This is a genomic window from Shewanella marinintestina (genome assembly GCF_023283845.1).
GTDB classification, from domain to species: domain Bacteria; phylum Pseudomonadota; class Gammaproteobacteria; order Enterobacterales; family Shewanellaceae; genus Shewanella; species Shewanella marinintestina.
Genome location: NZ_JAKILC010000016.1, coordinates 1 through 57671 on the forward strand (window position 1 = coordinate 1; position 57671 = coordinate 57671).

Annotated in this window: 52 protein-coding genes, 1 rRNA gene and 1 other RNA gene (1 of these 54 running past the window's edge); 31 read left to right on the top strand and 23 right to left on the bottom strand. The window is 43.4% G+C overall.

Annotated features, from left to right (window positions below; all coding sequences use genetic code 11):
* Positions 1-108 (top strand): 5S ribosomal RNA (rrf, locus tag L2747_RS15920); the annotation flags it as partial.
* A 342-nt stretch (positions 109-450) separates the two neighbouring features.
* On the top strand, positions 451-1725 hold the full coding sequence (locus L2747_RS15925; protein WP_248999999.1) for a CinA family nicotinamide mononucleotide deamidase-related protein: 1275 nt from the start codon (positions 451-453) through the stop codon (positions 1723-1725).
* Positions 1726-2075: 350 nt separating this feature from the next.
* Here L2747_RS15925 and L2747_RS15930 read toward each other — a convergent pair whose 3' ends face one another.
* The 3 genes from L2747_RS15930 to argE form a co-directional block, all read right to left on the bottom strand.
* Positions 2076-2618, bottom strand: a complete 543-nt coding sequence (locus L2747_RS15930; RefSeq protein WP_249000000.1) for a YceB family lipoprotein — start codon at positions 2616-2618, stop codon at positions 2076-2078.
* Entirely contained in the window at positions 2619-5255 is a 2637-nt protein-coding gene (gene ppc / locus L2747_RS15935) for a phosphoenolpyruvate carboxylase (RefSeq protein WP_249000001.1), read from the bottom strand. It abuts the gene before it with no gap.
* Positions 5256-5421: 166 nt separating this feature from the next.
* Positions 5422-6573 carry an acetylornithine deacetylase gene (gene argE / locus L2747_RS15940; protein ID WP_249000002.1) on the bottom strand — a complete coding sequence of 384 codons (1152 nt, stop codon included), beginning with the start codon at positions 6571-6573 and terminating at the stop codon, positions 5422-5424.
* 276 nt (positions 6574-6849) lie between these two features.
* Between argE and argC the strand changes: the two genes are divergently transcribed.
* From argC to argH, 5 genes are all read left to right on the top strand, one after another.
* Positions 6850-7842, top strand: a complete 993-nt coding sequence (argC, locus tag L2747_RS15945) for an N-acetyl-gamma-glutamyl-phosphate reductase (protein WP_249000003.1) — start codon at positions 6850-6852, stop codon at positions 7840-7842.
* A 13-nt stretch (positions 7843-7855) separates the two neighbouring features.
* The gene (gene argB, locus L2747_RS15950; RefSeq protein WP_249000004.1) at positions 7856-8668 is read left to right on the top strand and encodes an acetylglutamate kinase; all 813 of its coding nucleotides are present in this window, start codon (positions 7856-7858) and stop codon (positions 8666-8668) included.
* Between the two features lie 15 nt (positions 8669-8683).
* A complete protein-coding gene (locus tag L2747_RS15955; protein ID WP_249000005.1) occupies positions 8684-9589 on the top strand; it encodes an ornithine carbamoyltransferase in 906 nt (301 codons plus the stop codon).
* Between the two features lie 68 nt (positions 9590-9657).
* A complete protein-coding gene (locus L2747_RS15960) occupies positions 9658-10896 on the top strand; it encodes an argininosuccinate synthase (protein ID WP_249000006.1) in 1239 nt (412 codons plus the stop codon).
* A gap of 109 nt (positions 10897-11005) precedes the next feature.
* Positions 11006-12373, top strand: a complete 1368-nt coding sequence (argH, locus tag L2747_RS15965; RefSeq protein WP_249000007.1) for an argininosuccinate lyase — start codon at positions 11006-11008, stop codon at positions 12371-12373.
* A gap of 101 nt (positions 12374-12474) precedes the next feature.
* On the opposite strand, the gene L2747_RS15970 is transcribed toward argH, so the two are convergent.
* Positions 12475-15024, bottom strand: a complete 2550-nt coding sequence (locus L2747_RS15970; protein ID WP_249000008.1) for a penicillin-binding protein 1A — start codon at positions 15022-15024, stop codon at positions 12475-12477.
* 425 nt (positions 15025-15449) lie between these two features.
* Between L2747_RS15970 and L2747_RS15975 the strand changes: the two genes are divergently transcribed.
* The 9 genes from L2747_RS15975 to L2747_RS16015 all read left to right on the top strand — a co-directional run bounded on the left by L2747_RS15975 (position 15450) and on the right by L2747_RS16015 (position 24609).
* Positions 15450-16529: a pilus assembly protein PilM gene (locus tag L2747_RS15975; protein WP_249000009.1), complete on the top strand. Its 1080-nt coding sequence runs from the start codon at positions 15450-15452 to the stop codon at positions 16527-16529.
* Positions 16517-17092, top strand: coding sequence for a PilN domain-containing protein (locus tag L2747_RS15980; protein WP_249000010.1), 576 nt, complete (start codon positions 16517-16519; stop codon positions 17090-17092). Before L2747_RS15975 ends, L2747_RS15980 begins: the two co-directional genes overlap by 13 nt.
* Positions 17089-17709, top strand: a complete 621-nt coding sequence (locus tag L2747_RS15985; protein WP_249000011.1) for a type IV pilus inner membrane component PilO — start codon at positions 17089-17091, stop codon at positions 17707-17709. The genes L2747_RS15980 and L2747_RS15985 overlap by 4 nt, the downstream gene beginning before the upstream one ends.
* Entirely contained in the window at positions 17709-18224 is a 516-nt protein-coding gene (locus tag L2747_RS15990) for a pilus assembly protein PilP (protein ID WP_249000104.1), read from the top strand. The genes L2747_RS15985 and L2747_RS15990 overlap by 1 nt, the downstream gene beginning before the upstream one ends.
* Positions 18225-18245: 21 nt before the next feature.
* A complete protein-coding gene (locus L2747_RS15995) occupies positions 18246-20297 on the top strand; it encodes a type IV pilus secretin PilQ (protein WP_249000012.1) in 2052 nt (683 codons plus the stop codon).
* A 214-nt stretch (positions 20298-20511) separates the two neighbouring features.
* A complete protein-coding gene (gene aroK, locus L2747_RS16000) occupies positions 20512-21027 on the top strand; it encodes a shikimate kinase AroK (protein ID WP_012279139.1) in 516 nt (171 codons plus the stop codon).
* A 3-nt stretch (positions 21028-21030) separates the two neighbouring features.
* Entirely contained in the window at positions 21031-22110 is a 1080-nt protein-coding gene (gene aroB, locus L2747_RS16005; RefSeq protein ID WP_249000013.1) for a 3-dehydroquinate synthase, read from the top strand.
* A 156-nt stretch (positions 22111-22266) separates the two neighbouring features.
* The gene (locus L2747_RS16010) at positions 22267-23715 is read left to right on the top strand and encodes an ATP-binding protein (RefSeq protein ID WP_249000014.1); all 1449 of its coding nucleotides are present in this window, start codon (positions 22267-22269) and stop codon (positions 23713-23715) included.
* Positions 23716-23769: 54 nt separating this feature from the next.
* Complete coding sequence (locus L2747_RS16015; protein ID WP_249000015.1) at positions 23770-24609, top strand: Dam family site-specific DNA-(adenine-N6)-methyltransferase; 840 nt, start codon at positions 23770-23772, stop codon at positions 24607-24609.
* Between the two features lie 36 nt (positions 24610-24645).
* Here L2747_RS16015 and L2747_RS16020 read toward each other — a convergent pair whose 3' ends face one another.
* Together L2747_RS16020 and L2747_RS16025 are read right to left on the bottom strand one after the other, a co-directional pair.
* Positions 24646-24831 carry a DUF2970 domain-containing protein gene (locus tag L2747_RS16020; protein ID WP_249000016.1) on the bottom strand — a complete coding sequence of 62 codons (186 nt, stop codon included), beginning with the start codon at positions 24829-24831 and terminating at the stop codon, positions 24646-24648.
* Positions 24832-24838: 7 nt separating this feature from the next.
* Positions 24839-25174, bottom strand: coding sequence for a hypothetical protein (locus L2747_RS16025; RefSeq protein WP_249000017.1), 336 nt, complete (start codon positions 25172-25174; stop codon positions 24839-24841).
* A 200-nt stretch (positions 25175-25374) separates the two neighbouring features.
* Between L2747_RS16025 and rpe the strand changes: the two genes are divergently transcribed.
* The 3 genes from rpe to trpS are packed head-to-tail and all read left to right on the top strand — an operon-like array spanning position 25375 to position 27767.
* Positions 25375-26049: a ribulose-phosphate 3-epimerase gene (rpe, locus tag L2747_RS16030; protein ID WP_249000018.1), complete on the top strand. Its 675-nt coding sequence runs from the start codon at positions 25375-25377 to the stop codon at positions 26047-26049.
* Positions 26050-26052: 3 nt separating this feature from the next.
* The gene (locus L2747_RS16035; RefSeq protein WP_249000019.1) at positions 26053-26751 is read left to right on the top strand and encodes a phosphoglycolate phosphatase; all 699 of its coding nucleotides are present in this window, start codon (positions 26053-26055) and stop codon (positions 26749-26751) included.
* 5 nt (positions 26752-26756) lie between these two features.
* Complete coding sequence (gene trpS, locus L2747_RS16040; RefSeq protein WP_249000020.1) at positions 26757-27767, top strand: tryptophan--tRNA ligase; 1011 nt, start codon at positions 26757-26759, stop codon at positions 27765-27767.
* A gap of 84 nt (positions 27768-27851) precedes the next feature.
* On the opposite strand, the gene L2747_RS16045 is transcribed toward trpS, so the two are convergent.
* A complete protein-coding gene (locus L2747_RS16045; protein WP_249000021.1) occupies positions 27852-28721 on the bottom strand; it encodes a LysR substrate-binding domain-containing protein in 870 nt (289 codons plus the stop codon).
* A 143-nt stretch (positions 28722-28864) separates the two neighbouring features.
* Here L2747_RS16045 and L2747_RS16050 point away from each other — a divergent pair, with 143 nt between their 5' ends.
* A complete protein-coding gene (locus L2747_RS16050; RefSeq protein WP_249000022.1) occupies positions 28865-29803 on the top strand; it encodes a DMT family transporter in 939 nt (312 codons plus the stop codon).
* Here the strand turns inward: L2747_RS16050 and L2747_RS16055 are convergent.
* The 4 genes from L2747_RS16055 to L2747_RS16070 all read right to left on the bottom strand — a co-directional run bounded on the left by L2747_RS16055 (position 29775) and on the right by L2747_RS16070 (position 33321).
* The gene (locus L2747_RS16055; RefSeq protein ID WP_220778468.1) at positions 29775-30344 is read right to left on the bottom strand and encodes a BON domain-containing protein; all 570 of its coding nucleotides are present in this window, start codon (positions 30342-30344) and stop codon (positions 29775-29777) included. The genes L2747_RS16050 and L2747_RS16055 overlap by 29 nt on opposite strands.
* Positions 30341-30934, bottom strand: a complete 594-nt coding sequence (locus L2747_RS16060) for a phosphoheptose isomerase (RefSeq protein ID WP_202723307.1) — start codon at positions 30932-30934, stop codon at positions 30341-30343. Before L2747_RS16060 ends, L2747_RS16055 begins: the two co-directional genes overlap by 4 nt.
* 63 nt (positions 30935-30997) lie before the next feature.
* Positions 30998-31336, bottom strand: a complete 339-nt coding sequence (locus L2747_RS16065; protein ID WP_249000023.1) for a YraN family protein — start codon at positions 31334-31336, stop codon at positions 30998-31000.
* Between the two features lie 113 nt (positions 31337-31449).
* Positions 31450-33321, bottom strand: a complete 1872-nt coding sequence (locus tag L2747_RS16070; protein WP_249000024.1) for a penicillin-binding protein activator — start codon at positions 33319-33321, stop codon at positions 31450-31452.
* Positions 33322-33423: 102 nt separating this feature from the next.
* Here L2747_RS16070 and rsmI point away from each other — a divergent pair, with 102 nt between their 5' ends.
* Together rsmI and rnpB are read left to right on the top strand one after the other, a co-directional pair.
* On the top strand, positions 33424-34266 hold the full coding sequence (gene rsmI / locus L2747_RS16075; protein ID WP_249000025.1) for a 16S rRNA (cytidine(1402)-2'-O)-methyltransferase: 843 nt from the start codon (positions 33424-33426) through the stop codon (positions 34264-34266).
* Positions 34267-34437: 171 nt separating this feature from the next.
* Positions 34438-34783, top strand: an RNA gene (rnpB, locus tag L2747_RS16080) — RNase P RNA component class A.
* A 153-nt stretch (positions 34784-34936) separates the two neighbouring features.
* Here rnpB and L2747_RS16085 read toward each other — a convergent pair.
* The 3 genes from L2747_RS16085 to L2747_RS16095 all read right to left on the bottom strand — a co-directional run bounded on the left by L2747_RS16085 (position 34937) and on the right by L2747_RS16095 (position 39072).
* Positions 34937-36196 (bottom strand): cell envelope integrity TolA family protein, encoded by a 1260-nt coding sequence (locus L2747_RS16085; RefSeq protein WP_249000026.1) that lies wholly within the window; start codon positions 36194-36196, stop codon positions 34937-34939.
* Positions 36197-36698: 502 nt separating this feature from the next.
* Entirely contained in the window at positions 36699-37907 is a 1209-nt protein-coding gene (locus L2747_RS16090; RefSeq protein WP_249000027.1) for an NAD(P)/FAD-dependent oxidoreductase, read from the bottom strand.
* A gap of 289 nt (positions 37908-38196) precedes the next feature.
* Entirely contained in the window at positions 38197-39072 is an 876-nt protein-coding gene (locus L2747_RS16095; protein ID WP_249000028.1) for a LysR family transcriptional regulator, read from the bottom strand.
* Positions 39073-39349: 277 nt separating this feature from the next.
* Here L2747_RS16095 and L2747_RS16100 point away from each other — a divergent pair, with 277 nt between their 5' ends.
* From L2747_RS16100 to L2747_RS16125, 6 genes are all read left to right on the top strand, one after another.
* Positions 39350-39616 (top strand): DksA/TraR family C4-type zinc finger protein, encoded by a 267-nt coding sequence (locus L2747_RS16100; RefSeq protein ID WP_249000029.1) that lies wholly within the window; start codon positions 39350-39352, stop codon positions 39614-39616.
* 235 nt (positions 39617-39851) lie between these two features.
* Positions 39852-40982 carry an S-(hydroxymethyl)glutathione dehydrogenase/class III alcohol dehydrogenase gene (locus L2747_RS16105; RefSeq protein WP_249000030.1) on the top strand — a complete coding sequence of 377 codons (1131 nt, stop codon included), beginning with the start codon at positions 39852-39854 and terminating at the stop codon, positions 40980-40982.
* 94 nt (positions 40983-41076) lie between these two features.
* On the top strand, positions 41077-41916 hold the full coding sequence (gene fghA / locus L2747_RS16110; protein WP_249000031.1) for an S-formylglutathione hydrolase: 840 nt from the start codon (positions 41077-41079) through the stop codon (positions 41914-41916).
* A 223-nt stretch (positions 41917-42139) separates the two neighbouring features.
* Positions 42140-42466: a DMT family transporter gene (locus L2747_RS16115; protein WP_220778443.1), complete on the top strand. Its 327-nt coding sequence runs from the start codon at positions 42140-42142 to the stop codon at positions 42464-42466.
* A gap of 128 nt (positions 42467-42594) precedes the next feature.
* Positions 42595-43014: a DUF6491 family protein gene (locus L2747_RS16120; RefSeq protein WP_249000032.1), complete on the top strand. Its 420-nt coding sequence runs from the start codon at positions 42595-42597 to the stop codon at positions 43012-43014.
* A 346-nt stretch (positions 43015-43360) separates the two neighbouring features.
* The gene (locus tag L2747_RS16125; RefSeq protein WP_249000033.1) at positions 43361-43903 is read left to right on the top strand and encodes an outer membrane beta-barrel protein; all 543 of its coding nucleotides are present in this window, start codon (positions 43361-43363) and stop codon (positions 43901-43903) included.
* 66 nt (positions 43904-43969) lie between these two features.
* Here the strand turns inward: L2747_RS16125 and L2747_RS16130 are convergent, their stop codons facing one another.
* Positions 43970-45616, bottom strand: a complete 1647-nt coding sequence (locus L2747_RS16130; protein ID WP_249000034.1) for a ShlB/FhaC/HecB family hemolysin secretion/activation protein — start codon at positions 45614-45616, stop codon at positions 43970-43972.
* 180 nt (positions 45617-45796) lie between these two features.
* Positions 45797-47017, bottom strand: coding sequence for a threonine/serine exporter family protein (locus L2747_RS16135; RefSeq protein WP_249000035.1), 1221 nt, complete (start codon positions 47015-47017; stop codon positions 45797-45799).
* Positions 47018-47228: 211 nt separating this feature from the next.
* Here L2747_RS16135 and L2747_RS16140 point away from each other — a divergent pair, with 211 nt between their 5' ends.
* From L2747_RS16140 to L2747_RS16150, 3 genes are all read left to right on the top strand, one after another.
* Positions 47229-47627 carry an MAPEG family protein gene (locus L2747_RS16140; protein ID WP_249000036.1) on the top strand — a complete coding sequence of 133 codons (399 nt, stop codon included), beginning with the start codon at positions 47229-47231 and terminating at the stop codon, positions 47625-47627.
* A 219-nt stretch (positions 47628-47846) separates the two neighbouring features.
* Complete coding sequence (locus L2747_RS16145; RefSeq protein ID WP_249000037.1) at positions 47847-50210, top strand: YgiQ family radical SAM protein; 2364 nt, start codon at positions 47847-47849, stop codon at positions 50208-50210.
* 102 nt (positions 50211-50312) lie between these two features.
* A complete protein-coding gene (locus L2747_RS16150) occupies positions 50313-50654 on the top strand; it encodes a YkvA family protein (protein ID WP_220778428.1) in 342 nt (113 codons plus the stop codon).
* Positions 50655-50669: 15 nt separating this feature from the next.
* Here L2747_RS16150 and lpxL read toward each other — a convergent pair whose 3' ends face one another.
* The 7 genes from lpxL to L2747_RS16185 form a co-directional block, all read right to left on the bottom strand.
* Positions 50670-51599 (bottom strand): LpxL/LpxP family Kdo(2)-lipid IV(A) lauroyl/palmitoleoyl acyltransferase, encoded by a 930-nt coding sequence (gene lpxL / locus L2747_RS16155; protein WP_249000039.1) that lies wholly within the window; start codon positions 51597-51599, stop codon positions 50670-50672.
* Positions 51600-51731: 132 nt separating this feature from the next.
* Entirely contained in the window at positions 51732-52793 is a 1062-nt protein-coding gene (locus L2747_RS16160) for a porin (RefSeq protein ID WP_249000040.1), read from the bottom strand.
* A gap of 143 nt (positions 52794-52936) precedes the next feature.
* Positions 52937-53908 (bottom strand): formate dehydrogenase subunit gamma, encoded by a 972-nt coding sequence (locus L2747_RS16165; protein ID WP_249000041.1) that lies wholly within the window; start codon positions 53906-53908, stop codon positions 52937-52939.
* Positions 53909-54015: 107 nt separating this feature from the next.
* Positions 54016-54606, bottom strand: a complete 591-nt coding sequence (locus tag L2747_RS16170) for a TorD/DmsD family molecular chaperone (RefSeq protein ID WP_249000042.1) — start codon at positions 54604-54606, stop codon at positions 54016-54018.
* Positions 54606-55151 (bottom strand): 4Fe-4S dicluster domain-containing protein, encoded by a 546-nt coding sequence (locus tag L2747_RS16175; RefSeq protein ID WP_248471513.1) that lies wholly within the window; start codon positions 55149-55151, stop codon positions 54606-54608. The genes L2747_RS16170 and L2747_RS16175 overlap by 1 nt, the downstream gene beginning before the upstream one ends.
* Positions 55152-55161: 10 nt before the next feature.
* A complete protein-coding gene (locus tag L2747_RS16180; RefSeq protein WP_249000043.1) occupies positions 55162-57375 on the bottom strand; it encodes a molybdopterin-dependent oxidoreductase in 2214 nt (737 codons plus the stop codon).
* 205 nt (positions 57376-57580) lie between these two features.
* Positions 57581-57671: the end of a LysR family transcriptional regulator gene (locus L2747_RS16185; protein ID WP_249000044.1), read on the bottom strand. The gene runs 875 nt beyond the window's last position; 91 of the gene's 966 nt are visible here — the last part of the coding sequence; its start codon lies beyond the right edge, outside the window — the gene reads right to left on this strand; it ends in the stop codon at positions 57581-57583.

Sequence of the window (57671 nt, forward strand, 5' to 3'; positions counted from 1 at the left end):
CCATAGAGTTGTGGCACCACCTGAATCCATTCCGAACTCAGAAGTGAAACGCAATATCGCCGATGGTAGTGTGGGGTCTCCCCATGTGAGAGTAGGTCATTTCCAGGCGCCAAATTAGTATCAAAGCCCGCTACGATGTAGCGGGCTTTTTTACGTCTGGAATTTATTAAATATCGTGCTATTTATAGGCAAAGCTTTGTCTATATCGAATGCTCCCTCCCTTTGCTAGACACCGGCTCTCTTTATTTACGCATTTTTAAGCTGTTAAAATCGATTTTAGGCAGCGTTCGCTTGTTGCTTTTATCTTTTTCTTTATTACTTAGTGTTGGTTTGATGTGAGTGATTGGTATTAATCATAATTGGTTATTGCTATTGTCTCTGAGCTTGCATATTTTAGCTGCATCAAAACGCTTTGAATTTTAAATTGCGACATCAGTTAAGGACCATCTAATGAAACTTGAAATGATTTGTACTGGCGAAGAGGTGTTAGCGGGGCAAATAGTTGACACTAATGCGGCTTGGTTTGCTAGTACAATGATGGAGCAAGGGATTGAATGTCAGCGACGTGTCACTGTTGGAGATCGTTTAGAAGATCTTGTTGCAGTATTTCAAGAACGTAGTCATGAAGCAGATATTATACTAGTTAATGGTGGTCTAGGGCCGACGAGTGACGATCTCTCCTCTGAGGCGATGGCATTGGCTAAAGGTGAATCGTTAATAGAGAATAGGGAATGGAGAGAGCGCTTAGAAGCTTGGTTTACCCGTAATGGGCGAGTGATGGCAGTAAGCAATCTTAAGCAGGCTTTATTACCTGAGTCGGCAATCATGATTGATAACCCAGTCGGTACCGCTTGTGGTTTTGCAGTTAAGCTCAATCGTGCTTGGCTTTTCTTTACACCTGGCGTGCCATTTGAGTTCAAGCAAATGGTCAAAGAGCAGTTTATTCCTTTTGTTAAGCAGCATTTCGATATCGATGGCGATGTGTCATTGCGAAAGTATTTAACCCTTGGTCGAGGTGAATCTTCATTAGCTGATGAGCTAGAAAAAATCGAGTTACCTAAAGGGATGACTATTGGCTATCGCAGCTCGATGCCACATATAGAAATTAAGCTGTTTGCCCGTGGCTACTTAGCTATTTCGCAACTCGATAAAATTGAAGCACAAATCCGCTTTTTACTTGGTAATGCAATCGTTGCTGATGAGAAAGTGAGTTTAGCTGCTGAAATCCATGAATTGATGCTCAGTGCTGGATTAAGTTTAAGTGTTGCTGAGTCATGCACTGGTGGCATGATAGCGAGCCAACTCATCGATTTCTCTGGAAGTTCATCTTATTTGCATCATGGCTTAGTGACCTACAGTAATGAGTCTAAAGTGAAGGTACTAGGCGTTAAGCCAGAAACCTTGGATGATCATGGGGCTGTTTCTATTGCTACTGTAGAAGAGATGGCCAAAGGCGCAAGAGCGATACTCGATAGTGATTTTGCTTTAGCGACTAGCGGCATTGCTGGTCCTACTGGCGGTACAGAGGATAAGCCTGTTGGAACGGTCGCAATTGCATTAGCGACAAAAGGTGCGGTTTATAGCCAGATGATTAAATTGCCTAGACGCTCTAGGGGCTTAGTACGTAGCTTAAGTACCGCTGTAGGATTTGATATGTTGCGACGTGAGCTATTAGGTGAGGCGGTTATTGTTGACTATGAATCGATAGGTCGCTTTAAAAAGTAATACCAATCAGTATAAACATTTAGTCGCTCAGCGAGAGTTTAGCGGTTTTGAGGCAAGGCAACGAGCGAAGGGCATAGTTATTCTACGTTCAAGTTCGTTAACACAGCATCAGAATCGCTAAAACTCGCCAGTCTGGAGCGTTTTTGGCTGCCTACTTCTGCGTTGAATAGATTTATAAGGGAATAACCATTATTACAGCTATTCGTCTTGAATTAGTTTGCCAAAAATCGTTCTGAGCTGATCAAATTCTTATACTGATTGGTATAATACGGCAATAGCAAGTTTTACAGATAATAAAAAGCAGGATCATTAGATCCTGCTTTGTAGTATTAAGGCCTATTTAATAGACATTATTCGTCAAATACTAAAACTAATTTACCAGGTTTGACTTCAATTCTCTTGGTCATATCGGCGACTAGTGCTTGTTTAGACTCTTTCATGTCAACAACATATATAGGTTGTGTCTCGAGAAATTGAGTTAAAAAGCCCATTAGTTGTGGTGCGATAGAGCCAATAGCTTTTTCGATATCTTTTGGTGTTGATTCGACCTTTACTAATTGCAGATTTCGCAAGTACACGCTGTGATTCGTTGCATCATACCAAGGCTCTGCTTCAAACTGGGTGATCAGATCGGCATTAATTGGCAGCATAGGATTACGCACTCTGACTAAGGTTACAGCTGATACGCCCATAGTATCGGGCTTATCACCTAAGGTAACTTTTATATCATTGACGCGTAAATCTATACCAAAGATTTGATTGCCTTGTTTTACCTCAAAATGCATTTCGTCATTGAGGTAACCTTCTAGCTCTTTTTCTGTAATGCTGTATTGACTGACACAGCCAGTCAATAGCAGTATGGCGCTAGCAAGCGCAACTTTTAATAACTTCATTTAACCTGTATTTCTCATTCCTGCAGCAACACCTGCAATCGTTAGCATTAGCGCTAACTCAACATTCTGAGAAGATTGCTCCTCTCGGCGTGTTCTTGCAAGTAATTCTGCTTGTAGGAAGTTTAAAGGATCAATATATGGGTTTCTTAACTCAACTGATTCACGATTCCATGGAGTATGAGCCATTAGGCTTTCTGCTTGAGTCAGCTCTAATACCGCGGCAACTCCGGTAGCTAATCGCTCTCTAAGTTGTACACCTAAGTGATGTAGTTCTGTCGGCACTAAGCTGGTTTCGTAAAATTTAGATAAGTTAGGCTCGGCTTTAGCATAGACCATTTCTAACATAGAAATACGTGTGGTGAAGAACGGCCACTGTTTCTCCATCTCTTGTAGCAATGACAGTTCGCCTCGTTCCGTCGCGGCTTTTAGTGCTTCACCAGCGCCTAGCCATGCAGGCAGCATTAAGCGGTTTTGCGACCAAGCAAAGATCCATGGGATCGCACGTAGGCTTTCAATGCCGCCATCTACACGACGCTTTGCTGGACGGCTACCGAGGGGGAGCTTGCCCAGCTCAACCTCTGGTGTTGCTGCACGGAAGTAAGATACAAAATCAGGCTCCTCACGCACCATAGCACGGTAAGCTTGCACTGAATCGCTAGCGAGGCGCTCCATGCATTCACGCCATTCAGCCTTAGGCTCTGGTGGAGGCAGCAAGGTGGCTTCCATTACTGCAGAGGTATATAGCGCAAGACTCTGTACAGCCAGTTTTGGTAAGCCAAACTTGAAGCGTATCATCTCGCCTTGCTCTGTCACACGAATACGACCATCAACTGAGCCAGGAGGCTGAGATAAAATCGCTTGGTGAGCAGGTCCACCGCCTCGACCAATTGTGCCGCCGCGACCATGGAATAATGTTAGTTTGATATTGGCTTCTTGGCTAATCGCGACCAGCTTTTCTTGCGCTGTATATTGCGCCCATGCAGCCGCCATAACACCAGCATCTTTAGCTGAATCAGAGTAGCCGATCATGACTTCTTGTGTGCCTTTGGTATAGCCACGGTACCAGTCGATAGCAAATAATGCAGACATACAGGCTGATGCATTATTTAAGTCATCTAAGGTCTCAAATAAAGGCACTACACGAATTGGGTGTGGGCAGCCAGTTTCTTTTAGTAATAACAATACTGCTAATACATCTGATGGCTGACTCGCCATAGAGATAACATACGAGCCCATTGCGCGTGCTGGTTGGCTGGCGACTAATCGGCAGGTTTTCACTACTTCTTCAACTTCAGCTGAGGCTTGCCAATTTGCTGGAATCAACGGACGCTTGCTAGAAAGCTCACGTAGCAAGAATGACTGCTTCTCGCTTTCATCCCAGTGAGCGTAATCGCCCATACCTAAGTAGCGTGTCAGCTCGGCAATGACATCGGCGTGACGTTGTGCATCTTGGCGTACATCGAGTCTCAGCATATGAATACCAAAACAAGCAATACGGCGTAGCATATCGAGCAGTAAGCCATTAGCAATTAAGCTCATGCCTTGGTCGCATAAGCTCTTATAAAGCATCATTAGCGGATCTTTTAGATCGCTTTCATGCCAAATAATATCTTTTGGATTAACGTCCGGCTGATGTCCTTCAAGTTTTTCATTGAGGTAATCGATGGTTGTTCTAAGCTTTTTACGCAGATCTCTAAGTACATCGCGGTAAGGTTCACAGCTATTATTGGTATAGGCTAACAACTCGTCATTAGCGCCTTCCATTGATAATTCATTCACCAATAGCACAACGTCTTTTAGGTAAAGGCGCGCTGCAGTGTGACGGTTTCGATCAAGCACTTCTTGGGTAACAGTTGACGTGACAAATGGATTGCCGTCACGATCGCCGCCCATCCAACTTGAGAATCTCACTGGGGCGATATCGATAGGTAACTGGGTATTGGTGCGCTCTTCAACTTGCTGGTTGAGTTGACGTAGAAAGTCAGGAACTGCTTGCCATAAAGAGGCTTCAATTGTGCTTAAGCCCCAGCGTGCTTCATCAACAGGAGTTGGGCGCTCGTTACGGATTTCATTGGTATGCCAGATTTGCGCAATAAGCTGACGCAAACGCAAATGGTGCTGTTTTTTCTCCTGCTCGGTAAGCTGAGTGTTCTCGAGTGCAGTTAATGAGTCGATTACTGCTGAGTATTTTTGAATTAAGGTACGACGAGAGATCTCAGTCGGGTGCGCCGTTAATACTAGATCAATATCGAGCGTCTTAAGACAAGCGAGTACTTTCTCTTGGTCGATGTTTCCACCAAGCATGCGTCCTAATAGTTGTTCTACGGGGTCGGGGACACAAACTAGCTCGTCACAATTACGGCTAATGGTATGGAATTGCTCAGCGATATTCGCAAGATTTAAAAATTGGTTAAACGCTTTAGCAAAGGGAACTAGCTCATCATCGCTTAAAGAAGAAAGCAAAGTCAGCATCTCTGTGCGAGACGCGTCATCGCCTTGGCGTGAGCTTTTTGCAAGATGACGGATCTGTTCAATTTTTTCTAGGAACGAGTCATCAAGATCGGTGCGGATTGTGTCACCTAAAATCTGCCCTAAGGTTCCAACGTTAGACCTTAGCGAGGCATACATGTCTACCATACGTGCTCCATATCGGTAAGCTAATCGATCACAATACCTAGCGGCGTTACGCTAGGCAATGGCCGAGATTAAAATATCCGGCTTGAATAGGCTTTATACCACTTTTTGAATATCAATCTTGTAGAGAGTATTCAATTTAGCCTATAAAGCGCCGAGAAATAACGATTTATTTTATACAGGCGTGATAAATCAGATTTTTTAATAGATCTTTTGTGCGCGCAATATAGCTAAGATCTAAATATTCATCAGGTTGGTGTGCCTGCTCGATACTGCCGGGACCGAGTACCAAGGTTTGGCAACCTAGCTGGCTAATATAGGGAGCTTCGGTTGCGTAGTTGACGACTTCAGGCTGACTGTCGCTCAGCTCTGCTACCAGCTTGGTCCAGCCGCCGTCTTTGTTATCTGCAAAAGGCTCTGAGCCTGGGTATAAAGGCGCCACCTGAACAGCTCCCGGATACTCACTGCAAATAGGCGCTAAGTAATTGGCTACCATTAGCTCTAAATCCGCTAAGGGTAAGCTTGGTATCGGGCGCAGATCGATATGTAAATCACAGCAACCACAAATTCTATTCGCGGCGTCACCGCCATGAATATGGCCAAAGTTCATGGTTGGGTAGGGGACACTAAAAGCCTCTTCACGATAGTTATCGGCTAAGTGTTGTTTTAGCTTGAGCAGTTGCCCAGTGACTTTATGCATGATCTCAATAGCATTAAGGCCTTTAGCTGGATCAGAGGAATGACCGCTGCGGCCAGTTACTCGGATGCCTTGAGTAAAGTGACCTTTATGCATATATACCGGTTTTAAGCTGGTGGGTTCACCAATAATTGCGTAGTCCGGTGCAATCGATTTCGCAGCGGCAAATGCTTTAGCGCCATTCATGGTGGTTTCTTCATCGGCGCTGGCCAAGATATGCAACGGACGCTTAAATTTGTCCATAGGTAGCTCTTGTAATGCTGCTAACACTAACGCGAAAAAACCTTTCATGTCACAAGTGCCTAAGCCGTACCAACGATTATCTTTTTCAGTTAAGAGAAAAGGATCTTGGCTCCAACGCCCCTCATCAAAAGGCACTGTGTCGGTATGACCTGCTAAAAGTAACCCTCCCTTACCTTGACCGAATGATGCGACTAAGTTGTGTTTATTACGTGTATTGGCAACAGGAACGGATTGGCATTGCATACCGAGATCTGAGAACCAAGTGTGCAGTAGTTCTATGACCGCTTTATTACTCATATCTTGATCAGCTTCAAGCGCACTAATCGACGGTGCTGCAATCAGTTGGCTAAAACTGTTTTTAATTTGTGGAAGTGTTTTCATTAAAAAATACCTAAATATATATTCAAATATATTGCATAATTAATTTTGCGTGTTAGTCTATCAAACAGCTAAGGCAACTACCACAATTCAATGGTCTGTTTAATGAGAGTAATTATGTTCAATCTGGTTCAATTTATAGTAGTTAAGGTTATTTATACCCAATTCCTGCGACGATAGTCTTGTCATTAATGGTGTTCAGCCAGGGCTTAAGTTGTGCCCATTCTTTTTTTCGTTGTGTCATCTAATTTCAAGATTAAGGTTTTAAAGTCATAGACTATGAAAAATATAGCCATTATTGGCGCTAGTGGATACACAGGCGCACAGATTACTTCTCTTATAAATGCCGAAGCGAATTTATCAATTCAAGGTCTTTATGTTTCTGAAAACAGCCTAGATAAAGGTAAGCCTCTATCTGAGCTTTACCCTACATATAGCCATATTTCGTTATGTCTAAATCCTCTTACTGAAGATGCAAAGCACACTATAGTTGCTACGGCTGATGCGGTTGTTCTCGCGACCGATCATGCCGTGAGTTTACATCTGGCTGCTTGGTTTTATCAGCAGGGCGTCGCGGTGTTTGATTTGAGTGGTGCGTACCGGTTTAGCGATGTGGCGCAATACCCTAAGTGGTATGGTTTTACTCATGAATACCCTGAAGTGCTGGCTGATGCTGTTTATGGTTTAGCAGAATGGAATAGCGAGCAAATTGGCAAGAGCAAACTGATTGCGGTACCAGGTTGCTATCCAACAGCTTCACTGACTGCACTAAAGCCTATTGCACATCTGCTAACTGATGTTTTCCCGGTGATTAATGCTGTTAGTGGTGTCACTGGAGCAGGTAGAAAAGCGCAGCTTCATACCAGTTTTTGTGAAGTGAGTTTGACACCCTACGGTGTGCTTGGGCATAGACACCAACCTGAAATAGCGACTCAGTTAGGCCAAGAAGTTATTTTTACCCCTCATTTAGGCAATTTTAAACGCGGTATTCTTGCCACTATTACCGCCAAGCTCAAGCCTGGGACAAGCACTGGTGATGTAGCTCAAGCCTTCCAATATTACGACTCTGCCGAGCTGGTCACTGTAAAACACAATCAATTCCCTAAGGTAGACGATGTGGTACAAACCGCGAACTGCCACTTAGGCTGGAAGTTTGATGAAGCAACAGGATATCTCGTTGTTGTTAGTGCAATAGATAACTTAATGAAAGGGGCTGCAAGTCAAGCAATGCAGTGCATAAAGATTCATTTTGATACGCAAGATGGGCTGTAAGGTGGAAAAGCATATGACTGAAACTCACGGAGTAAGCGCTCAGGTTAAGCCTGTCATGATCCTTAAGGTTGGTGGCGCATTATTGCAATGCGAAATGGGCATGGCACGTTTAATGGACGCAGCTGCAACCATTATTAGCCAAGGCCAACCACTTATTATGGTTCATGGTGGCGGTTGTTTGGTTGATGAACAGCTAAAAGCGAATGGTATGGAGTCGGAAAAGCTCGATGGTTTAAGGGTTACGCCTGAGCAGCATATACCTATTGTTGTTGGTGCGCTGGCTGGCACCTCAAACAAAGTACTGCAAGCCGCTGCAATAAAAGCCGGTATTACTTGCTTGGGTATGAGCCTTGCTGACGCGGACATGATGACTGCAACGATTAAAGATCCGCAGTTAGGGCTGGTGGGCGAAGTTACCCCAAATGATGCTAGTTACCTTAATTTTGTTTTATCAAAAGGCTGGATGCCTATCATCAGCTCAATTGCTATTAGTGGCCAAGGTGAATTGCTTAACGTTAATGCTGATCAAGCGGCTACCGCATTGACTCAATTGGTATCTGGCTCTCTGGTGTTGTTATCGGATGTATCAGGTGTACTTGATGGTAAAGGGCAGTTAATTAGTAGCTTAAACCGCGCACAAGTTAATGAGTTAACCAAAGTTGGTGTCATTGAGAAAGGCATGAAAGTCAAAGTAGAAGCTGCGTTAGACGTTGCTGAATCCATGGGACAAGCCGTACAGATTGCCTCTTGGCGGCAGGCACAACAATTAATCGCATTATGCCAAGGTGAAACCGTTGGCACCCAGATCCAACCACAAAATCAGTAATAGCGGAGCTATTTTATGCAACATTTACTATCGATTAAAGATCTTAGCCAGCAAGCGTTACTTGACCTATTGGCACTGGCACAAACGATTAAAGCTAACCCTGCCGAGTATAGAAATGCATTAGACGGTAAGAGCGTGGTGATGCTATTTGAAAAGCCATCGCTAAGAACCCGAGTGAGCTTTGATATTGGTATTAACAAGCTAGGTGGCCACTGCTTATATCTAGATCAGCAAAATGGCGCACTCGGTAAACGTGAACCTGTATCTGATTTTGCGGCCAATATCTCATGTTGGGCCGATGCGATTGTGGCGCGAACTTTTTTGCATTCAACCATTGAAGAGCTCGCTGAACACGGCACAGTGCCTGTGATTAATGCACTATCGGATCTTTATCATCCTTGCCAAGGTCTGGCAGATTTTCTGACGTTAACCGAACAATACGGTGACGTTAGCAAGGTAAAGCTTGCCTACGTAGGTGATGGCAATAACGTCACTCATTCATTGATGTTTGGCGCAGCAATTTTAGGGGCTCAACTTACGGTTATTTGTCCTCCGGGTCACTTTCCTGATGGCAAGGTAGTGTGTGAAGCGCAAGAGCTGGCGGCAAAGCATGGTGGTAAGCTGATTTTAAGTTCTGATATTGCAGCGATTGAAGATCACGATGCGATTTATACCGATACCTGGATTTCTATGGGCGATAGCGCATCGATGGAAGAAATTGAAGCTAAATTTAAACCTTATCAAGTCAATGCTGAGTTGATGCAAAAAGCGGGTGCTAAACACTTTATGCACTGTTTACCGGCTTATCGTGAAGTGGAAGTGACAGCAGAGATTGTTGACGGTGAAGGCTCACTTATTTTGCATCAGGCTGAAAACCGTATGCATGCACAAAATGCGGTATTGGTAACGCTGTTAAGTTAATAATTTTATGAAAACAACCGTCAATTGGCGCTAGCGAATTGAGTACAAATCAGTAGTAGGAAAATAAAATGTCTAATCAAAATGCAGTATTAAATGCTCAGGCAGATATCAAAAAAGTCGTATTAGCGTATTCAGGTGGTTTAGATACCTCAGCGATTATTCCTTGGTTAAAAGAAACTTATAACAACTGCGAGATCGTGGCATTTTGTGCCGACGTGGGTCAAGGCGAAGCCGAGTTAGAAGGGCTATATGAAAAAGCTATCGCATCGGGTGCATCTGAATGCTATATCGTCGACCTAAAAGAAGAGCTGGTGGCCGATTATATTTACCCAACTATTGCGACCGGTGCTATTTACGAAGGTACTTACTTACTGGGTACTTCAATGGCGCGTCCAATTATTGCTAAAGCTCAGGTAGAGGTTGCACGTAAAGTTGGTGCCGATGCGGTCTGTCATGGTTGTACAGGTAAAGGTAACGATCAAGTGCGTTTTGAGGGCTGCTTTGCCGCGCTAGCGCCGGATCTAAAAGTGATTGCACCTTGGCGTGAATGGGAAATGGTAAGTCGTGAAGATCTACTTGATTACCTAGCTGAGCGTAATATTGCGACCTCTGCATCAGCGACTAAGATCTATAGCCGCGACGCTAACGCATGGCATATTTCTCATGAAGGCGGTGAGTTAGAAGATCCATGGAACGAGCCTTCAAAAGGTGTTTGGACCATGACTGTTGCACCAGAAGATGCGCCTAATCAACCAGAATACGTATCACTTGAGTTAGAGCAAGGCAAAGTCACCAAAGTTAATGGTGAAGCATTTAGCCCTTATAAAGCGCTGATGGTATTGAATGAAGTCGCCGGTGCTCACGGTGTGGGCAGAATCGATATTACTGAAAACAGACTCGTTGGCATGAAGTCACGTGGTTGTTACGAGACCCCTGGTGGCACGGTAATGTTTGCAGCATTGCGGGCAATAGAAGAATTAGTACTTGATAAGACTAGCCGTGAATGGCGTGAGCAAGTGGGCGCGCAGATGGCACATCTAGTTTATGACGGTCGTTGGTTTACGCCGCTATGTGAATCACTATTAGGCGCATCAAAGCCACTAGCAGATTTAGTTAATGGCGAAGTGGTGGTTAAGCTTTATAAGGGGCAAGCTAGCGTAGTGAAAAAGCGTTCACCAAATAGCTTGTATTCAGAAGAGTTTGCCACTTTCGGTGCCGATGATGTGTATAACCAAAAAGATGCCGAAGGCTTTATTCGTCTGTATTCGCTTTCAAGCCGGATCAGAGCATTGCACCAGCAAAAATAAGTCGTAAATCAATAAAAGTTAGTAAGCGCTAACATTAAGCGTGTTAGCGCCTTAAAACAAAGACTTAAAGGCGGGATATTTCGCCTTGTATGATATAGAGGAAGTCAAAATGGCATTATGGGGCGGCAGATTTAGCCAAGAAAGCAGCGCACTGTTTAAACTTTTTAACGACTCATTACCGGTAGACTTCCGCCTTATTGAGCAAGATATCATTGGCTCAATCGCTTGGGCGAGCGCTATTACTCAGGTGGGTATTCTTACCGAACAAGAGTGTACTGAATTACATCAAGCACTTAATGAGCTACTGGGCGAGACCATCGATAATCCGCAGCTAATTATTGCTTCGGGTGCAGAAGATATTCATAGCTTTGTAGAGCAGTCGCTTATCGCCAAAGTCGGTGACTTAGGCAAGAAGCTGCATACCGGGCGTTCACGTAACGATCAGGTTGCTACCGATCTTAAGCTTTGGTGCAAAAAAGAAGGTGGTCAGCTACTTGGGTTACTCACCAAGTTAAGAACAGCATTAATTGAGCTCGCGGAGCGTGAGTTGGATGCGGTTATGCCGGGCTATACGCATTTACAAAGAGCACAGCCAGTAGTATTTGGACATTGGTGCTTAGCGTATGTAGAAATGTTTGAGCGTGATATTAGTCGTCTACAAGATGCTTTAAAGCGTGCAGATACTTGCCCATTAGGTACAGGGGCTCTGGCTGGTACAGCCTATCCAATGGATAGAGTGAAGTTGGCACAATCGCTAGGTTTTGCATCGCCAACTTTAAACAGTTTAGATACGGTGTCTGATAGAGATCATGTGATTGAGATCTGTAGTGATGCTTCTATCAGTATGATGCATTTAAGCCGTATGGCTGAAGATCTGATCTTCTTTAACAGTGGTGAAGCAGGCTTTATCGATCTTGACGATGAAGTGACTTCAGGCTCTTCACTGATGCCACAAAAGAAAAACCCAGATGCATTAGAGTTGATTAGAGGTAAAACAGGCCGTGTATATGGCAGCTTAATGGGGATTTTAACCACCATGAAGGCGTTGCCACTTGCATATAATAAAGATATGCAAGAAGACAAAGAAGGCTTGTTTGATGTAATGGACAGCTGGTCAATTTGCTTAGAGATGGCAGCATTAGTATTGAGTGGCTTAAAAGTGAATCGCGAAAAGACTCTTAGCGCGGCAAAGCAAGGTTATGCAAACTCAACCGAATTAGCGGATTACTTGGTAGCTAAAGGGATGCCGTTTAGAGAAGCGCATCATGTTGTTGGTGAAGCGGTTGTAAGCGCGATTGCCAAGCAAACACCGCTAGAAGATTTAACCCTAGAAGAGTTACAAGCATTTAGTCCTGTGATTGAAGCAGATGTATATGATTGCTTAACTATCGAGTCTTGTTTAGCTAAGCGTGAAGCTTTAGGTGGGACATCATTGCCTCAGGTAAAGAGTGCCCTAGCGGTAAAGCAATCGAGCTAATTTAGTTTAAGTAGGCCAATAAAAATGCGGTTATAGCCTTGGCTATAACCGCATTTTTGTAAGTGGACTTTAATGAGAGCTATTACTCTCCAATGCTAACTTTATTGGAATAAGTCTTCTTCAGACTTATCAATAAAGATATCGCTATTATCTTCTTGGTCGGTTACATACTCAGTTGGCTCTGTACCAGAAATAAAGTACTCAAACTTACTGGTGTAGTCGGTTTTACGAGTCAGTTTACCTGTCGCCAAATCAATTCTGGCAGATACAATTCCTTCTGGTGGTGACACAGGTATTTCTGGTGTGCCTTCTAGGGCATACTTCATAAACTCGTTCCAGCCAGGACCTGCGGTTTTAGCCCCCGCTTCGGCAAGCGAGATTTGATCTTTCGCGCCATTTGCATTCCAGCTTGTACGGCCTAGCTCTTGGCTGTGATCATCAAAGCCAACCCAAACTGTAGTGGCTAGTTTTGGATTAAAACCACTGAACCACGTATCACGGGATTCATTGGTGGTACCTGTTTTACCTGCAATATCACGACGTTTTACCACTCTAGCAGCGCGCCACGCAGTACCATTCCAGCCAGTGCCTTTACTCCAGTCACCTCCACCCCAAATTACACTCTTAAGTGCTTGAGTGATCAAAAATGCAGTTTGCTCTGAGATAATTTGTGGCGCATAACGTGCGTCTTCATCACCACATTGCAATGTGTCATCTATTTCTGGCAATTGTTCTAATGGCGTAGTACTAGCTTGAAGTTCATGGGCCATTGCAGCAAATGGGTCATCGTTAATAATCACTTCGTCAACTGGAGGCTTACATGCCAACGTCGGTTTAGTTTCTTCAACAATATCGCCATTGGCCGTTTCTACACGCTCAATATAGTAAGGCTCAACTAAAAAACCCCCATTGGCAAAAACAGAGAATGCAGTAACAACTTGTAGTGGGGTCACCGATGGTGAGCCGAGTGCAATTGATTCGTTACGAGGCAGATCGGCAGGATCAAAACCAAACTTAACGAGTTCTGCAATTGTTGCATCAAGCCCCGCATAACGCATGGCTCTGACCGACATCACGTTAATCGATTGCGCTAAACCTACACGCAGGCGAGTAGGTCCACCATAAACGTCTGGAGAGTTTTTAGGACGCCAAGCCGTACCTTGTCGAGTATCAGGTTTATTAATCGGTGCATTGTTGATTAAGGTTGAAAGGGTATAGCCTTTCTCCATCGCAGCGCTGTAAATAAATGGCTTAATATTAGAGCCTAGCTGACGTTTAGCTTGAGTTACACGGTTGTATTGACTTGTGTAGAAGCTAAATCCGCCAACTAAGGTACGAATTGCCCCGTCGTGTGGATCGAGTGATACAAGTGCACTGGCAACTAAAGGTACTTGGCTTAACTGCCAGAAGTCCCCGTTGTTACGGATCCATACTTGCTCACCAGGTTTTAGGACATCAGAAGCTAGCTTGGGAGCCTTACCTTGGCGTTTATTGGTAATAAACTTGCGTGCCCATTTAATGCCATCCCATGAAAGCTCAATGGTTTCGCCTTTAGCTGTCATTACGCTAGCAGTTTGCTCGTTAACTGAAAGGACTGCAGCCGGGAACATACCTTGGAATGCACCTGTTTGTTTCAGCTTAGCTGTGATCTCTTCTGGCTCAAGCGCCGTAGTTGTCCATAATTCTTTTACGCGGCCACGGTAGCCATGACGTTCATCGTATGAATAAACGTTATTACGCAATGCTTTTTGGGCATCTAACTGTAGTTTTGAATCTACGGTGGTGTATATATCATAACCGCCAGTATAGGCTTCTTCTTCGCCTAGCTTAGCAACTAAATAGTCACGAGCCATTTCTGAAACATAAGGCGCATAAAGATCGATAACAGCGCCATGGTATTTCGCTGTTATAGGGCTATCTAACGCAGCTTGGTATTCTGCACTATTAATGTAGCCCACTTCGTTCATACGCATAAGTACAACGTTACGACGTGCTAAAGCACGGGTTTTTGAAGTAATCGGATTTAGAGTCGAAGGTGCTTTTGGTAAGCCGGCAATGACAGCCATTTCTGGCAAGGTAAGCTCACCGACCTCTTTACCGTAATACACTTGAGCTGCAGCACCGACACCATAAGCGCGTTGGCCTAAGTAGATGCGGTTAACATATAGCTCTAAAATTTCATCTTTAGTGAGTAGTTGCTCTATATGAATCGAGATAAAAATCTCTTTTACTTTACGAATAATGGTTTTATCGCGAGTCAAAAAGAAATTACGCGCAACCTGCATGGTAATGGTACTAGCGCCTTGTTTCTTTTCACCAGTGGCAAGCATAACTGAAGCTGCACGCAGAATACCGATTGGGTCGATACCCTTGTGTTCATAAAAACGGGCATCCTCAGTAGCGATAAAGGCTTGTAAGAGTGGCTTAGGAACGTCTTTCAGCTCTAATGGAATACGGCGCTTTTCACCAAACTGAGAGATCAGTTTGCCATCACTGCTATAGATGCGAAGCGGTGTTTGTAGCTTTACTGTCTTTAGTGTTGTGACATCCGGTAGATCCGGAAGTACATAAAAATAGGCTGCAACAATTGCAGCGATCCCAAGTAAACCTAGGCTAAAGAAAGCTATAAAAAGTCGTTTTAACCACTTCACCGCAATATTCCAAGAATTAAAATAAGAACAATAGTATATAAGCCGTGGCCAAAATGGTGAAGTCTTGTCGTTCTATTTCGGTAATGCTTTTGACTGATAACTTAAAAGCAGCGGGTGTTTCAGCATTATTTTCAACTTTTCAAACTAAAATTTGTCTGAAGGCATAAAATCCTGTCACCAGTGCTTATAACTATGTATCGCTTTGTTTATAGCGTTTTCATCTGAATTTTTAATATTGCTGGTCATTATTTTACAAATACTGAGTATCAAAAGAGCTAAGCATGGTCGTTACTAGTAAGTGATTAATATGAAGTCAAAAAAATGGCATTTGTAAATTGGGGAAACATTTTGTACAAATAACTGTAACGAGTTGATTCTGTGCTAATCTACTCTGGATATAAAAACTAAAAAAGTGACCTTGGACTATGCTTTCTAATTTTTGGAAGCGTCAAGCTCCGCAGATGGTAGGGATAGATATTGGATCCCATGAAGTAAAAGCGATACTGCTGAGCAAGACTGCTGATGGATATAAAATATTAAGCCACGCAGCTGTTCCCTTAAAAAAGGGAGCCATTAATGATCATGAAATTCGTGATAGTGAAGCGGTTATTGATGCATTAAAGCAAGTAAAGCGTGTATTGCCCAAGTCGACCTCGTTTGCTGCTGTTGCGGTTTCAGGTTCGGCGGTCATGACTAAAGTTATTTATATGGACTCGGCTTTAAGTGAAGAGGAAATGGAGGCTCAAATTGAGATTGAAGCTGATAACCTGATTCCTTATTCACTTGACGAGGTTAATATTGATTTTGAAACACTGAGTAGTAATCGTAGTGACCCAACAAAAGTTGACGTATTGCTTAGTGCCTGCCGTAGTGAAAATATTGATAGCCTAATAGATTCACTCGATGCTGTTAATTTAGAAGCCAAAGTTGTTGATGTTGAAGGATATGCATTGGGGCGTTCTTTTGATGTTATTACTAAGCAACTCCCTGAAGACGTTAATGACAAAGTGGTAGCGCTGGTGGATATTGGCGCAAATATTACCACTTTCTCAGTGGTCGAAAATGGTGAAACCACCTTTGTGCGCGAGCAAGCATTTGGCGGTGACCAGTTTACCCAATCGATATTATCTTTCTATGGTATGACCTATGAGCAAGCCGAAAAAGCTAAGCTAGAAGGTGATTTGCCACGCAACTATGTGTTTGAAGTTCTATCACCATTCCAAACGCAGTTATTACAACAAATAAAGAGAACCTTACAAATCTATTGCACATCAAGTGGGCGCGATAAAGTTGATCATATTGTGCTTTGTGGTGGCACAGCGAAACTGGAAGGTATGGCCAACCTAATGATTAATGAGTTAGGTGTTCGTACGATTATCGCTGATCCGTTTCAAGGTTGTTTGCATGCTGACCCTGAGATAAAGGATTTCCTCCAGCCTCAAATTAGTAAATATATGTTGGCCTGTGGGTTAGCGCTAAGGAGTTACTCTGAATGGCGAACATAAACTTACTACCTTGGCGTGAAGAAGCTAGGGAAAAACAAAAGCGTGACTATACCGGTATATTAGCTTTGGTTTTTTTGGTTTCTGGACTCGTTGTTTATCTATTTCTTATGACTATCGATATGTTTGTTGATGACCAGAAAAGCCGTAACACTTATTTGCAGTCAGAAATTCAATTGTTGGAATCTCAAATCGCTGAGATCACTAAAATTCGTACTCGTAAAAAAGATATAGAAAGACGCACTGAGATTATTTTGGATCTACAGCAATCTCGAAATTTGCCGACTCATGTACTCGATGAACTGGTTAGAGTCGTTCCACCAGGGATCTATCTTTCAAGTATTGAAAAGAAAGGCAGTCAGTTGTGGATAGAGGGTCGCAGTGAATCCAATAATAATGTGGCTAATATGATGAGAAAGGTCGCCGCCTCATCTTGGCTACATGACCCCAATATGCAATCGATTGTGGCGCAAAAAGAAGAATTAAGGCAATTACAACGTTTTACGTTGCGAGTTTCTATCGTTAATGATGCCGCTAACAGCCAGACTCAAGGGGCAAGCAAATGAACCTCGATTTAAGTCAATTTAATGATATCGACTTTGAAAATATTGGCGCCTGGCCGCAATTAGTTAAAATCGTTTTTGCCGTGATGCTAGCTGTTTGTGTTTTTGTCGGCAGTTATTTTCTGTTTGTGTCAGAAGCGCTTGATAGGTTGAATGCAGAGCAGCAAAAAGAGCTGCAACTGAAAACGGACTTTAAGTCTAAGTATCAACTCGCAGCTAACCTTAAGTTATATCGTGAACAGCTGGCAATGATGGAGATTCAATTTGCTGAACTTCTAAAAATGCTTCCTTCAAAAAATGAAATGCCTGGCTTGCTTGACGATATAACATTTGTTGCGACAGATTCAGGTCTCAGCATTAAAAGCTTAGATTGGGACTCTGAAATTCCTCGTGACTTTTATATTGAATTCCCAATTAAGATTGTTGTTAGTGGTGATTACCATGAACTGGGGCATCTAGTTGATGGGGTGGCAAAGCTTCCGAGAATTGTGAGTTTGCATGATTTTGTTATTCAGCGTAACGACTCTGGTAATCTGGGGATGGATATCTTAGCGAAAACATACCGCTTTAAAGAAGGCGCAGAGTTACCGCCTAAGGGATCACAGGGGGCGGTTAAATGATGAGATTGCTACCGCTGTTAATGTTTAGTGTTGTATTAACTGGCTGCACTGGAGATAAAAGTGATTTAGAGCTTTTTGTTACGACGACTAAAGCTCAACATGTTGCGCATATCCCGCCGTTAAAAGAAACGCCTAAATTTGAACATTTTGCATATCAAGCTGATTTGATGCGCAGCCCATATGTACCGCCTTCAAGAGAATTAACTGAAGAAATCATCGATACCACAAAAGATTGCTTACAACCGGATCTTAAGCGACGTAAAGGCCGCTTAGAAACCTATGCTTTAGATAATTTAAAAATGCGTGGCACTCTAAGTGAGCAACAAGATATTTGGGCTCTACTTGAGACCGCAGATGGCAGTGTTTATCGTTTAGGTGTAGGCCAATATTTAGGCCTCTATCATGGAAAGATAGCCAAAGTGACACCACAAACTGTAGAAATTATAGAATTAATTCCAGACGGGTCAGGTTGCTGGACTGAAAGAAACAGTAGCATGGAATTGACTGGGGAATAATAAGAGATGACTGAGGGAATAATGAGATCTTTAACCACGCTAAAAGCCAGTTATAAGGATGTGTCATTTTTAAAGGCACTTATTGGTTTCGCATTAATCGTTGGTATGACTCAGCATTCATATGCCGCTAACCGACTCCTAGACGTTAAATATCATGCCGTTGTCGATCATCAGCTTGAGCTACAATTAATTTTTGAAAACGATATTCAAGAGCCTGACATAAACCTGAATGCATCTCCCTCGCAGATCATCCTTGGTTTTGCCGATAGTATTTCAGCATTAGAAAAGCAAACGCTACCGATAAAAACAGTGGGTGTGGAAACCGTAAGCACAGTGCCTAATGGCACTGCTTTGCAGGTTTTTATCGGTCTTGATGAAGTTAAGCCTTACCAAGGTAAAGTGGTAGGTAATACTTATCGATTAACTATTAATGATGAGATTGCCAGTCAAAATACAACGGGTAATAACCCTTTTGTAAATAGTATTGAGAATATTGATTTTCGTCGTACTGCTGACGGTGGTGGCGAATTATTGGTAAAACTCAATAACAGTTCTGTGGCCGCGAATGTGGAACAGGTTGGGGCTAAATTGGAGCTGAAACTGTATAACACCGAGATCGGTAGTGATTTCTTGTATGTTATGGACGTTTATGACTTTGCCACCCCAGTAAAAAGTTTTGAGACTTTTAAAGAAGATTTAACTGCACGTTTCGTTATCGATATTGAAGGTAACTATGAATACAACTATCAACAAGATGGCAGTTTATTTAAGTTGTCGATGAAAAAAACGAAGCGGATGAATATCGTTAAAGAAGAGAAAAAGTACGACGGGCGTTCGCTTTCATTAAACTTCCAAAATATTTCAGTTAGAACCGTGCTGCAGATTATTGCTGATTATAATAACTTTAACTTAGTTACTAGCGACACGGTTGAAGGCGACATTACTTTACGCCTAGATGATGTGCCTTGGGATCAGGCTTTAGATCTGATTTTGCAAGCTAAAGGCTTAGATAAGCGTATCGAAGGTAATATCTTAATGATTGCGCCTAGTGAAGAGATTGCTATTCGTGAAAGCCAAGAACTTAAAAATAAACAAGAAGTAAAAGAGCTGGCACCTTTATATTCAGAATATCTACAAATTAACTACGCTAAGGCAAAAGATATTGCTGCCTTGCTAAAAGGAGAAGATTCTAGCCTGTTAAGCACCCGTGGTAGCGTTGCCGTTGATGAACGAACCAATACATTGCTAGTGAAAGATACCGAAGAGACGTTAGAGAACATTCATCGCTTAATTGAAGTACTTGATATTCCTATTAAGCAAGTACTGATTGAAGCGCGTATGGTAACGGTTAAAGACGATGTCTCTGAGGATTTAGGTGTTCGTTGGGGGATTACAGACCAACAAGGTAATAAAGGCACTTCAGGCAGTTTGGAGGGGGCTGGAGACATAGCAAATGGCATCATTCCAGGTTTGGATGACCGTTTAAATGTAAACTTGCCAGCAGCGGTTGCAAATCCAACGAGCATTGCATTTCATGTCGCTAAGCTTGCTGACGGAACAGTGTTGGATTTAGAGCTTAGTGCGTTAGAGCAAGAGAATAAGGGTGAGATTATCGCTAGTCCGCGCATTACGACTTCTAACCAGAAAGCTGCCTTTATCGAGCAAGGTGTCGAGATCCCTTATGTAGAAGCAAGTTCGAGCGGTGCAACCACGGTAACTTTTAAGAAAGCGGTGTTGTCACTGCGGGTTACTCCACAGATAACACCTGATAATCGTGTTATTTTGGATTTAGAAATCACTCAAGATTCACAAGGTAAAACGGTAGATACGCCGACAGGGCAAGCTGTTTCGATTGATACCCAGCGCATTGGTACCCAAGTGCTGGTGGACCATGGCGAAACGATTGTACTCGGTGGAATTTACCAGCAGCAGCTAATCAGTCGTGTCAGCAAGGTACCTATATTAGGCGATATTCCCTATTTAGGTTTTATGTTTAGAAACACCTCGGACAAAAATGAGCGTCAAGAGTTACTCATTTTTGTGACACCTAAAATAGTTTCAGAATCGCTATAAAATAATCGAGCAGATAAAGCTAGTGCAGAATGCTAGCTTTATCGTTTTGGTCGATACATTTTTGATAGAAATGCATTCCCCGCTTGCCATAGATGGCACTTAGCTGAGATAATCAGCGGTCAAGTCTCAATAGAGCAAGGTAAGATTAAAGGTCAACTCCGTTTATTTGAGTTGACGTAGGCAAACTTAAATAAGATTCAGACGTATAAATCAAATGGCCGAGAAACGTAATATTTTCCTAGTAGGCCCTATGGGGGCTGGTAAAAGCACTATAGGCCGTCATCTGGCACAGATGCTGCACTTAGAGTTCCACGATTCAGATCAAGAAATTGAAAGCCGTACAGGTGCCGATATCGCTTGGGTTTTTGATGTTGAAGGTGAAGAGGGTTTCCGCAACCGTGAAACACAGGTTGTTGCTGATCTAACCGAAAAGCAGGGTATTGTTTTAGCAACAGGCGGTGGTTCAATCCAAAGCAAAGAGATCCGTAATAATCTTTCTGCTCGCGGCATCGTTGTCTACCTAGAAACAACGATTGATAAGCAAGTTGCACGTACGCAAAGAGATAAGCGTCGTCCATTGCTTCAAGTTGATGACCCAAGAGAAGTGCTAGAAAACCTAGCTGAGGTACGTAATCCTCTATATGAAGAGATTGCAGACGTCATTGTAAAGACTGACGAACAAAGTGCCAAAGTTGTAGCAAACCAAATTATTGAACAGTTAGGTTTTTAAGATATGACGAAACAAGTTCTGGTTGAGCTCGGAGAGCGAAGTTACCCAATTGAAATTGGCCAGAATTTGTTTTGTAGTAGCGAGCCTTTGGCTCGCTATCTGCAACATAAAAATATCCTAATCGTCACTAACGAAACGATAGCGCCTCTATACCTTGAAAAGGTACAAGCTATGCTGTCGGATTTCGTATGCGTCAAGCCTGTGGTTCTACCCGATGGTGAGCAATACAAAACCCTCGAACAGATGAATTCTATATTCACTTCACTACTAGAACAAAACCTAGGCCGTGATACGGTGCTGGTGGCGCTAGGTGGTGGCGTGATTGGTGATATGACAGGCTTTGCCGCTGCGAGTTATCAACGCGGTGTCGACTTTATTCAAATTCCAACGACGTTACTGTCTCAGGTGGACTCATCTGTTGGTGGTAAAACTGCAGTTAATCACCCATTAGGCAAAAATATGATAGGTGCTTTCTATCAGCCTAAATGTGTATTGATTGACACTAATTGCTTAAGCACCCTACCCAAGCGTGAGTTTGCAGCAGGGATGGCTGAAGTAATTAAGTATGGTGTTATTTGGGATGCAGAATTTTTTGAGTGGCTTGAAAACAATGTCGATGCATTGAAGTCATTGGAAAAAGAAGCACTTGAATATGCTATTAGCCGCTGCTGTGAAATAAAAGCAGAAGTGGTAGAAAAGGACGAAACTGAGCAAGCAGTTCGAGCATTGTTAAACCTCGGGCATACCTTTGGCCATGCCATCGAAGCTGAAATGGGCTACGGCGTATGGTTACATGGTGAAGCAGTATCTGCTGGCACAGTCCTTGCTGCAATAACCTCTAATAAGCTTGGGTTAGTTAATGAGTCAATTGTTTGTCGGATAACGGCATTGTTAGCCGCATTTGATTTACCAATAACAGCGCCCGAAACAATGAATTTTGAGCAATTCATTAAGCATATGCGCCGCGACAAGAAGGTGCTTAAAGGCCAGTTACGATTAGTGTTACCTGAAGGCATAGGTCAAGCAGGGATCTATAGTGACGTTACCGATGAGCTACTGGAAGAGGTTATCAACTGCGCATAAACCATGTAGCAGGTGATCAGTGAACGCATTACTCATTATCAATATATTGTTTTTACAGTCTTCTTTCGACAAAGCTTTTCTTTTTTGTCGCGCTTCTCTGCTGTCAAAAATTAATGTTACGCCCCGCATGATTCTAGTGAATTGGAGACGAGCCTAATGCCGTTTTCCGATTCAACATTACTCCCCAGCCAGGATGGTTTACTGCACCGACTATGGCATCTTAGTATTTATGGCCAACAGTTAATGGTATTGACGGGATCAGAAGGAGCCGGCAAAACGACATTAGTGACAGCGTTATTAAATGAATTAGAGCAGCATAGCTCAGCTTTCGTTATCTGCCCTAAACACTGTGATAGTGCAGAAATCCGACGTAAAGTTTTGGTGCAGCTACTAAACGATCCTGTATTTGATGATGATATTCCGCTGCCTGAAAGCTTGTTAAGTGTGGTTGATTCATTGCCTGCTGAAAGTTGCATTGTGCTGGATGACGCGCATTTGTTACCACTAGAGATTTGGGCTGAATGCATTGTCCTTAGCCAAATGTCGTTAGCGGGTAAGTCGATTAAAATTTTAATGACATCGCCACAGGAATTTTTTGCTGAGGTTTCTAAGCAGCTTCCTGAACATTTAGTTGAGCAAGTCGTAGCAATTGATATTGAGCCATTAGAGCAAATTGAAAGAGAAGGGCTTTATTACACGTTATTAAACCGCAGTGAACAGCAGCCTTTTACACCAAGAGATATCGTTAAAAATCGTTTGGAGATGCAGCAAGGGACTCCTAAAGAAGTTGTTGGTTTACTTGAGCTATCGCTCAATGGCGAGCCTACAGAAGCAGCAACAAAAAACCACTTTAAAGCCATTATGACATTATCGCTGCTTGGATTACTGGGTTTGCTAACATGTTTATGGTGGTTTTTAAAAGCGGACAATTTCCCGCAGCAAACTCGCAATAAAGTTGAGTTTGCCATCCAAGCGAATAGCTCTGCTCGGGATTTTGTTATCGATTATGCCGAACGAGTACTTGCCAATTACTCATTTTATTATCGTGGAGTGGAATCGAACGCTGCAAGTAATACTAATGTTGAGTTGGATATTGTAGTACCAAAAGTGAATCGCAGAGAAGATGATGCAGCCGGAAATGAGAGCCTCTCGATAGCAGAAATTACTAAGCAGCTTGATATGCAAGTTAAACCTGAAGCGAATAAAAAGGTCACAAGTTTTACAGCACGCCAAGTAGTGAGCTTTAATGACTCTGCTGATGGTTACTTGGATACCAAGCTAACAAATCCAACAGAATTACTAGAAGTTACCAAGCGGTTCATTAAGCCTCGTCAGGGATACACGCTGCAATTAGCGAGTGTTAAGCGCTTAGAGTCTCTTAATAATATGCTGCTCCTACTCGAAGGAGATTCTCAGGTAAATGTAGCGCGTTATAGAGACCGTTGGGTCGTGCTAACAGGTCACTTTGAAAGCCGAGAAAAAGCATTAAAACAGTCAGCATTGCTGATGGAAAAAACCGGGATCCCACAACCTTGGCTCCGAGCTTGGAAAAATCTTAATGAATATGAGTTACAAGAAGTGGTTCCAACTCGTGAAATTCAATAATAAACAGAGTACAATCGTCAGCTCTCTTTTTTTCACAGTGTTCAATCAATTTAAATGATTAAAAAACAAAGAGCCTTTTTAAAGTGGGCTGGCGGAAAATTTAAACTGATTGAAGCCTTATCAGCACATTTACCTCAAGGTGGCCGCTTGGTCGAACCTTTTGTTGGTGCCGGCTCAGTATTTCTCAATACTAATTATGATCGTTATTTATTGTGCGATATTAATCATGACTTGATTAATCTGTATAAGATTGTGCAAAAAGAGCCTGAGAAATACATAAAAGCGGCTAAAGCACTTTTTGTTCCTGAAATGAATGAAAAAGAAGCCTATTACAAAGTCCGTACAGATTTTAATACCACCAAAGATCCATTTAAGCGTTCTGTTTACTTTCTATATATGAACCGCCATGGCTTCAATGGCTTATGCCGTTATAACCGTAAAGGCGGTTTTAATGTGCCGTTTGGTTCTTATAAAAAACCTTACTTCCCAGAGAAAGAGATCCGTGCTTTTTCAGAAAAAGCCCAAAATGCTGAGTTTCATTGTATTGGTTATGAGCAAGCTATTGAAATGACAAAAACGGGAGATGTGGTTTATTGCGATCCGCCTTATGCTCCACTGTCATCAACGGCGAGTTTCACTACCTATGTTGGCAGCGGCTTTTCATTAGATGATCAAGCATTACTTGCTAGGCACGCTCGCCATACAGCAATAGAAAGAGGTATTCCAGTGCTGATCAGCAACCATGATATCCCACTAACTCGGGAACTGTATCATGGGGCACGATTTGACACGATCCAGGTACAGCGCAACATTAGTCAGAAAGGCAGCGGGCGTAAGAAGGTTGATGAGCTGATGGCGCTATATGATGACTCTTATCATAGCGAGAATGACTAATCTTATTAAGTAGGTGCCGACTTGCTTCAAGCTGAACTAAACGAGCACTTGCTTAACAATAAACAGTAAGCTAGCCACAAATATAAACGCCAAAATTAGCCCCATGACAATGAAAGGAATTGGGGATTTCGTTTGAAAGTCCCGTTGACGGTTCTTTTCAGTTTGCACGCCGAAAAATGCTGCAATAGTACTTAAAAATATCTGCCAAAATCGATGTATCATAAGATAACTATTTGTTTAACGGTGAGCTTTTATTGATAGGTGCACTTTCATGACCATAGAGCAGTTCAAACAGATCGATGAAATGCAATTGATTTGTTTGACTTTCACCTGTTAACCAACTTTTCCAGCTTAAATCAGTGGATTGGCTGGCGCAGCGGTTACTCGGGTGGCTTGCTGGAAGACTTGGGTTGTATTGGCTTTGCGGGTCATCACAAACACATGCCGCATTGGCGGTGTTTTCTTCACGATCTGAAGACAATGCAAAACTTGTGATTGCAGTGCAAGTTAGCGCAAGAATAGCAGCAGACTTTGCTATTGCTGTATTCTGAAATAATCCTTTCATCACGCCTCCTTATATTACTTGTCGCAGTATTATAGCAAATGTGGCTATATTTTAAACATTTTTTACTTGTAAATTCTAATTTACTGATTGGTTGAATTATTTTATCGACTCAATTTAGTTGAAATGGGGGCTTGAGAGTGGAGGGCTAAGTCTACAGCAGGTAGAATGGCGTACTTCTTAAACATTTAGGTGAGTTCGTTATGCGTCCATTTTTGATTGCTCCTTCTATTTTATCTGCCGATTTTGCGCGTCTAGGTGAAGATGTCGATGCCGTATTAAATGCGGGGGCTGATGTAGTTCATTTTGATGTGATGGATAACCATTACGTGCCTAACCTAACTATTGGCCCAATGGTTTGCCAAGCATTGCGCAATTACGGTGTAACTGCTGATATTGATGTGCACTTAATGGTAAAGCCAGTTGATCGTATTATTCCTGACTTTGCCGACGCAGGCGCTTCGATTATTACTTTCCACCCTGAAGCGTCTGAGCATGTTGACCGTACTTTGCAACTTATCAAAGAGGCAGGTTGTAAAGCGGGCCTAGTGTTTAACCCTGCTACGCCATTACATTACCTAGACCACGTGATGGATAAGCTTGACGTCATTTTATTGATGTCGGTCAATCCTGGGTTCGGCGGTCAGTCATTTATCCCATCGACTCTAGATAAGCTACGTCAAGTTCGTAAGTTGATTGACGACAGCGGGTATGACATTCGTTTGCAAGTTGATGGCGGCGTAAAAGTCGACAATATTGCGGAAATCGCGGCTGCGGGTGCAGACATGTTTGTTGCTGGTTCAGCCATTTTCAATAAACCAGATTACAAAGCGGTTATTGATGAAATGCGCAGTGAATTAGCGACTGTAGAGGCCTAGCCAATGAGCACGTTTAGTCAAATTAAAGCCGTAGCATTTGACTTAGATGGAACGCTAATTGATAGCGTTCCGGATCTCGCAGCAGCTACCCGTGCAACACTTGCTGAGTTGAACCTACCACAGTGTAGCGACGATTTGGTTCGTAGCTGGGTGGGTAATGGTGCTGAGATGCTGATGCGCAGAGCGCTTACTTTCGCGCTTGATACTCAAGTGAGTGAAGAACAGCTACAAAATACCATGCCGCGCTTTATGCATTTTTATAAACAAAATCTGCAGCAACATAGTGTGCTTTATCCTCATGTTGAAGCTGTGTTAGCTCAGTTGCAGCAAGCGGGATATCAAATGGCTATTGTCACCAATAAGCCATATGAATTTACCATTCCTTTATTGAAAGCATTCAATATTGACGGTTACTTTAGCATAGTGCTTGGCGGCGACTCATTAGCTAAGATGAAGCCTGATCCTTTGCCGCTACAACACATTTTGCATGAGTGGCAGCTGCAAGTTGAGCAATTATTGATGGTAGGTGACTCAAAGAATGACATTTTAGCTGCAAAAGCGGCTAAGGTAGCGTCAGCGGGCTTGACCTATGGCTATAACTACGGTGAAGATATTGGGCTAAGCGGCCCTGATGCCGTATGTGAACAATTTAGTGAAATAACCGCGCTACTTGAACTGCGCGACAACGCAACGGAGCAATAAACAAGATGACGACCCCCCTAACGAAACCAGTAGTTCTAAGCGGAGCACAGCCATCAGGCGAGCTTACCATCGGCAACTATATGGGCGCGTTACGTCAGTGGGTTGCAATGCAAGATAGTCATGATTGCCTTTATTGCGTCGTTGACCTGCATGCGATTACTGTCAGACAAGATCCGGTTAAATTACGTGAAGCGTGTCTTGATACGCTAGCACTGTATTTAGCCTGTGGTGTTGACCCTAAGAAGAGCACTGTATTTATTCAGTCTCAAGTACCGCAGCATACACAGCTAGGTTGGGCGCTAAACTGTTACACCCAGATGGGTGAGCTTAACCGTATGACACAGTTTAAAGATAAATCGCAGAAGCATGCCAATAACATTAACGTGGGTCTATTTGGCTACCCAGTGTTAATGGCTGCAGATATTTTGCTTTATCAAGCAAATGAAATCCCAGTAGGACAAGATCAAAAGCAACACTTAGAGTTGACTCGCGACATCGCGACACGCTTTAACAATGCTTACGGTGACACCTTTGTGATCCCAGAGCCATTCATCCCTGAGCACGGCGCTAAGGTGATGTCGCTACAAGATCCGCTGAAGAAGATGTCTAAGTCTGACGATAACCGTAATAACGTTATTGGTTTGCTTGAAGATCCTAAAGCGATCATGAAAAAAATCAAGAAGGCGATGACAGATGGCCAAGAGCCACCAGTCGTGCGTTTTGATGTGGCTGAAAAACCTGGTGTATCTAACCTACTAAGCCTAATGTCTGGTTGTACAGGTCAATCGATTGCTAGCCTTGAAGCTGAATTTGAAGGCAAGATGTATGGTCACTTAAAAGTGGCAACCGGCGACGCCGTTGTGGGTATGCTAGAGCCACTGCAGCAGCGCTTTAAAGAGTACCGTGCTGATCATGCATTCTTGAATCAAGTAATGAAACAAGGTGCTGAAAAAGCACAGGCACGTGCTGAAGTCACTATTAAGAGCGTTTACGAAAAGATTGGTCTTATCGTTTAAGCTTAAAGATTTGACAAGAAAGCCAGTGATTATCACTGGCTTTTTTATTAGCTATAAAATATTAAATATAAAAAAATCAGATGTTTATTGTTGGCTTAGCCAGGTCACAAAGGCTGCAATAGCAGGTTCCTTAAGGCGACGTTGTTTGCAACTGAAATAGAACTCAAACCCCGTCAACATATCCGGTAGATCGAGCTCAACTAATAAGCCCTTTTCAATATCGGCCTGCACCATAAAATCCGATGCAAGCGCAACCCCTTGACCTGCGATAGCCGCTTCAATTGCCATTAATACATGGCTAAAAATATGCTGTTGCTGCGTGGCGGGTAATTGCTGATTATTGGCTACAAACCATCTATTCCAATCTAAACCTAAAGGCCCTTCATCGACCGTTAATAGTGGTTGTGAGGCTAAGATTTGCTGTGCACTGAGCTCAAAAGATAGCAGGCTAGGGCTGATAACGGCAATGAGGCGTTCTTTATGCAGTAGATGATGATGGTAGCCAAGTTGACCACTTTGCCCTGTGATAAACATATCTGCGACATTGTCACTGAGTTCTGGGTCCGCAGCGATCATATCCAGTCTAATTTTAATTTGTGGATGCTGACGCCTAAAATCACTGAGTCTGGGGATCAACCATTTAATCGCAAATGAACTGTATACCGCAAGGCGCAGCTGATCATTGCTGTCACCACTTATCTGCATGCTTAAGTCGCTCAGTTCGTTAAAGATCCGTTCTAGCTCTTTATATAGCAACTCGCCTTTGCTAGTCAGTCGTAGGTGGCGTCCCTCACGCTTAAATAGTCGCTCGCCATAGTGCTCTTCAAGTTGTTTAACTTGATGGGAAACCGCACTTTGAGTGATGCATAATTCTGCCGCAGCTCGTGAAAAGTGGGACTGCCTCGCTGCTGCTTCAAATACTTGTAAGGCTCTGAGTGGTGGGAGTTTGCGCATTAAGCTTTGCTCTATCTATGAATTCAGTCGGTGATTTACATCATAGTATTAATTTAATTCATACATTGATAAAAAACATCATTTTAGTTTGTTTTGATGCAGGCATATCATGCGCGCATATTCAGTTGTATGGTGAAAAACAAATGAAATCTAATGTCATGATTGCCATGGCGATACTCGTATTCGGTAACCTTTTTAGCGCGCTGTATGATGTTTCGATCAAATGGCTTCCAGAAGGAAGTAATGCGGCGACGTTTTTGTTTATCCGCCAACTGGTATCGGTATTGATGCTATTACCTTTGTGGATTTATGCTAAAAGGCCGACAACTCGTCACCTTAAAGTTCACTTTTTTCGCTCTAATACCGGTGCTTTAGGCGCGGTATGTTTGATTATGGGGCTCATGGCATTGCCAATGGCAACGGTGAGTTCGTTGTTCTTTTCTGCACCTTTGATGATAGTGCTAATGGGCGCTGTGTTTCTTAAAGAAAAGGTCACGTTGACTCAGTGGTTAGCGACTATTTTGGGATTCATTGGCATTCTAATCTTACTGCGCCCAAGTGAAATTAATTGGTTTGGTATTGCAGTATTACTTTCAGCCTTTACCTTCGCACTGAATCAGTTAGCACTGCGTAAGCTGCCTGATACCGAAAACCCAAGTGTGACACTCATGCTTTATAACCTGTTAAGTATTCCACTGACATTGGTTATGGTGTTAGTACAAGGCTTAGAGGGCGTGAGCTGGGAGTTGGTCGGAATGGCTGCGTTAAGTAATAGCTTTTTGCTTGCTTATCATTGGGCATGCGTATTGGCTTACCGTAAGGCTGAAGCGAGCAAAGTTGCGATAGCTGAATACACTGGGTTGCTGTTTTGCGTATTGTTTGGTTGGTTGCTATTTGATGAGTGGTTAGATGGCTTAAGCTGGGTAGGTGCAGGGTTTATTGTGCTGCCATCATTAATCATTCCTTGGGTATCAGCAAAGATGGTGAATTTCAGGCCAAAAAAATCATCGAGCCAAAAGCTGGATGATTCTTTAGTTAGGCAGAGAATGCTGATTAAGCGTCGACGTATTCAAACACCTTAATAACTTTACGCACTCCTGCGGTATTGCGCGCGACCTCGACCGCTAAGTCGGCTTGCTCGCGCTCAACGTAACCGATTAAAAATACCTCGCCGTTTTCTGTTACCACTTTAATGTTAGTGACGTCTAAGCCACTCTCATTCAACATACGACCTTTCACCTTAGTGGTGATCCAAGTGTCGTTGCTGCGAGTGGTAAACGAGGTTGGGTTACCTATGCGGATTTGATTGTGGATCTTACCGCCAATCTTGAGTTCTTTAACCGTGCGAATCGCTTTATCACGCAGCATAGAGTTAGGCGCTTGTCCTATCATCAATACATTGGTATTCATGACTATGCCGCTAATATTCGCCTGATTCTTTAAGTCATCATGAGATGCTAACGCACTTGAAATATTAAAGTCAGCGTTGGTATCGTCAATTTGAGTCTTAAAGCTGCGCTCGTCATTAACCATCATTGCCCCGCCAACTGCGCCGACCATAACGGCCCCTGCGCAGCCTTGCAGCATTAACACAATAGCGATTAATGGGAGCAGTGATCTCATGCCTGTTCGTCCTGCGGGAATAACGTGCGGTCGATGTTGTCACATAGGCAGTGAATCGCTAGTAAGTGTACTTCTTGAATACGTGCAGTCACGTTTGAAGGTACACGGATTTCAACGTCATTCACACTTAGCAGGCCAGCCATAGCGCCGCCGTCTTTACCGGTTAGTGACACAATCGTCATATCACGGCTTAATGCTGCTTCCATCGCTTTAATCACGTTGCCAGAGTTACCGCTGGTCGAGATTGCTAATAAGATGTCACCTGGTTGACCAAGGGCCATAATCTGCTTTGAGAAGATTTCGTCATAGCTATAATCGTTGGCAATCGCTGTGATCGTTGAGGTGTCACAACTCAATGCAATTGCAGGTAGTGGTGGACGCTCAATTTCATAGCGGTTTAATAGTTCAGCAGAAAAATGCTGAGCATCACCTGCGCTACCACCATTACCACAGGCCAAAATTTTATTACCGCTTAATAGGCAGTGCACCATCATTTCTGCCGCTTTAGCAATTGACTCAGGTAGTGCTTCAGAAGCATCAATCTTAGTTTGAATTGACTCTGTAAAGCTGTCTTTAATGCGTTCTAACATGGATAAACCCTATGTTTATTATGCTCATTATTAAAAGGTAAGAGCATATGAAAATTAAACTGTTTAAAAGGCATCGCGGATCCATTGGATCCCATTGGGATCGGCCGCAATGACATCGAACCGACATATCGCGTCAATTCGATTTATTTGTATGTAATGGCTAGCCGCTTTTCTTATGCGCTGGGTTTGTGCGGTGCTTAACGCATTCACTGCACCACCATAACGCGATGGAGAGCGGTATTTTACCTCAACAAAGACCCAATCCTTGCCATCTTTCATGATTATGTCGATTTCACCAAAACGGTATCTTACGTTTTGTTCGACAAAACTTAGGCCCTGTTGTTCCAAATATTGCCGTGCTTTATATTCGGCAATTTGTCCTTGATTATTGGTGTTTGCCATCAAATCCGCTCATCCTTGTAGCTTAAATTTGACTATATCTTAAAGTATTAGCCGCGACTATTTACCTCAGCTAATTTAACTGTAAATAAGGCTAAAGGCATTATATATCGACTTTACAGCGGACGTAAGTTGCCTCTTTGGTAACGTCCCCAGCTCAGCTGACGGTTTAAGGTGCCATCCGGCTGTACCGATAATAAGCCACTGCGACCACTAAACTGATAGCCTGGTAGTGCGCGCATTTGTGCCAACTTACCGACTAAATCTAGTGCATCATAGCCCATAATAAACAGACGCTTACGACCATTACTCCAGTTTGGCCATAAATTATTAACCATTCGAGTTTCGGTGTTAGGTGCGATTAACCACGGTATATCACTAATAGTGAGGTTATTTAACTCTTCAGCTGTTTCACGGTTATTGCCTTCAACTCTGCTACGACTAGTGGTGTAAAGCGGTACCGGCTCTGCAAACACGCTAAAGTTAACGTCAATAAAAGGCTTTAATAGCGCTAAATCTTTGCTCGCAGAGATCATATAAATAGCATCAATATCGCGGCGAGAGCGAAAATCGGCTTCAATTTTAGGTGTTAAAATAGCTTTAATACGGGCGATACGTTCTTTACTGTCGATAACTCCCAAAGCTTTTTGCACAGTGACTTTCATCTTGTCACCGCCATCATAGTAATGAATTTCAGCAGGTTCGTTTGTTAGGGTTTGCCATGCCTTATTAAAACTTTCGGCCATGCGGCGACCAACAGCGTCGTTGCTTACTAACAACAGTGGCTGAGTTATACCGTCGTTGTATAAACGCTGCGCAGCATCAATGGCTTCGTCAGTTGGTGATAATGCAAAGAAAAACTTATCAGGATCAGTGGTAAAAGTATCTATGTGGTTTAAATACAACTGTGGAATGGTTTTATTAGCAACGGGCGCGATTGGAGCTGAAGGACTCGTTGGCGACACGGTAGCAGTTGGCGTCATGCTTTGTAATTGCTCAACTTCTGATTGTAGCAAAGGGCCAATAATAAACTCTGCACCAGCGGTAACGGCTTGCTGGTAAGCAGCTTGCGCACCAGTAGCAGTATCAAAAAAGTTTAGTGTTACGCTGTCGTCAGCTGTTGCCATGTAATTAGCGATAATGCCTTGCTTTACAGTGTTGGCAATAGTCGCTCTAGGGCCAGTTAACGGCAGCAGTACTGCGATATTCTTTGGTTGATACGGCTGAGTATTCAGTGCTTTTTCTAAATCAGTGGGTAGCTTTGCAGCTGCAGGGTGATTGGGATTCAGTTGCTGCCAACTTCCTAGGTGACGCACTAAATCGTTAGGATCGACCGCGTAATGTTTAGCGATATAAGCGAGCTGTATCCATCCCGCAAAAATAGGATTGCTGCTATCGTCTTTAAAGCTAAGTAGCGTTTGCTCATTAATTGGCTGTAAAGAACGCCAAATAGTATCGTTAACTTCATGTGCTTGAGATGCAGGCAAGTATTTGCTCAGCAGACTTAACTGTCTTACTTGCTCGATTGGCTGATTAATTAGCTGATAAAGATGCGCCTTTAATTGGTAATAACTCACCCATTGCCAATTCGGTAATGTCCAGTTGTTAGGGTAGTTTAGTGTTTTTAGAGCATGATCATAGGTTGAAGTCATCTCTAAAACGCGAGCTGAAAGGTAAATATGCTCAGCCAATAGCTCAGGTTTTTGAGTAATATCGTGCGCAATTGATTTCAAAGCTTTATCTGCTGCGCCGGCGTTACCTTCATTAATAAAGGCATGAGCGGCGAGCAAAACATATTTATCGCGAGTTTCTTTATTTTTTTCGCTAGCTGCAAGCGCGAAGTATTGTGATGATGCCATTGTTACCGATGACAAAGAAACTTCAGTCTTTTCAGTCTTTACCGGCGCAGAAGTCGTGCCGCAACCGAACAAAACCGCAGATAAAATTGCGATAGAAATAAATTTTGTTGTATTCAGTCTTTTTAACACGGGTCTTCACTCTGGTAAGATGCTGCTATTAGTTTAACCTGCTCTTCCGCTTGGCGAAAGTCTTGTTAGAAACTCTTGCCAATACTCAATACAGAGGTAGATATGGACCTGTCGGTCGCGCTTTATATTGTTCCCACACCAATTGGGAATTTAGGGGACATCAGTAGCCGCGCAATAGAGGTACTTAATCAAGTATCGCTTATCGCCTGCGAAGACACCCGTCATAGTGGCAAATTACTTAGTCATTTCGGTATTGAAACCCGTAAAACAGCGCTACACGATCATAATGAACGTGATAGAGCGCAGTGGATTATTCAAAAGCTCGGTAATGGTGAAGCTGTCGCGCTTATCTCTGATGCCGGCACACCATTGATTTCAGACCCTGGCTACCACTTGGTTAAGCAAGTGCGCGAAGCAGGCTTTAATGTGATCCCATTGCCGGGTCCATGTGCGGCAATTACAGCGTTAAGTGCTTCAGGCTTACCTTCTGATCGTTTTTCATTTGAAGGTTTTTTACCGTCAAAAGAGAAAGCAAGATTAGATAAATTAACCGCCCTTAAAGATGACCCTCGTACATTAATCTTTTATGAGTCACCACATCGTATTGTGCATAGCTTAGAATCTTTAGTGGCAGCTTTAGGCGGCGATCGCGAAATAGTTATGGCTCGTGAAGTGACTAAAACATTCGAGACCTTTTTGTCTGGTCCAGCGGCTGAAGTTTTGCAAACGGTTAAGGATGATACAAACCAGCAGCGCGGTGAAATCGTGTTGATGTGTCATGGTCACCGTAGCGATGAAGAGTCAGAGTTTTCACCAACGGTAATCAATACCCTTAAATTGTTGTGTGAAGAGTTGCCTTTGAAAAAAGCTGCAGCAGTTGCCGGTCAAATTTACGATATTAAGAAGAATGCGCTTTATAAGCATGGTCTATCTATCGGGCTTTAATACTGAAGCTTTGTTTTAGCTAAAACTTGTACTTTTGGACTTGTAGTTAGATCATAGATTTAGTCCGTAGGAAAATGAATTAGTGGCGCTATATCTAATAGATTGGCTTCTAATTAATACTATGTATGAAAGTCCTTGGTTTGTTGCTTGTGCTTAGGCTATAATCCGCGCCGAGTTGGCTAGACAGTTGCCGCGTTCGCAAGAACGGGGAGGAAAGTCCGGGCTTCAAAGAGCAGGGTACCAGGTAACGCCTGGGCGGTGTGAACCGACGACAAGTGCAGCAGAGAGGAGACCGCCAATCTTCGGATTGGTAAGGGTGAAAGGGTGCGGTAAGAGCGCACCGGGCGGCTAGCAATAGTCCGTTGCAAGGTAAACTCTACCCGAAGCAAGACCAAATAGGGTCCCGTATGGCGCTGCTCGCGTTGGGACCGGGTAGGTCGCTTGAGCCTGTGAGCGATTGCAGGCCTAGATGAATAACTGTCCACGACAGGACCCGGCTTATCGGCCAACTCACCTATTCAAACAAAAAGCCGCATCTCGAAAGAGATGCGGCTTTTTGTTTTCTGTCAGATTAAGATTTGCCTATCTTCAGCTTTAAATGCCATTGCTCAATGAGCAATGAGCAATGAGCAATGAGCAATGAGCAATGGCATAGTGGCTAACTAAGATGTTAGAAATAATAGCCAAAGTTAATATTAAAGCGTTTGTTGGTATCACCGTCACCTACCATGGTGCCACCAATAAAGGGCTGATTTTCTGCCACGACAAAATCAAAGTAGGTGTAAAGACCGCCAGCAGAAACCGCCATACCGGTGACGTTCATAAAAGTGTCTTCCATAGCGGCGGGCTTATCGGTGACTAGGGAGTAATCGTTATAGAAGGTCAGGCTGGATATTGGACCAATATCAACAGGCAAGCTATAAGCGACATTGGCAATGTATGTGGTTGCTTCAGCTGGGATAGAATCATAAAAGTGATAAGCTGCAACCACAATACGATCCACATCCATGCCATCAACATCGTACTTGTAATCAGTCATCTGTAGCTTGACGTTCCAACGGTCATAGTTAACAACGCCATGGATAGCTGCCGCGACATTATCTCCATCGGTGCCATTTTCAATTTCTAATTGGCCGGCTTGAATCGATGCGCCTAGCTCAAGGTTTATGTCGTTAAATACAAAGTTATGCGCATAGCGAGCATTGAAGGTATTGACCTCTCCTGCTGCGTAACCAGCACTTGGAGCATCATAAGCATCTTCTCCATCTAAGCGAATTCCGACTACGTCATAGGCGTAACGGTCGGTACGGTCAGACACGAAACCATCGAGGCCGCCTTGTTCATCATTTTTGTAGAAGGCGAAATCAAATTGGTTATTATCACCTTTGTAGGTGTAGTTCAGACCCATATCATGGTCATCTTCAAGCCCGAGATAGAAGTTAGAGCTGAAAAAGTAGTTATTTGATGCGTAAGTTAAGATACCAAAAGGCACTTGAGTGACACCGATTTTTGCTTGTTGTTGCTCATCAAAATTATAGCCAATCCACGCATGCTGAATGACATTCATATACTCAAACCAGCGGTATTGAGCTGAAAAAATCAAATCTTGGTAATTACCTGATACATCGATACGAAACAGGTCAAAATCAAAGTCACCACCGCGATCTGCATTATCGTCATCAAAGTCTTCATAAGAATAATTTACACGTACAGCGCCGCCAAACTTTAACGAACTCTCAGCTGACTTTTGCTCTTCAGTAGCCGCTTGCTGTTTGGCTTGTTCTTCTTTCTCTCTCGCTTGTTGCTGTTGAGATTCAAGTTGCTCGATACGAGCCTTTAGCGCTGCCAGTTCCTCATCTATTGGGGTGGCGTTTGCATTAGCAGAAAGTGCAAGGGTGATACATGAGGCTGCAAGTGTTTGGCGAATCATCATTTATCCTTATGGATTGAGTTTATTGGTATTGATTGCGGATCTTTTGTAAAAACATAACCAAGATATGCGTTATGAAAGCAAACGCTTAGCTAGTGCTTTTTGAGGTCTAGATCGAGTTGAGCGAAAGGGATAGGCTTACATTGAAGAGTAAATACATCATAAGAGACTCCATGCAGAGGTTAGATACCTTGAATGCACGAGCCTTTTGATTACCTAGCTGCTGCTAGAGTACAAGTTGAAGGTAGTGCTTTAATTACAGTGACTGACAACCCCATAAGCCATATATATTGGGTTTATATGTTGATACAGGGTTGTTTTTTAGTGAATAAATTTAGCACATCTGTTGCTAATATAACAGTTTTGCTGTTTAACGATTAAATGCAAGCAAGCTTAATGCTTGGTGATAAAAGCCTTGTTGCGACATGAACCAGAGAGAAGAGGCATGAATAAAAAAGCCCATCTACAGCTAAGTAAATGGGCTTTATCGGTACTTTGCTTATTATGCAGGCTTAAACAAACATTTTAAGCGTTTGAAAATAATCAAACGTGACATAGCTAAATAGCCACTGACGGTTTTTTGATGTAAACGGAAAATCGTATCATATAGGCGGCGGACTAAACGGCCCTTTAAGATCAATCTATCGTTCATCATGGTGCTAATGGCAAAGTTATGCCCAATCGCAACCACCATGCCGCCATCGTTGTAAACAAACGGCTTGAGTGGCTTGCCCTTTAAATGGGCGACTAAGTTTTTAGCCAAATGCACTGCTGCGCGATTAGCTGCTTGCGCCTTGGGTGGGACTTGGCTGCCATCTGCTTGTGGAATGGCGGCGCAATCACCCAGCGCAAAAATAGCTGAATCAAATGTGGTTGCTAGTGTTTGTTCAACCACTAATTGGTTAAGAGAATTACTTTGCAATCCGCCAATTTCTTTGAGCCAGTCAGGTGCTTTAATCCCAGCAGCCCAAAATTGTACATCGGCATTAAGCACTTGGCCGTCGCTGGTGGTCATACGATCCGCTTCAACACTGGCAATACGAGTATTAAGCATCACATTGATTTGATACTTCTCAAGTCTTAATAAAGCTTGTTCAGACATTTTCACTGGACCGTTGGGGAGTACTCTATCGGCCGCTTCAATCAAGTTAATGTTAAGCCATGCTGCATAAGGGTTTTCGCTTAGCTCAGCGCTGACCTTAGCAAGTTCTGCAGCAAGCTCTAAACCAGTTGCACCCGCACCGACGATATTAACAGTGCAATCTTTACCTGAGCGCAGTAATGAACTGATTTGGTGCCAGCTATCGCGCGCCTGCTCTGGTGTATCTAAGAACAAGCAATGCTCTTTTGCACCTTGGGTGGCAAAGTCATTACTGATCGCGCCGATGGCAATAATCAGGTAATCGTAAGCTAGCGTATCAGTTTCACCGTTAGGCTTACGTACGACTAGCTGCTTAGCTGCTCGATTAACATCGGTCATCCAAGCTTGGTAATGCATATAGCCATTTTTAGCGCCGTGGCTGAAATAACAGATAGTGTCGAGATCGCTGTCAAAAGTCCCTGCGGCGATTTCGTGAAAGCGTGGCTTCCAGTAGTGATGAGTTTCACCCTCAACCAGAATAACTTCATCTTGGCTATTCACACTACGACCTAGCATGCTGGCGATTTCAAGACCTGCAGCGCCACCGCCAACAATAACAATACGAGACATAATAATTCCTCTGTGCATCGACAGATGCAGACATAATTTGAAAATTGAAATGAGCCTTGGAACTGAATGGGGATACGAAAGGTATGACCGAGTGCAGGGCTATTAGATGGCGCTTATTATAGTTATCGTCGTATTTGGAACAATTAGCTAAAAATGCAAATTACTTTTACCTATAGGTAATAATAAAAGGTGGGTTCTAGATAGGTTATTAATAGATATGTTGTTTAACTTTCTTCGCCAGGGTCTTAAATGGCCTATTACGAGTGTTATAGGCCATGTTTATTGCGAGTTATGCGGTCTTTAGTCCTGCTGTTAGATGATCTAACAGCATACGCACCTTAGGTGAAAGGTGACGATTTTGCGGATACAGCGCCCAAATCCCTTCCTCAGGTTGACGGTTCTGTTCCAGCAATGGGGTGAGCTCTCCTGCTTCAATAAAAGGCTGCACGTAATAATCTGGCAGCTGCACTATGCCTATGCCTTTTATGGCCGCATCTACTAATGCATGACCACTATTACAGCTCAAGCTGCCTTTGACCCGAACATTACGGGCTTTGCCATTCTCCTGAAAGCGCCAATAATCCATGGTGCCAATTAAGCAGTTGTGTTGATCAAGCTCTGATAATGAATGTGGAATGCCATAAGTAGATATATAGCTAGGTGATGCACAAACATATTGGGTACGACTGCTAAGCTTTTTGGCCATCATGCTGGAATCTTCTAGATGCCCAAGTCGAATGGCCAGATCGTAACCTTCATCAACTAAGTCTAACTTTTGATTAGTGAGATTAAGCTTCACCTCAAGCTCGGGGTAGAGCGCTGCAAAGTTATTAATTAATGGTGCTATCGTCATTTCACCATAAGTGACAGGCGCGGTGAGCTTCAGTAGTCCACGTGGGCTGGTCTGCAAATTGGTAATCGCACGCTCGGCCTCTTCTAAACCATCTAATACTTGGCGACAATGTTGATAATAGATGCGGCCTACTTCTGTAACCGATACTTTGCGGGTGGTTCGATGAAACAGCTTAGACGCGAGTCTGGTTTCCAGCGCACTGATTTGGCGGCTGACTTGTGCTGTCGAAATGCCTAATCGCTGCGATGCTTTAGTAAAGCTTTCTGCTTCGGCTACAGCAACAAACTCACTGACACCCTCCCAATTAAACATGCTATTTCCTTATAAGGATTGAATAAACTATTTTTACTGTATGGTAAAAGATATTTGCATATTTAGCCAATTATCATCCTTGTTGAAATAAATATAATACATCCATCGAGTCGAGTGCTGCTGATTGATACAGATAATCCGCTTTAATCACTCATGCATCTTCAGCCAATGTCGACTAAAGAGCAGACTTCAACTATAGGTTAATGACTGCTAATTGTACGGGTCATTTCTCCTTATCATTTATTGGGCAACACAATTGTCATGCAGAGGTATCAATATGGCGGGTGGATGGTCTAGAGATGGTGCAGTGCAAGACCAAATTGACAGTAGTGTTGAGGACGCAGTAGCCGAGGCAAGAAGTCGACTACGCAATGGTATTAGTTTGCTGCATTGTGAAGAGTGTGGTGAGCCGATCCCAGAGGCAAGACGCAATGCAGTTATAGGCGTTCGGCTCTGTATTAGTTGTCAAAATGAAATTGATAACCAACAGGCTAAACAACATCTATTTAATCGTCGTGGTAGTAAAGATAGCCAACTGCGCTAATGCTTACACGATAGAAAATCAGTCGCAATTAATTAACTAAGCGGCTTGGGTTTAGCTCGAGCCACATAAAGTGCTTCATGTAAATAATGAAGCCATTTTTAAAAGATTATTACCATATGGTAAAGGTAAATTACCTATTGATGGGATTATCAATGTCAAACAGGTAGTTATAATCTTTCCATACCCACTGCGGTGAACCACCGTATATAAAGTTTATTAAGAGTAGGAATACAAGATGACAGCACAAACAATCAAATCAAAAGCCGCAGTAGCTTGGGCCGTTGGTCAACCACTATCTATGGAAATCGTAGATGTAATGCCACCACAAAAAGGTGAAGTGCGCGTTAAAATGATCGCCACTGGTGTATGCCACACTGACGCATTTACATTATCAGGCGATGATCCTGAAGGTATCTTCCCTTGTATTCTTGGTCATGAAGGCGGTGGTATTGTTGAGTCAATCGGTGAGGGCGTAACTAGCGTTCAAGTTGGTGACCACGTTATCCCACTTTACACTCCTGAGTGTGGTGAATGTAAATTCTGTAAGTCTGGTAAGACTAACCTTTGTCAAAAAATTCGTGAAACTCAAGGTAAAGGTTTGATGCCTGATGGCACCACACGTTTCTCTAAAGATGGTGTTGATATTTTCCATTACATGGGCACATCAACTTTCTCAGAGTACACAGTATTACCTGAGATCTCTCTAGCGAAAGTTAACCCTGAAGCACCGCTTGAAGAAGTGTGTCTACTAGGTTGTGGTGTAACAACCGGTATGGGCGCGGTAATGAACACCGCGAAAGTAGAAGAGGGTGCAACGGTTGCAATCTTCGGTATGGGTGGTATTGGTCTGTCAGCGGTTATCGGCGCGGCAATGGCTAAAGCTTCACGCATCATCGCTATCGACATTAACGAAAGTAAGTTCGACCTAGCACGTAAGTTGGGTGCAACTGATTGCATCAACCCTAAAGATTACGACAAGCCAATCCAAGACGTAATTGTTGAGCTAACTGACGGCGGCGTAGATTACTCATTCGAGTGTATCGGTAACGTACATGTGATGCGTAGCGCATTAGAGTGCTGCCATAAAGGTTGGGGTGAGTCAGTAGTTATTGGTGTTGCGGGTGCAGGGCAAGAGATCTCAACTCGTCCATTCCAACTAGTGACTGGCCGTGTTTGGAAAGGCAGTGCATTTGGTGGCGTTAAAGGCCGCTCTGAACTACCTGAATACGTCGAGCGTTACATGGCTGGTGAGTTCAAGTTAAATGACTTTATCACTCACACCATGGGTCTTGAGCAAGTTAACGAAGCATTTGACCTAATGCACGAAGGTAAGAGTATTCGTACTGTTATCCACTTCGGCAAGTAATTAAGTCGTACAAAACAACAAGCGCTTTCGGGCGCTTGTTTTTTAAGAGGGTTAATGACTCTCGATGTTACAAGTTTTTAGGAGTCGGTATTACATGACTGTAGAAAATATCAGTGTAAATAAGAGCTTTGGCGGCTGGCATAAGCAATATAGCCACCAGTCTACAACCCTTAATTGCGCCATGCGATTTGCGGTTTATTTACCGCCTCAAGCGTCAAATGGTAAAAAAGTACCGGTGCTTTATTGGTTGTCAGGCTTAACCTGTACCGATGAAAACTTTATGCAAAAAGCCGGTGCACAGCGTATGGCTGCTGAGCTTGGTATTGCGATTGTCGCACCTGATACTAGCCCGCGTGGTGACGATGTTGCCGACGATGCTGGTTACGATTTAGGTAAGGGCGCTGGTTTCTACGTTAACGCGACCCAAGCTCCATGGAACCGTCATTACCGTATGTATGACTATGTGGTAAATGAATTGCCACAGTTGATTGAATCTATGTTCCCGGTTAGTGATAAACGCTCTATTGCCGGTCACTCGATGGGCGGTCACGGTGCATTAATGATTGCTATGCGCAATCCGCAGGCTTATCAGTCTGTATCAGCATTCAGCCCGATTGTTAATCCAGTTAATTGCCCTTGGGGTAAAAAGGCATTCACCGCTTACTTAGGCCGTGATACCACAACTTGGGCTGAATACGATGCTAGCTTACTCATGCGGCAAGCTACTGAGTTTGTGCCTGCTTTAGTTGATCAAGGTGAGGCTGATGATTTTCTTATCGAGCAGCTAAAGCCTGAAGTGCTAGAGGCTGCAGCTAAGGTAAGCGGCTATCCGTTAACACTCAACATGCAAGAAGGTTTCGATCATAGTTATTACTTCATCTCTAGCTTTATCGAAAACCACCTGTGTTTTCATGCCGAGCACTTGGCTAAATAGACTAGTCATCGATTAAGGACACGCGATTCTGTGCTGAGATACTGACTTAAAAGCTGCCTGTAACGGCAGCTTTTTTATTGCCTTTAAAAAGATTATTACCTAAGGGTAAAAGTCATTTGTATTTTATGGTGATTATCAATGTTAGCCAGATGAATATAATAGCTGTATTGATTTAAACCTCTTTGCAAACATGGCGTTGTAGAGCAAATACCAAGGTAATAGCATGAGCTGGATTTTTCTTTTATTGGGCGTAGTCGCGGAAGTGTTATCTCATGTGGCATTAAAAGCCACCGATGGTTTTAGCAAGCCATTACCTGCGGCACTGGTTATCTTAGGTCACCTCACAGCGTTTATTTTTTTAGGCCAAGCAATGAAGGGCATGCCAGTTGGTGTGGTACATGCTTTATGGGCAGGTTTAGCGATTGTGTCAGTAACATTAATCTCAGCACTATTTTATCGTGAACATTTGGATATGACGGCTTGGGTCGGAATGGTACTGGTAGCAGCTGGCGTAATGATGATTAACTTTTCACAGGGGCATGCTCATTAATGCTTGTGAGGTGTATTTTTCATTCGCATAATTTGATTGATTAGAGCGATCTTACTATTGAGCTTAGATTACTTTGGCGGAATAAGTTCGAGCTGCTACATTCAAGTAAAACTGTCAGGAGATAAATTATGCGTTTATTGAATACGATGCTAGTGATAGTGCTTATGGTGCTCAGCGGTTGTGCATCAACCGAAGCCAATAAAGAGCGTGATGCGATGTATACCTTCCCGGATCTTGAGCAAGTTAACTCGATTGATAATTTCCGTATGGATGGCTGGGAAAGTGTTGATAAATACTCTGTTATTGTTGATTCACGTCCTAGGCAAAGCTACTTATTGATTTTGAATGGCGGTTCGAATGACTTTAATTTTGCTCAAGGTTTATTAGTGACCTCAAGTTTAGGGAAAGTCACCGCTGGTTTTGATACAGTTTCGACAGTGCAAGATCCTATGATTAAGTCGCAAATAAAACGTATTTATAAGCTAGAAGATAAACAGCAGAAGAATGAGATTAAAGCCAAAATAGAGGCTTTTGTCGATAAGAAATAGCGATATTAAAATGCTGCTGTTGTCGGCATAGGGTTGTGAACTACAACCTTTCAGAATTAGCTTAAAGGAGCGTTTTAAAGTTCTTTTTATTACAATCACCTTACAGTTTAGACGCTGACTAACTCCCGCTCAAAATTGCCAATTTATACTCTTAAGGCTGATTTGAAATCTCTTTTTAGCATGAGCTTTAGTTGTTGATTCTGCAAATCTCGTTGGTTTACTGTCATGTTTTTCGATACAAACTGACTGCCAATCGCTAGTTTTTCCATCGGCTTTAAATCGTTAATCTAGCCTCAACATCACTTACAACTGGTAAGCGATAAAATTTAAATTGAGAGTGAGGTCGATGATGAAAGCAAAAACAATTCTAGTGAGTGTATTGTGTTCTGGTTTGATGGTTGGCAGTGTACAAGCCGTTGAAGTCGATTTCTTTGCTGGTGCAGCAGTGGGCTACCAGATGGATAAAGTCGATGGTGGTGTTAACCATGATACTGAAGATATGTCATATCAAGGTCGTATCGGGGTTTTGATTGAACAGCAGCACAGGATCACCGGTACTTTTGGCTATATGGAAGATGAGTTCTCTGATGCCAATACTGACTACAAGCAAGAGCAATACAGCTGGTTGCTTTCTTATGATTATCTAATACCTGTACATAAAGATGTAAATCTATTTGTCGGTGTGAGTGCCGGTGCGAATGACAATAAGATTGCTGGACGAGCCTCAACTGACTTTGTCTATGGTGGACAAGCGGGTGTGCAATATAAATGGACTGAAAATCTATCGTCCGATTTAGGCTATCGCTACTTAGCGCAGGACTACAGTGAAAACGCCATTGATATCGATAATAGCCAACAAATCTATTTGACCTTAGATTATAAGTTCTAGCTCGCTATCATAGAGCTGCAGGCTGATGAATCGAAAGGAGTCGATTTATCTGTTGTGCCCATATCATCAAAAATGATTTTTCACCTGAAAACGCCATTCCCAACTATTTACCTCTGGCCCAGAGGTAAAGGGCACGCTTAAATCAATATGGGCAACATTGCCATAGCTGGATTTTGAAGAGTATACCCTAGCACCAATACCAAAACTGCCAATAGGTGATGAGATAGCGTTGTTGTTATCGTTACCGCCAAATGCTTGGCCAATATCAGTGAATACCGCCCAGCCTAATTCTGCTAGTTGGTAAAGATCAATATTTGGGTAGTTACGCAGCTCAGCGGTAAAAGCCCATTGATTATCACCGTATTGGTAATCGTTAGGGTAGCCGCGAATGCCAGTTTCATCGCCAAGTGCAAATGGTCTGTCTAAGTAATTATTTTTTGAAGTGCTTAATCTTAGTTTTGAGTATGCGGTCCATTTGGGCGCGAGTTGATAGAAATATTCTGCGGCCAGATTTAGTTGGTAGAAATCTTTTTGACTGGTGGCAAATACGCCTTCAGCATCCATTTCTAGCAAGAGCAGTTGCTCATCTGCTTGATAACCGCGACTCGATTGCCAATTGAAATGGTAGCCAATAGGTGAGTCGTCATTGAGATCGCGGGTTTCGATGCCTAGCTTAATAAAATGCTGCCAACCTAAATTAAAGTCTTCGTTATAATTTATCAGGTGAATATTTTGTAGGACTTTAAAGTCATCTTGAATGTATTGGTAGGCCAGCCATGGATAAAGAAAATCTCTATCTTGGGGTAACTCTGAAGTCGGATAATTGTCGACATGGTTAAATTCATGGCGATCTTGGGTTATTCCCATAATGATCCGCGACAGCTGTTGCTCATCTTTATCTATTAACCAGCCTAGCCGAGCATTGTTGTAGCTAACCGCGTGTTCAAATTCATTAATGTCTTGGCCATTTTGCTTTAAGGTGTCGATACGTAAATCATTCAAATATTCAGCCGAATACATGTGATTACCGTCAAGGGTATAGAAAGGTTTTTCAAAATATACATGTTGTGCATGACCGTCACTATTATCGTAAAAATCGGCTGCTATCGTCGCGTGTTTGATAAAGTTTACCGGAGCCTCAACCGCAAATTTATAACCGGTTCTGTCGGCATTAGATTGGTATTTAAATCGAGTTCTAACGCCATATCCAAATAAATTATCTTCTTTTATACCGACAGAGAACTTACTTTCACCCCCGCTGCGGCTAGCGTTAAATGTCGGTAGTAACGACCAGTTATCCCAAGTCTCGACTAAAACATTTTGACCTTCGTCGGCTAGGTCGGCATCGGGAGCTGGTTCTGAGTAAGTGATTTTCGCATCGCGTATATAAGGCTCTGCCCGTAAAATACGTTGCATCTCATCAAGATCTTTTTGGCTTACACTTTGCCCTTCTCCAAAGCTGAGCTTATTGCGGATAACACTATCTCGAGTATTAATATGTAAGTAGTTAGCCCAGCGGTGAATAAAGAAGGTTTCAGGATCTGAGAGATCAAAGATATCGTTACTTTTTATAACAATGTTCTTGATGGGCTTTTTTTCTAGTGAACTGGCAAGTTTATCACTAGTGGATTTAGGTATTTTCGGAGCAGCAAAAGCCGCATCGCTATGGATGCTGTAACTAATAACAAATATTAGACTGCAAACCCGCTTCATTATGCTGATTTCCTCCCTGACTAGTGCCTATTTTTACCTGATGGTGAAAAAGTATTCTATAGGGTAAGCATAGTTTAGATAAGCAATAACGCACTGATTTTACTTAAGCAAAAAAGTAAATGTTAGAATTGAAAAGAGCGCTTAAAGCGCTCTTTTCAATTTAGCTCATCGCTATAACAGCTATAAGGTGCGCCTCGGCGGTACGGCAACGTTGGCAAAGATTAAGCCAGCCACAATCGACATAAAGATTAAGAAGATTTGAATGCCCAAATGTGACTGGTTAAAGATAGTTTCACCAAGAATTAAGGTGTTAAGGCCAATATAAGTTTTACTGCCAGGCACCAAAATGACAATGCCTTGTAGTAACGCAATCGAAGCAGGCGCTTTCATCCAGCGAGCGAACAAGTTGGAGTAGATCCCAACGGCAAGAGCGCCAAAGAAAATCCCAATAGACTCACCAAAGTAAATACCACCTAGCATAGCAGAGAAAAATGCCACTATTCCGGCCATAATGCCCCAAGGAGAGTCCTTTAAGCGCGCTTTAAAGATAATGACTAGTGCGGTTGAAAGGATTGGTACAGCAGCCCATATTCCCCATTTGGGTATGGATTCTGGAGGTAAATAAGTCACTTCACCAAATAGGGCTTTACCAATTGCCATGCCCAAAATCACACCAAAGTAGAGTTTGAACAGCAACATAAAGGCGTCCATCACTCTTGCTGTACCGGAGATTAAGTCACGCGCCGCAAGTTCAGCGAGTCCTAAGGTTAAGGCCAAGCCCGGAATAAAGATAATAATTCCCGATAGAATAATGACAGGAATATTCACAGATGGATCGATTTGTGCAATACCGTAGGCAAGGGTGGCACATAAAATGGCGGCAAGGGGTTCGAGCATTTCTGCCATGCGTTTTGAGCGTTCTGCGCGGTAGACTAAACCATAAACCATCAGGCCTAACATGCCAGACCAAAACACATCGTTCCAACTAGTGCCCATGAGCATGGCAAATGCACCAGCTGAAGTACCAAAAGCTAACAAAGTTAGCTTAGTACCATATGGGTTAGGTTTATTGGCTATCTCTTCTAAACGCTCAAGTGCTTCTTGAAGGGTGCGCTGGCCAGACATGAGTTCTTCAACTAACTCGTCGGTGCGAGCAAGTGCGCCTAAATCTAAATCACCAGGCTTAACTCTGGCAACATGGTTGTACTCTTGGTCTTCATTATGTTGCAACACAAAAGTCATTGCGGTAGGAGAAATTAAAAAATAACCTTCAATACCGAGTACATTAGATACGCCCTGAAGGTGAGTTTCTAAACGATAGGCCGGTGTGCCAAATTTATGCAGGGCTTTACCAAGTCTGATAATAAAGCGGCGTTTTTCTAAAAATTCTTGATTATCCACTACCATGTTCGCTTTAGGTGATTACAGTTCTTATCTAATCTAAACAGTAGTTTAGGGCGTTGTTATTGTTGTATTAGACGCAGACGTTTATTCGCCATAATTTGACCCGCGCATCTTACCTTATTTGGGCCAAAAAAGTTGCCATTTATTTACATAATGTTCGTTAATTGTAATGCTGTGGTGTTAAACACCAATTTAAATGGAAACAATCATGTCACTGGCTATATCAGGGCTGTATATCAGCCTCACAGCATTACTTATCGTTACGCTAACTTATCGAGTAATTAAATTAAGACGTACCCACAAAATAGGCATAGGTAATGCCGGTAATGAGTCGCTGACGCTAGCCCAAAGAGTGCATGCAAATTTACTTGAAAATGCACCGATTGCTTTGTTGTTGCTGCTAGTTGCAGAAACTAATGGTACCCATCACCTAGTATTGCATGTGTTTGGCTGTATTTGGTTGGTTGCCCGCGTACTGCATGCTGTAGGTTTAACCCAAGGAAAGGGGGGGTATCATATCGGCCGTTTTTGGGGCATGTTATTAACTTGGGCGGTGATTATTGGTTTAGCCCTAGTAAACTTGTTTTCGTTTATTATGATGCTTTAGGTTACCGTATTGATTACGCCTAAAAAGCCTCAAAGCCCTGCCCATTAATACCCACAGCCAAATTATGGGATAAAGGTCTATACTAAAAAAAGCATCAATCTGATGCTTTTTTAGTCACACCTTGCAGGCGTAGCCTGTTATACTCCGCGTCCCCGATGTGAGAGCTATTGGGGCGCAATATCTGCGTAATTTTTGTATTTCAGTTAGGCTGCCTAATCCATGCAAGTAGAATCCACGTTATTTACCTTTCCAAAGTATCGCCCTGAGCTCACGCGCCCAGCGCCTTTTTTGCCTATGTCTCGTAAAGAGATGGCCAAGTTAGGCTGGGATAGTTGTGACATCATTATCGTCACAGGCGATGCCTACGTGGATCATCCAAGCTTTGGTATGGCGGTGATTGGCCGCATGCTCGAAGCTCAAGGCTTCAGAGTGGGGATTATTTCTCAGCCAGATTGGTCAAACAAAGAAGACTTTATGAAGTTAGGTAAGCCTAACCTCTACTTTGGTGTGACCGCCGGTAACATGGACTCGATGATTAACCGTTATACCGCTGAGCGTCGTATGCGTCATGATGATGCTTACACCGCGGGCAATATCGGTGGCAAACGTCCTGATCGCGCGGTAACCGTGTATACCCAGCGCTGTAAAGAAGCCTTTAAGCAAGTACCAGTGGTGATTGGTGGTATTGAAGCCAGTTTACGCCGCATTGCCCATTACGATTACTGGTCTGACAAAGTGCGCCGCAGCGTGATTTTAGACGCTAAAGCCGACATCTTAGTTTACGGTAATGCCGAGCGTCCTTTGGTAGAACTGTCGCATCGTTTAGCGGCAGGTGAGCCAATAGCGGAATTACACAATATCCGCGGTACTACAGTCATTCGTAAAGAGCCATTACCTGAATGGAAGGGTATGGACTCGCGTAAGATTGATCAGCTGCATAAGATCGATCCAATTCCAAACCCGTATGGCGCCGATGACGTAGGTTGTAAAAACCTGTCTGGGCCTACGGATGAAAAGATTTTTGATAATGACGCGCCAAAGGCGGTTAGTGTTCAGCCAGCTAGACCCAAGCCATGGGAAAAAACCTATGTCTTGTTGCCTAGTTACGAGAAGGTGTCTGAAGATAAATATCTCTATGCCCACGCATCACGTATTTTGCACCAAGAGCAAAACCCAGGCTGTGCTCGTGCGCTGTTTCAAAAGCATGCTGAGCGTGCGATTTGGGTTAACCCGCCTGCGTGGCCACTAAATACCGATGAAATGGATGGTGTGTTTGATCTTGCTTATCAGCGCGTTCCGCATCCATCGTACGGTAAAGAGAAAATTCCAGCTTACGACATGATTAAGACCTCGATCAATATCATGCGCGGTTGCTTTGGTGGCTGTTCGTTCTGCTCTATTACCGAGCATGAAGGACGCATTATTCAGAGTCGCTCGCAAGACTCGATCGTGAAAGAAATTAAAGATATTCAAGATAAAGTGCCGGGCTTTACCGGGGTAATTTCTGACTTGGGTGGCCCTACGGCCAACATGTATCGTTTAGGCTGTACTAGCGTAAAAGCCGAGAGTACCTGTCGCCGTTTATCTTGTGTGTTCCCATCGATTTGTGGCCATTTAGACACTGATCATCAAGCAACTATTGACCTGTACCGCGCAGCGCGTGACGTACCGGGTATTAAAAAGGTACTGATTGCGTCTGGTGTGCGTTATGACTTAGCCACAGAAGATCCGCGTTACGTGAAAGAGCTGGCAACCCACCATGTTGGCGGTTACTTAAAAATTGCCCCAGAGCATACCGAAGAAGGTCCGCTCAACAAGATGATGAAACCGGGCATGGGCACTTACAACAAGTTTAAAGAGCTTTTCGATAAGTACTCACAAGAGGCGGGTAAGAAGCAGTATTTGATCCCTTACTTTATTTCGGCGCATCCGGGCACGACCAATGAAGATATGGTGAACCTGGCGTTATGGTTAAAAGGCGAGAAGTTTAAGCTCGATCAAGTACAAAATTTCTATCCATCGCCAATGGCAAATGCGACCACGATTTATCACACAGAGCTTAACTCGCTGAAAAATGTTAAACATACCAGTGAAGAAGTTTCAGTGCCTAAGAAAGGCCGTCAGCGTAAGCTGCATAAAGCTTTACTGCGTTACCATGATGCAGAGGGCTGGCCGCTGATCCGTGAAGCGCTAATTGCCATGGGTAAAGAGAAGCTGATTGGTAATGGTCCAAATTGCTTAGTGCCTGCAGAATCTCGCCAAGAGCGTGAGGCGATTCGTAATAAGAAGAAGCTGAATACTAAAGATGACGGTAAAGGTAAAAAAGCCTTTACCCGTTTCTCCGGCGATCAATTTGATGATCGTAAAGAGGACGGTAAGTCAGGGCAAAATAAATCAGGGCAAAACAAGTCCGGTGCTAACAAAGCTGGCGCAAATAAGGCAGGCGGTAAAGCTGGTGGCAATAAGTCAGGCCTGAATGGCCAATCCGGACAAGCTAAGTCAGGGCAGGGTAAGCCGGGCCAAGCAGGTAAACGTCCTCCTAAAAAGAATGCTTGGGGTACAACGCCTAAACATCAAAGGTAAATAGGCTATTTTTTTGGAATGCTAGCGACAAGATTGCTATAGCTAAATAAACTAAAATAAGGGAATATCTTAATGGATATTCCCTTTTCTATGGGTGCGAAAATGACGCAACAGACAAACGATAATATTGAATATAGCGACGAGAGCTTTTGGCTGAAGGTAAAACTATTTGCTAAAAAAGCCGGTCGTGAAGTGATCGATAATGCTTTGTGCTTGTATTATGCGGCTAAGCGTCCTGACACGCCTAAATGGGCTAAAACGGTCATCTTCGGCGCGCTAGCCTATTTTATTTCACCGATTGATGCGATACCGGACTTAACGCCAATTATGGGGTTCTCTGATGACTTGGGTGCTCTAGCCGCTGCACTAGCGATGGTGTCTATGTATGTTGATGATGGTGTAAAAAACCAAGCCGCTGAGAAAACCGCAGCTTGGTTTGATTAGCGTAAAGCCCGAGCATTAATAAAGGGATGCTTCGCCATCTGGACGATTCTTAAAGCGTCTATGTAGCCACATATATTGGCTCGGCTTAGCCATAATAGACTCTTCAACAATCTTATTGATAAAGCAGGCGCCAGCATGTTCATCCCCCTTAGGAAACTCATCTATCATTGGCTCTTTAATGGTTAAGGTGTAGTGACCGTTATCGTTATCACGTACAAAAACCACAGGCACGATGGCGCAGTTAGTATTGTCCGCTAACAGGCTAGTTCCCGTTGTTGTACAAGCATTTTCTACCGCAAATAGCGGCGCGAAAGTGGAGCGACGACGGCCGTAATCATGATCCGGTGCGTACCACATAAAGGCACCATCATTAAGCGCCTCAAGCATAAACTTAACGTTTTTGCGATGGATCAGCGTATGACCACCCTGAGAGCGGCCTTTCAACTGAAAGTAATCAAAACACGGATTATTGTTTGGGCGGTATACCGCCATGCCCTGTGCATATTGGCCAAATGCCCGGCCACTTAACTCAAGGTTGAGTGAATGCACGGCAATCAGCAGTGCACCACGTCCTTCAGCTTTTAGCTTGTCGATATGCTCCATGCCAACCACTGTGGTGTGTTTAGCAATGCGCTCATTAGACCAAAACCAAGCCATACCTGTTTCAAGTAATGCCAAGCCTGTATTTTCAATATTCTGTTTGGTTAACTTTTCACGCTCGGTGTTTGTCATGTCAGGAAAACACAGCTCAAGATTACGCTTGATAGTGCGGGTGCGACGCTTCATAAAGCTAAGTACAATGCGGCCGAGTAGTTTGCCTAAACGAATTTGAATCGCGTAGGGCAATAGGCTGCAAAGGTAGCTAACGCTAATGATTAATAACACGCACCAATATTTGGGATGTAACATTGCGAGCGAGAAGGTTGGTACTGTGTACTTACTCATTAGAGGGGGAGCTTTTAGTGATACAGAAAAATGTCGCGCGATTATACGCGATGTTTAGCCTTTCAGCTCTCTCTATATTAGATAATTCAGCCGCATTAAATATGCGGCTGATAAGTAGAGCTTTTTACTTAGTTAGCCTTGCCAAGTTAGGTTAAAGTCGTATCTAAAGCCGATAGTAACGGCATGGTCGTCGTCACGATTATCAAAGCTTTTGTCTAGATATTCGAGGTGCACACGTACGTTGTCGATTGGATTCCACTCTAGCGTGGTATTAAAACCGTTGTAATCGGATGAGGTGATATCATTGATACCATCTTTAAACTGGAAATAACCTAACTTAATTTTGTAGTCATCAAAAATTGGATAGGCTAAAGCGGTATCTAAAGTGCTACCACTGCGAGCTTTATTCATGCTGCCAGTGTCATAGTTATACTGTTTGTCTTGGTAACTAATCGCAAGGTAGAGATCATTACTAAAGGTATAGGCCACCACGCCACCAATCGTTTTATCGTCACCTTCTATATTTTGTACATCGGTCGTATTTTGCGTGACATAACCTAAACCAATGTGTAGCTGGTCGATATCGTAACCCACACCAAGGTTGACCATATCAGTCGCATCATCACCGTTGTCGCCATCAAATTGTGCGCCGGCCATCCAAGTAAAATCGCCAGTGACTAGTTGGTAAGTAACAAAGTTATCGACGAAAAATGGGCTTTCATGGTCGTAAGCGTATGGGCTGTTGCCATGATTGAAGATATCAACATATTCAGCCACTAAAGTGTACTGAGCTGGACGTTGCTTACCAATCCCCACTTGACCATAAGGTGATGCAATCGCAGCGTAGGCTTGGCGGGCTTTACCAAAATTACCCGAGTTGGCTATATCGACACTCCATTCGCCTTGAGCTATTGCAGTCCAGCCGTCAGCAAACTCAGTACTGGCTTTAATGCCAACGCGAGAAAGTGCATCGCGCACATCCCAAGTTTTATCTTGGCTATCATCTAGGTAGCTCAAGGTTGGGCGAATAGAGCCATACAAGCTGACTTGGCTATTTTTGAACTGTGATGGTGCGGTATTATTTTCTAGTTTGGCGATGCGCGCTTCTAGCTCCGCTGTGGTTGCGTCGCTAGCGTAAGCGTTTATGCAGCAAAGACTAACGGCCGCAGCTATGAGTGATTTGAATGTGTGCATTAGTGTATTTCCCTATCTTTTGGCTGCAACAAGTCGCCCTCTCTAAGGACTAGAGTTGGTGCAGTGCGATTAAATATGATTAGTTGCTGTGCCCATCAGCATTTACGCTGATGGGCGGGTGAAGCGTTATGTTTGGATTCGCTTTAAGCTTGTTGCTTTAGCTCTTTGAACCAAAGATTATGGTGCTGTTTAGCCCAGTTCTCATCGCAGTAACCCGAGGTCATATTTGACATGCCACCCTCAGACATTACAGTCGCCATAAAGATATGTACGACAGAGAATGCACTGATGATAACGGTAGAGATAATGTGCACTAATAGCATGGTGTTAGCGGTATTTTTGGTGACCACAAATGTCTCTGGGAACATCATAGTTAGTCCTGATACCACCATCAGTCCGCCAAATAGGGCGAATACCCAAAACCATAGTTTTTCACCCGCATTGGCAAAGCCTGCATCTGGGTGATGCTTCTTGCCAGTATTTAGGTAGCCACCCAATACAGCAAACCACTTAATATCGTAGCTAGCCGGAATTTGCTTTGGCGCCCACATTAAGATCATCAACACGTAACCTAAGATGAACGGGAATGCCATTAGCTCATGCAAGCCGCTTGATAAACCGACCAGTGATGCCCAGCCTGATTGATTCATACTCGGCTCAAAGTATAAGCGGCCACCTGCTAGCACTAATCCAGTGAGGATAAGTAGCATGCAAGCAATAGCACCCAGCCAATGCACGCTGATACTCAAACCTGACCAACGCTTAATTAACTTGCCAGAAAAGCCTTCGTCTAAGCGTGAAATACCATTAACTATGATGAAAATGATAAACAGGCCGATGACAGCAAATAAGCTGGCGTAGACTAAAAATGCGATGGTATCGGTTGCGCCCAAATAGCCAAGCACGGTTTCATTGGCATCTTCAGGTATTGCAGTTGGTAGTTGTAGCTGCGCCTGAGTTGGCATACCGCGTAACTCTGGTATGTCACCAGCAATGGCTTCAACTTTAATTGGCTGCCATTGTTGTGGTTGCAAGCTTGCCTCTTCAGCCATTGCGGCAGTTGAGACAAACAGGCCAAGCACAATAAAACTTAACCATTTTATTGCTCTGTTCATAGGTCACTCCTTTGGCGATGTTATTCGCCTCTTTTGGCTACACAGCATATTTGTTGGTGCTGTGGTTAAAGCCAGATCCTGAAATGTAATAGGTCGTTGGTTGACGCCTACTCATGCAGTTGTTTAGTGATAAAAAGTTGCAGCTCAACAGCAAACTCACGCCAAAAATCATGTTGAGCGTGTTGTTTAATGCCTTCACAGAAAGGATTAATCCATACACCAAGGTGCTTATTAACAAACTCATCAGCTATAGCGTCTAGTTCGTTAGCAGCATCGAGGTTATTGGCTTGTCGCTGCTCACTTGCAAGGGCGTGCACACAGTAAAGAAACTCCAGTTCATTACCGATAAAATCAGCTGGCTCATTGAATTTGTCATCAATGACTAAACCTATTTGCTGATAGAAATCGGCGACTTCAACGGTTTCATCTGTGTTTATGACATGGTTACCGCTGCGGTATATCCCTTCATAAGGGGCAACCAACAACTTATATGGCCCAATGCACATTCGATTGAAGTCAAACTCCAACTCAGATGCGTCATCAATGAATTTATTCGCCTCAACCAACAGTGGGCTTTGCGGGTTATTTGACTCTAGATAAGTGATTAACCCTTGCAATGCTTCAGCTTCTGATGGAAAGAAGATCATTGATTTAAAGGCAAAGTACGCCGTTGCCATCGGACCATATTGGTTTGTCATTATGCGCGTTCCTTAATAATCACCATGTTAGGTTTTGTGATGCAGTCGCCGTATCCAATGCCTTGCTTACTGGCTGATGGTTTCTTAAGCACTTCGTCAATATTGCCGATTTTGATACACTCAACAGGACAACCAGTAACACAGGCTGGCTGCATGCCACGATCGAGTAATTCAACGCACATATTGCACTTATCTGCCTTGCCATCGTCTTCACGAATGCTCACTGCCGAGTATGGGCAGGCACTGGCACATAGGCCGCAACCTGTGCACTTTTCACGATCTAACACCACAATACCGTCGTCTCTGACGTGGTAGGCCTTTGCAGGACAAACCATTAAGCAAGCAGGGTTTTCACAATGCATACATGAGTGCGATAGCCACACATCTACTGCACCGTCATCGCGCTTAACTTCATAGCGATCAACCTTACGGAATCGATGGTTCTCTGGTAGCTCATTGTGAATTTGGCAGGCAACAGTACAGGCACCACAACCGACGCAGTTTTCTTGTCTGAAGACAAAGCCTACTCTTTTGTTCATAGTCATTATCTACTCCTTAGGCTTTTTCTAGCGCGACATTGGTCGAGTGGTAGGCTGAACACCCGCCCATATCGGTCAATTTGTCGGTGGTCAGGTTGTTGGTGCAGCTCGCTTTACCGTAAGGATCCATTCGGCGCCAGTTGTTTTTTGGTGCCATAACGGTGCCACGGCCAACTTGTCCAGAAACTTGCGCAGTAAAGAATGCTTCGCCACGATGGTTACTGAGTCTGACTCGGTCGTTGTTTTTAATGCCTAACTCTTTTGCATCTTCGGTATTGATCTTGGCCAAATATGCTGGGAAGTTACGGATGTACTTAACGTTGTAGAAAGAGCTGTTAGCACGCTGCGGGATCGCGGGTGATAACATACGGAACGGCAACGTCTTCTCTTCAGGGATCATCTCGTCTTCAGGCAAGCCGAAGTCAATAACTGGATGGTAGCCAGCATCTTTCATCATTTGTGAGTAGAACTCGATCTTGCCGCTATCAGTTTTATATTTACCATCACCAAAGTAAGGGCGTTGGTCATAGACGGTGACAAACTTGTCTTTAATGATCTGCTCGTAAGTGATGTTATTGTGTTTAAATGCGGGCTCTTCAGTGTCTAAGAAGTCACGTAAGATCTGTTCGTAATCAACGCGCATCTCTGGGTGATAATCCAGTCCCATATGCGCCGCTAACTCTTTAAAGAAGATCCAGTTATCTTTAGATTCACCTAAAGGCTCAATCACTTTTTCAGAAGTTTGCATGTGGTAGCAGTTGTAGTCAGTACCCATATCTGGGAACTCAAACTGGGTAGTTGATGGCACAATGATGTCGGCAAGTTCTGCGGTATCTGTCATCAAGAAGTCGTGCACTACTAGGAATAAATCATCACGCATTGCGCCTAAGCGACAAGCATTTGAGTCCGGCGCAACAGAGACAAAGTTACCGTTGTAGTTGATCACAGCCTTAATTGGCTTAATAGGCTTACCGTAAGCGGTTGGGTTAGTTGGATGGATTGCTTTAGCGATTTCAGTCATGTTGACATGACCAACAGTGTCGCCATTAGGGTGAATATGGTCTGCACGGCCTTTTGAGTAGTTAAGGCTGTCATCGGCTTGGGTATTATCATAGATAAAGCCGTTACCAATCTTACCGTATTGACCCGCGACGGCGTGCATCATGGCGATGGCGCGAGACATACGAGCACCGTTATAGTTACGCTGCATACCGTAGCCTAAACGAATGACTGATAACTCTGACTCACCATACACTTTGGCAAACTCGAACATTTTCTCTCTTGGTACGCCGGTAACTTGTTCGATCTCGTCATAGCTCATTTCATCAATACGTTTGAGCAGATCTTGATAGCCAAGTGTATTGGCTTCAATAAACGCCATATCTGCTAAATCATTATCGATGAGGTATTTCATGATACCTGTCGCCAAGTGAGTATCGGTACTTGGCTTAGGTTGTAGCCAGATATCTGCTTGCGACGCAATGGGTGTGCGCATAGGGTTAACGACTAATAACTTGGCACCGTTATCACGAGCTTGGTTAATAAACTTAATACCGTGAACGTTAGTGGCTGTTTCGTTTTGGCCCCAAGAGATATAGCAATTGGTGTAAATGTTGTCGTATGGATCGGGTCCTTGATAAGTACCAGTGACAGACTTCAAACCTTCATAAGCCGCGAAAACACACACTTTACGATCGAGCTTACGAGCACCTACAGCGTTAAAAAAACGGCTTGGTCCGCCGTATTTACCAATAACACCTTCGTGACCCGAGTAGCTGTATGGCAAAATGGAGTCAGCGCCATGCTCCTTGATGATCTGTTGTAAACGGCTAGAGATTTTGGCATAGGCCTCGTCCCAGCTAATACGGCGCCATTTACCTTCACCTTTTGCTCCGGCACGTTCCATTGGATGCAAAATACGATCGGCTGCATAAGTGTACTGCACGTAGGCATGACCTTTAACGCAAGGAGATGTACCCATTTTTTTCATCTCGGATGCGCCTTCGACGTAAGTCATACGGCCATTTTGTACAGTAAACTTCAGCAGGCAACGGTCGGCACAGTTTCGCTGACAAGTGTGATAAACGATTTTACCTTCGCGTTTCAGCATCTTGTCTGGTGCACCGCCACGTTCAGTTGCATTGGCAATGCCTGGCATTAAGCCAGACAAGGAGCCGACAACAGAACTCGCTCCAACTCCCTGCAGGAAGGTGCGTCTGTTAATTTTCATATGTTTTCCCCATCTTGATAGTGTTGATTCACTATTTATTTTTGTAGCAAGTACGACATTGATATTGCTCTGTGAGTTGGCTTGCTTCAGGCGTAGCAAACGCTCACTCGGTTACACACGTTTTTCTGGTAAAACTCCTATAACTGCAAACTCATGATCTCTCATCGATCTAAGTTCGACTTCCCTATGGATTTAACTAACGACGCTAGTCTTCACTTGCTAGACGCCACTCTCTTTCTAGTCCGCAAATGAGTTTTGATTTGACCCAATTAAATGCGGCCGAATGGTTGGTATTG

What these genes read in the sequence shown, in the direction of transcription:
- L2747_RS15925 (WP_248999999.1), top strand. Translation starts at nt 451, where the DNA reads ATGAAACTTGAAATGATTTGTACTGGCGAAGAGGTGTTAGCGGGGCAA.
- L2747_RS15930 (WP_249000000.1), bottom strand. Translation starts at nt 2,618, where the DNA reads ATGAAGTTATTAAAAGTTGCGCTTGCTAGCGCCATACTGCTATTGACT.
- ppc (WP_249000001.1), bottom strand. Translation starts at nt 5,255, where the DNA reads ATGGTAGACATGTATGCCTCGCTAAGGTCTAACGTTGGAACCTTAGGG.
- argE (WP_249000002.1), bottom strand. Translation starts at nt 6,573, where the DNA reads ATGAAAACACTTCCACAAATTAAAAACAGTTTTAGCCAACTGATTGCA.
- argC (WP_249000003.1), top strand. Translation starts at nt 6,850, where the DNA reads ATGAAAAATATAGCCATTATTGGCGCTAGTGGATACACAGGCGCACAG.
- argB (WP_249000004.1), top strand. Translation starts at nt 7,856, where the DNA reads ATGACTGAAACTCACGGAGTAAGCGCTCAGGTTAAGCCTGTCATGATC.
- L2747_RS15955 (WP_249000005.1), top strand. Translation starts at nt 8,684, where the DNA reads ATGCAACATTTACTATCGATTAAAGATCTTAGCCAGCAAGCGTTACTT.
- L2747_RS15960 (WP_249000006.1), top strand. Translation starts at nt 9,658, where the DNA reads ATGTCTAATCAAAATGCAGTATTAAATGCTCAGGCAGATATCAAAAAA.
- argH (WP_249000007.1), top strand. Translation starts at nt 11,006, where the DNA reads ATGGCATTATGGGGCGGCAGATTTAGCCAAGAAAGCAGCGCACTGTTT.
- L2747_RS15975 (WP_249000009.1), top strand. Translation starts at nt 15,450, where the DNA reads ATGCTTTCTAATTTTTGGAAGCGTCAAGCTCCGCAGATGGTAGGGATA.
- L2747_RS15980 (WP_249000010.1), top strand. Translation starts at nt 16,517, where the DNA reads ATGGCGAACATAAACTTACTACCTTGGCGTGAAGAAGCTAGGGAAAAA.
- L2747_RS15985 (WP_249000011.1), top strand. Translation starts at nt 17,089, where the DNA reads ATGAACCTCGATTTAAGTCAATTTAATGATATCGACTTTGAAAATATT.
- L2747_RS15990 (WP_249000104.1), top strand. Translation starts at nt 17,709, where the DNA reads ATGAGATTGCTACCGCTGTTAATGTTTAGTGTTGTATTAACTGGCTGC.
- L2747_RS15995 (WP_249000012.1), top strand. Translation starts at nt 18,246, where the DNA reads ATGAGATCTTTAACCACGCTAAAAGCCAGTTATAAGGATGTGTCATTT.
- aroK (WP_012279139.1), top strand. Translation starts at nt 20,512, where the DNA reads ATGGCCGAGAAACGTAATATTTTCCTAGTAGGCCCTATGGGGGCTGGT.
- aroB (WP_249000013.1), top strand. Translation starts at nt 21,031, where the DNA reads ATGACGAAACAAGTTCTGGTTGAGCTCGGAGAGCGAAGTTACCCAATT.
- L2747_RS16010 (WP_249000014.1), top strand. Translation starts at nt 22,267, where the DNA reads ATGCCGTTTTCCGATTCAACATTACTCCCCAGCCAGGATGGTTTACTG.
- L2747_RS16015 (WP_249000015.1), top strand. Translation starts at nt 23,770, where the DNA reads ATGATTAAAAAACAAAGAGCCTTTTTAAAGTGGGCTGGCGGAAAATTT.
- L2747_RS16020 (WP_249000016.1), bottom strand. Translation starts at nt 24,831, where the DNA reads ATGATACATCGATTTTGGCAGATATTTTTAAGTACTATTGCAGCATTT.
- L2747_RS16025 (WP_249000017.1), bottom strand. Translation starts at nt 25,174, where the DNA reads ATGAAAGGATTATTTCAGAATACAGCAATAGCAAAGTCTGCTGCTATT.
- rpe (WP_249000018.1), top strand. Translation starts at nt 25,375, where the DNA reads ATGCGTCCATTTTTGATTGCTCCTTCTATTTTATCTGCCGATTTTGCG.
- L2747_RS16035 (WP_249000019.1), top strand. Translation starts at nt 26,053, where the DNA reads ATGAGCACGTTTAGTCAAATTAAAGCCGTAGCATTTGACTTAGATGGA.
- trpS (WP_249000020.1), top strand. Translation starts at nt 26,757, where the DNA reads ATGACGACCCCCCTAACGAAACCAGTAGTTCTAAGCGGAGCACAGCCA.
- L2747_RS16045 (WP_249000021.1), bottom strand. Translation starts at nt 28,721, where the DNA reads ATGCGCAAACTCCCACCACTCAGAGCCTTACAAGTATTTGAAGCAGCA.
- L2747_RS16050 (WP_249000022.1), top strand. Translation starts at nt 28,865, where the DNA reads ATGAAATCTAATGTCATGATTGCCATGGCGATACTCGTATTCGGTAAC.
- L2747_RS16055 (WP_220778468.1), bottom strand. Translation starts at nt 30,344, where the DNA reads ATGAGATCACTGCTCCCATTAATCGCTATTGTGTTAATGCTGCAAGGC.
- L2747_RS16060 (WP_202723307.1), bottom strand. Translation starts at nt 30,934, where the DNA reads ATGTTAGAACGCATTAAAGACAGCTTTACAGAGTCAATTCAAACTAAG.
- L2747_RS16065 (WP_249000023.1), bottom strand. Translation starts at nt 31,336, where the DNA reads ATGGCAAACACCAATAATCAAGGACAAATTGCCGAATATAAAGCACGG.
- rsmI (WP_249000025.1), top strand. Translation starts at nt 33,424, where the DNA reads ATGGACCTGTCGGTCGCGCTTTATATTGTTCCCACACCAATTGGGAAT.
- L2747_RS16085 (WP_249000026.1), bottom strand. Translation starts at nt 36,196, where the DNA reads ATGATTCGCCAAACACTTGCAGCCTCATGTATCACCCTTGCACTTTCT.
- L2747_RS16090 (WP_249000027.1), bottom strand. Translation starts at nt 37,907, where the DNA reads ATGTCTCGTATTGTTATTGTTGGCGGTGGCGCTGCAGGTCTTGAAATC.
- L2747_RS16095 (WP_249000028.1), bottom strand. Translation starts at nt 39,072, where the DNA reads ATGTTTAATTGGGAGGGTGTCAGTGAGTTTGTTGCTGTAGCCGAAGCA.
- L2747_RS16100 (WP_249000029.1), top strand. Translation starts at nt 39,350, where the DNA reads ATGGCGGGTGGATGGTCTAGAGATGGTGCAGTGCAAGACCAAATTGAC.
- L2747_RS16105 (WP_249000030.1), top strand. Translation starts at nt 39,852, where the DNA reads ATGACAGCACAAACAATCAAATCAAAAGCCGCAGTAGCTTGGGCCGTT.
- fghA (WP_249000031.1), top strand. Translation starts at nt 41,077, where the DNA reads ATGACTGTAGAAAATATCAGTGTAAATAAGAGCTTTGGCGGCTGGCAT.
- L2747_RS16115 (WP_220778443.1), top strand. Translation starts at nt 42,140, where the DNA reads ATGAGCTGGATTTTTCTTTTATTGGGCGTAGTCGCGGAAGTGTTATCT.
- L2747_RS16120 (WP_249000032.1), top strand. Translation starts at nt 42,595, where the DNA reads ATGCGTTTATTGAATACGATGCTAGTGATAGTGCTTATGGTGCTCAGC.
- L2747_RS16125 (WP_249000033.1), top strand. Translation starts at nt 43,361, where the DNA reads ATGATGAAAGCAAAAACAATTCTAGTGAGTGTATTGTGTTCTGGTTTG.
- L2747_RS16130 (WP_249000034.1), bottom strand. Translation starts at nt 45,616, where the DNA reads ATGAAGCGGGTTTGCAGTCTAATATTTGTTATTAGTTACAGCATCCAT.
- L2747_RS16140 (WP_249000036.1), top strand. Translation starts at nt 47,229, where the DNA reads ATGTCACTGGCTATATCAGGGCTGTATATCAGCCTCACAGCATTACTT.
- L2747_RS16145 (WP_249000037.1), top strand. Translation starts at nt 47,847, where the DNA reads ATGCAAGTAGAATCCACGTTATTTACCTTTCCAAAGTATCGCCCTGAG.
- L2747_RS16150 (WP_220778428.1), top strand. Translation starts at nt 50,313, where the DNA reads ATGACGCAACAGACAAACGATAATATTGAATATAGCGACGAGAGCTTT.
- lpxL (WP_249000039.1), bottom strand. Translation starts at nt 51,599, where the DNA reads ATGAGTAAGTACACAGTACCAACCTTCTCGCTCGCAATGTTACATCCC.
- L2747_RS16160 (WP_249000040.1), bottom strand. Translation starts at nt 52,793, where the DNA reads ATGCACACATTCAAATCACTCATAGCTGCGGCCGTTAGTCTTTGCTGC.
- L2747_RS16165 (WP_249000041.1), bottom strand. Translation starts at nt 53,908, where the DNA reads ATGAACAGAGCAATAAAATGGTTAAGTTTTATTGTGCTTGGCCTGTTT.
- L2747_RS16170 (WP_249000042.1), bottom strand. Translation starts at nt 54,606, where the DNA reads ATGACAAACCAATATGGTCCGATGGCAACGGCGTACTTTGCCTTTAAA.
- L2747_RS16175 (WP_248471513.1), bottom strand. Translation starts at nt 55,151, where the DNA reads ATGACTATGAACAAAAGAGTAGGCTTTGTCTTCAGACAAGAAAACTGC.
- L2747_RS16180 (WP_249000043.1), bottom strand. Translation starts at nt 57,375, where the DNA reads ATGAAAATTAACAGACGCACCTTCCTGCAGGGAGTTGGAGCGAGTTCT.